This window comes from Aurantiacibacter luteus (assembly GCF_001010945.1).
Classification (GTDB): Bacteria; Pseudomonadota; Alphaproteobacteria; order Sphingomonadales; family Sphingomonadaceae; genus Alteraurantiacibacter; species Alteraurantiacibacter luteus.
Genome location: NZ_LBHB01000001.1, coordinates 388,843 through 443,918, shown reverse-complemented (window position 1 = coordinate 443,918; position 55,076 = coordinate 388,843). Strand labels below are relative to the sequence as shown.

Genomic DNA, 55,076 nt, shown 5'->3' with positions numbered 1-55,076 from the left:
CGCAGGCGGGCGATCAACTCCTCGGTCTGGAACGGCTTGGCAAGATAATCGTCCGCGCCGGCATCGAGGCCCGCGACCTTGTCGCTCCACGAATCGCGGGCGGTCAGTACCAGCACGGGGAAATTGCGCTTCTCCTTGCGCCACATGCCGAGCACGGTGAGCCCGTCGATCTCCGGCAGGCCGAGGTCGAGAATGGCGGCATCGTATTCCTCGGTGCTCCCGAGGAAATGCCCGTCCTCGCCATCGGTGCTGAGGTCGACGGCATAGCCGTTCTGCTCCAGCGTCGACTTGAGCTGCTGGCCGAGCGTGGGCTCGTCCTCCACAATCAGAATTCGCATCCAGAAATCCCTGTTATCGTGCGCGAACGGAAATGCGCCTCGAACATGAACGCGTCAACGGGCGCGCGGGTTTCCGGTGGGGATGGGAATGGTGGCGGGCGCTCAGCGCGAGACGCGCAGGATACGCGCGGTCTGCGCGTCTACGTCGACCCAGATCATGCGCCCGGCGCGGATGAACTTGAGACGATAGGCCTGCGCGCTCGAATCGTATTCGAAGCCGATATACTCGTCGTCGGCGCGCATCTGCGGGATGATCCGTCGCTCGATGTCGCGGATCGGCATGTTGCGGCCCGCGGCCATTTCGGCGCGGGCATTGGCCTGGTCGCCGCGATCGAAGCCACGCTCCTGCGCCTGCGCAGGCGCGGCGGACAGCGATGCTGCGAATGCCGTTGCGGCAAGAAGGGCGGCGAGCTTTTTCACGATGCCTGTGTGCCTAAACGCCGGGCATTGAACAACCCGTGAATACGCTCGCCGCCCCTGCGTTAAGGTTGGGCCCTAGCGCACCATCTCGTAGGTCAGGTTGACGGTGATGCCGGTCTGCACCTGACCGGGGCGTACCGGCACGGATTCGCTTCTGGCCGCGGTCACCTGTATGGCCTGGTCGTACATCGGCATGGGCCGTCCCGCGGTAAAGGCCTCGCTCACCCGCAGCAGGCGCACGTCGGAATAGCCCGCCATGCGCGCGTAATTCAGCGCGCGGTTGCGCCCGGTGGCAAAAGCGGTGGTGCGGGCCTGGTCCTGTGCCGGGGCGGGATCGTCCACGCCCCAGCCGATGCCGCCGAGGTCGGTCGCCCCTACGCGCACCAGCGCATCGAGCACGCGCCCCGTGCGGGCGATGTCGCGTACCACCAGCTGCACCCGGTTTGACACCTGATAGCCGGTAAAGCGCTGGGCGCGCGTCGCTTCGTCCCACTCGTACTGCGGGTTCACGTTGACGCCGCTGGTCTGGATATCGTCCTCGTCGATGCCGAGCCGTTCGATCTCGGCGATCAGGCGCTCCATCAGCGCGGTGTTGTCGCTCAGCGCCGCCTCGGCCGTCATGCCCTGAGTGGTGACGCCGGCGGAAATGTTCGCAATGTCGGGGTCGACCGAGACGTTCTCGTTCACCGACAGCTCGACCACGGGTCCGGCGGCAGTCTGCTCGACCTGCGCGGCGGCAGGGACGGCGGCCATCGCGGCGGCAGCGAGGGGCAAGGCGTAGCGGATCATCGGGCAAACTCCTGAAAGGTGAACCGGCGGACGACCTGCCGCCGCCGCCATTACGCGCGAGTGAATGCTCCCGTTCCTTGCGCTATCGCGGCCCCGCCTCTACTTGCCCGCCCGTCATGGCCGAACCGCCCATCCTCAGCCTCGAAGGCATCGGCCTGCAACAGGGCGGCCGCTGGCTGTTCGGCGATCCCGCCTCAGGCAGTGGGATGGACCTGCACATCGGCCCGCGCGACAGGCTGGCGCTGATCGGTCGCAACGGCGTGGGCAAGACCACGCTGTTCCGCACGATCATGGGCGAGATCGAGCCCGACCGCGGCCAGCGCAAGGTGAAGCCGCACGCCGCCATCGTCCTGCTCGACCAAGAGCCCGACTTCTCCGGCCACGCCACGCTGATGGACTTCGCGCTTGCCGGAGAGCGTCCGCCCGCCGAGCACGCGGTAGAGTCCATCGCCGGGCAGCTCGGCATCGACATGACGACCGAGGCGGCCACCGCCAGCGGGGGCGAGCGCCGCCGCGCCGCCATCGCCCGCGCGCTCGCGCTGGAGCCCGACCTCCTGCTGATGGACGAGCCGACCAACCACCTCGATCTTGGCGCGATCGACTGGCTGGAAAGCTGGCTCGACCGCTACAAGGGCGCTTTCATCGCCATCAGCCACGACCGTACCTTCCTCAAGCGGCTGACCCGCGCGACGCTGTGGCTCGACCGCGGCGCATTGCGGCGCAAGGAAGTCGGCTTCGGCGGCTACGAGGCATGGGAAGAGCAGGTCTACGCCGAAGAGGCGCGCGCGGCGGAGAAGCTCGACGCACGGCTGAAGATCGAGGCGCACTGGCTGGAACGCGGCGTCACCGCGCGGCGCAAGCGCAACATGGGGCGCCTGGAAAAGCTGTGGGACATGCGCGCCGCCCGCGCCGCCATGATCAATCCCGCCGGCACCGCCAAGCTCAGCCTGAAAAGCGACGAGGAATTCAAGTCGAAGTCCGTCATCGTGGCCGAGGAGATTTCAAAAACCTACGGCGAGCGGCAGGTCATCAAGCCGTTCAGCCTGCGCATCCAGCGCGGCGACCGCATCGGCATCGTTGGCGCGAACGGCGCGGGCAAGACCACGCTGCTCAAGATGCTGACGAAGGAAATCGAGCCCGACAGCGGCAGTGTTACCCACGCGCGCACGCTCTCGGGCGTCAGCATAGACCAGCAGCGCGCCCTGATGGAGCCGGGAAAGACCGTGCGCCAGGTCCTGGCCGAGGGGGGCGACTGGATCGACGTGCGCGGCACGCGCAAGCACGTGCAGGCCTATCTCAAGGACTTCCTGTTCGATCCCTCGCTGGTCGATGCCAAGATCGGCACTTTTTCCGGCGGAGAGCGCAGCCGCCTGCTGCTGGCGCGCGAATTCGCCCGCGTTTCCAACCTGCTGGTGCTGGACGAGCCGACCAACGACCTCGACCTCGAAACGCTTGACCTGTTGCAGGAGGTCATCGCCGATTACGAAGGCACGGTGCTGATCGTCAGCCACGATCGCGACTTCCTCGACCGCACGGTCACGGTCACGCTGGGCCTCGACGGCAGCGGCAAAGTGGACGTGGTGGCGGGCGGCTACGAGGACTGGATGGCCCGGCGGCGCACAGCCTCACAGCCACAAGCGGGGAAGGCCGAGGGCGAGTCCGCCAGACACGCGTCGTCCGCGCCTCCCCCGCCCCCATCCCCGCCGAGCAGCAAGCTCTCCTACAAGGACCAGCGCGACTACGAGCTGCTGCCCGCGCGCATCGAGGAACTCGAGGTACTGATCGCGAAGGGCGAAAGCGCGCTCGCCGATCCCGACCTCTACACCGCCGACAACGCCAGGTTCGAACGCATCTCGAAGTCGCTGGAGCTGGCGCGCGAGGAGAAGGATGCGGCCGAGGAACGCTGGCTGGACCTTGCCGAACGGGTCGAGGGCTGACCGCCGCCAAGGGGTTAAGCACGCGTTTACCAGGTTTGCTCACGTCGATTGCACCAAACGGCGGCAAAACCTCTTTCCATGGCGCCTGCCTCCTCCTCTGCCCTGCGTGACGACAGCGCGCCCGATCCCTTCGGCTACGGCAGCCTGGCGGGGCTCGGCGGGCCGAAGAAGCTCAAGAAGAAGCCGGTGCTCGTCCTCGATCCCGAGGAACTCGAGGCGGCCCACGCGCTATTCCACGAAGGCGCCGCCACGCTGGTGAGCGACGAGATCGAACGCGCCCCGCGTCCAGCGATGGTGCTGGGCCTGGTGCCCATGTACGACGACGACGACGAGCCGGAAGAGATGGGCTCCCCCGACGACGAGGGTGAAAACACCGAAGACGACGATCCGGTGGTCGATACCGAGGCCGTCCTCTCGCTCACCCGGCGCAAGAGCACCGCAATCCCGATCGACGAATATTTCGGCGCGGACCTCGACGACGAGGACATCTACGGCGCCTCCGCCCCCGGCTTCGGCGACCTTGGCATCGGCGCGCCGCTGCCGTCCGAGGCGATCGACGACGGCATGGACCTGTCCAAGCGCATCTTCCCGTCTCTGCCGATGCTGTCGGATGCAGAACTGGGCGAGGACGCACCCGTCGCAGGCGACTGGCCCGAAGCCGAGCAGGACTTCGCACCGGCCGAGCAGGTCTTCGAAGCGCCGGCCAGCGAGCCGGAGCCGCCTGCCTTCGAGCCGGAGCCGGAAGCCTCGGCCCCCGCCCCGCAGCCCGAGCCCGAACCCGAGCCGCAGCCCGTCGCGATCGAGCCAGCCCCCGAAGCGCCCATCCCGCTCGACGCGCGAATCATGGACTATCGCGACGTGGCGCCGGTGGAAGAACCACCGCTCAATCTCGAGCCGCAAGCCGACCCCCAGCCGCGCCCGGCCCGCTTCGACGAGCTCAACCCCAACCGCCCCAAGGACGAGGACGATTTCGACCTCGACGCGTGGCTGGCCGAGGAACCGGACGAACCGAGCGCCGCCGCACCCGTGCCGCTACCGCCGGTCGTCCATGAATCCCCGGCGACGGCAGTCGAACCGGCAGCGCAGCCCGAACTCCGGCCGGAACCGGCGGCAGCGATGCAAATCGCGCATTTCGACGAACCGGAGATCGACGGCACCGCCTTCATGCGGGCAGAGCCGCGCCCGCGCGTCGCCGTCGCCAGCCAGCCGCAGGGTCGCCAGAATTCCCTCCGCGCGCGGCTCGCGCAGGAGCGTCAGGCGGAGGCCGCCCCGCCGATGCGCGAGGTGCGCCAGCCCGCGGCCGAGGCCCGGCCCGGCCGCTTCCTCGCATGGCTGCGCGGCCTGTTCAGCTGATCCGGTAGAAGTCCGCCACGCGGTCGAGCGCGAGGCGCAGCACCAGCTTGCCGCTGCGCGCGGGCCAGGCCAACGCCTTTTCCGCCACCGGCAGCGTCTCGCCCGCGCAAACGACGCGCCACAGCACGTCCTCCAGTCCTCGTCCGGCCTGCTTCATCGCGCCGTCGAACCGCTGGCGCGCGGCGATCTGGCGTTCGCTGGGGTTGAGCCCGCGCTCGCCCGTGCCCTTGATGCGCACCGGATCCCACCGCATCGTCACGCTCTGGGGCAGCTGCGCGCGTTCGTAGTCGGCGCGCAGGCGCTCGCCCGCGTCGTAGAGCCGCGCGTCGAGGTGGCCGTGGGCGTGCAGCCAGCCCAGCGGGCTTTCCGCCACGTTGACCGTCACGCTGCGACTGCGCTTCTCCACCCCGCCGCTGCGCCTCGGTCCCTCTGGCGTGAGCTGGCGTTCGACGAGTTCGCGGTGCTGCATGGATCGGCCTCGGGCGCTGTTGACGATGCGGCCCCTTGCAAAAGCGAATCGGTTGTAGGAAAGCGGTTTCTGCAACCAATCCGGTTAAACCGAGGCCGACCATGATCAATCGCATCCGCGACATCCGCAAGCAGAAGGGCATGACGCTGGCAGAGGTCGCCGCCGCCTGCTCACCGCCGACCACGGCGCAGACCATCGGGCGGCTGGAAACCGGGATGCGCAATCTCTCGCTGGTGTGGATGAACCGCATCGGCGAAGCGCTGGGTGTCGATCCGCAAACGCTGGTGAAGACCGAGGGCGGCCGGCAAGCGCAGGTCATCGCGCGTCTGACCGACAGCGGGGCGGAGAGCCTGTCCAAGCCCCGCGATGCCATCCTGCCGACCGAGCTGCTCGATGGCGACGCGCTCGTTTGCCTGCAAATCGAAACCGGCCAGGGCGAGTACCGCAGCGGCGACCAACTGTGGATGCGGCAGGTCGCGCCGGAGGATGCAGCAAGCCTCGTCAACCGCGACGTGCTCGCCCCGCGCTCGGGCGGACGGTTCGCCTTCGGGCGACTAATCGACCGGCAAGGCAATCTCGTGGGCCTGCTGCCGCCCGGCATAGGCCAGCGGCAGATCGTGCTCGACAGCCCGGCGTGGCTTGCCGTGGCGGTAATGCTGGTGCGGCGGCTCTGACCGCTAGGGCGAACATGGTGCGCCGCGTCCTCTCGCTCGCCACGCTCTATCCGAACGCGCACATGCCGCGCTTCGGCACCTTCGTCGCGCGGCAAATGGAGGCGCTGGCGACGCGGGGCGACTGGGAGGTGACGCTAATTAATCCCATCGGCGTGCCGCCCCTTGCGCCGGGACGATACCGTGCGCTGGCCGAGGCGGCGGTGGACGGGGTCGAAAGCGGCGTGACCGTCTATCGCCCGCGCTTTCCGCTTATCCCAAGGATCGGCGGCCCTATCAATCCGTGGCTGATCGCCCGCACCGTACTGCCCTTGGCAAAGAGGCTGCACGCGAAAAAGCCGTTCGACCTGGTCGACGCGCAGTTCTTCTATCCCGACGGTCCGGCGGCGGCCCGGATCGCCGACGCGCTCGGTCTGCCGCTCAGCATCAAGGCGCGTGGGGCGGATATCTCGCATTGGGGGCACCTCGCGTCTTCCCGGCGACAGATGCAGACGGCCGGCGAGCGGGCGACCGGCCTGCTGGCGGTGAGCGAGGCGCTGAAGCGCGACATGGCCGCCATCGGGCTGCCTGAGGGCAAGATCCACGTTCACTACACCGGACTCGATCGGGCGCAGTTCCACCCGCGCGACCGGGGCGAAGCGAGAGCCGAACTGGCCGAGCAGTTCGGCGTGCGAATAGCCACGGGCGAGCGACTGATCGCGAGTGTCGGCGCGCTCATCCCGCGCAAGGGGCAGGCGCTGCTGATCGACATGCTCGCGGGGATGCCGGGCACGCATCTCGTTCTGGTGGGACAAGGACGCGACCGCGCAATGCTTGAGAGCGAAGTCGCGCGTCTGCGCCTGACAGAGCGCGTGCATTTCCTCGGCAACGTCGACCATGCCGCCCTCCCCGTCGTGCTCGCGGCGAGCGACGTGATGGCGCTCAACTCGGCGAGCGAGGGGCTGGCCAACGCCTGGGTCGAAGCCCTCGCCTGCGGCACGCCTGTCGTAATCAGCGACGTCGGCGGGGCGCGCGAACTCGTTCGCAGCGAGACGGCGGGGCGCGTCGTACCCTACGATCCCGGTTTCGATCCTGCCGACTTCGAAATGGCCATCCGCGAGCTCTTCTTGGCCGATTACGCGCCAGCAGAAGTCGCTGCCAACGTCGCGCAGTTCAGCTGGGAAGCCAACGCCGCGGCATTGGCCGCCTATTACGAAGGGCTGATCGCCCCGGAACCGGCCTAGACCTCGCCGCGCGCCTTGCGTTCCTGCCGGTCGGCGACCGTTTCCTGCGGGATGAAGCTGTCGCCCGTCACGCCCAGCCAGATCAGGATCGGCGCAGCCATGTAGATCGAGCTGTAGGTACCCACGAAGATGCCCAGCGTGATCGCCGCGGTCAGGCCGAACAGGCTCGCCGGACCGAACAGCAGCAGCGGGACCAGCGCGATCAGCAGCGTCAGGCTGGTCATCACCGTGCGCGCCAGCGTCTCGTTCACCGACAGGTCGAGCAATTCGGGCAGCGGCATCTTGCGATACTTCTTCAGGTTCTCGCGGATGCGGTCGTAGACGACGATGGTGTCGTTCAGCGAGTAGCCGATGATCGCCAGGATGGCGGCCACGATCTGCAGCGAGAATTCCATCTGGAACAGCGCGAACATCCCCAGCGTCAGCGACACGTCGTGGAACAGCGCGAACAGGCCGCCCACGCCGAACTGCCACTCGAAGCGCACCCAGATGTAGATCGAGATGCCAATCATGGCCGCCAGCAGCGCCAGCAGCGCCTTGTTACGGAACTCGCCCGATACCTTGCCCGAGACGGTATTGTTGGAATCGACGCGGAAGTCCGGATGCTCGGCGGCGATCGTGGCGATGATCTCCTCACCGATGCGGGTGGCGGCGCCGGGCTGATCCTCCACCTCGGCGGGCAGGCGCACACGAACCGAGACCTGGTTGGCCTCGCCGAATCGCTGGATCGAGGGCTCGCCGTAGTCGAGACCGCTCAGCGTCTCGCGCAGCTCCGCCACGGGGGCGTCGGCCTCTTGCGTGAAAGTGCCCGTCACCTCCTGCCCGCCGGCAAAGTCTACGCCGTAGTTGAGGCCCTTGGTCAGCACGAGCGCCCAGCTCGCCGCGATCAGCAGGCAGCTAATGACGTAGAAGGGCACTCGCCACTTGAGGAAGTGGATGTTGGTGTCGTCGGGGACGAGTTTCAGAAGTTTCATCGTCCGGTTCCTAGATGTGCAGTTCCTGCGGGCGCGCGCGCTTCAGCCAGCGGGCGACCCACATGCGGGTGAGCGTGACGGCGGTGAACACGCTGGTGACGAGGCCTATGATCAGCACCACCGCGAAGCCGCGCACCGGCCCGCTGCCGAAGATCAGCAGGAGCGCACCGGCGATGAAGTTGGTGATGTTGGCATCGAAGATCGCGCGGCTGGCTTCCTTGTAGCCGTTCTCCACCGCGGCGACCACGCGCCGCCCGCGCTTTCGTTCCTCGCGTATGCGCTCGTTGATAAGCACATTGGCGTCCACCGCCGCGCCGATCGTCAGCACGAATCCGGCGATGCCGGGCAACGTCAGGGTGGAATTGATCAGCGCCATGAAGCCCAGGATCATCAGCACGTTCAGCACCAGCGCCGCCGTGGCGTAGATGCCGAAGCGGCCGTAGGAGAAGATCATCAGCAGGATGACGAGGCCGGTGCCCACGCCCATCGCGACGGCGCCCTTGATGATCGAATCGCGGCCGAGTTCCGGACCGACGGTGCGCTCCTCGATGACCGAGAGCTGCACCGGCAGCGCGCCGGAGTTGAGCTGGATCGCCAGCGCCTGCGCGGTGTCGCTGGTGAAGCCGCCGGAAATCTGTGCGCTGCCCGCGCAGATCGGCTCGTTGATGTTGGGCGCGGAGAGAACCTCGTCGTCGAGGATGATCGCGAAAGGCTTGCCCACGTTCTGCGTCGTCAGCTGGCAGAACCGCGCCCCGCCTTGCTGGTCGAAGCGGATGTTGACGATATCCTCGTTGGTCTGGGGGTTCTTGCTCGGCTGGGCCTCGGTCAGGCTGTCGCCGCGAATGCCGCCCAGTCGCCGCACGGCGATGGTCTGGCCTTCGTAGTCGGAGCCCGGCGCGCCGATCAGGATCTCGCTGCCCGGATTGGCGATGCCCTGCGCCACGTCGGTAGGCAGCGCGTTGGGATCGACCAGCTTGAATTCGAGGTTGGCCGTCTGGCCCAGCAGGTCCTTCAGCGCCTGCGGATCGTCGAGGCCCGGCACCTGCACGACGATACGGGTGTCGCCCTGGCGGATGATCGTCGGCTCGCGCGTGCCGAGGCCGTCGATGCGGCGGCGCACGACTTCGGTCGCGGCGTCCATCGCGTTGGTCACCGCCACGTCCAGCCCCTGCTCGGTGGGCGAGAGGATCATGCGATTGCCGTCCTCCATCGTCATGTCCCACTCGCGCACGGTGCCCCCGCCGTTGATCAGCGGCAGCAGTTCCTCGCGCGCGCGGTCCACGTCGGCGGGGTTTTCCAGCATGAACGACAGGCGCCCGCCCGCGGTCGACACGTCGCCGACCACGATCCGCGGCTCTGCATTGGCGAGCGTGTCGCGAACCGATTCCTCCAGCGTCTCGAGCCGCTGCGTCGCGACTTCGCGGCTGTCCGCCTCGAGCAGGATGTGGCTGCCGCCGGCGAGGTCGAGCCCGAGATTGATCTCGGGGATGCCCGAATCCTCGAAGGCGTTGCTGCCCGCCAGCGTGGCGATGGAGGGAAGCGCGGCGATCGCCAGCAGGAGCGTGAAGCCCCACAGCATGATGCGGCGCCAGAGCGGGAAGTCGAGCATTGCCGATTAGCCCTCAGGTCAGTCGTTGGCCGGCGCGGCGCCGGGTGCGATCACGTCGCCGATGGTGCTCTTCACCGCCTTCACGCGCACGCCTTTGGCGAGTTCGAGGTCGACATAGATATCGTCCACCGCCACGATCTTGCCGACCAGGCCGCCCGCGGTCACCACGCGGTCGTTCCGCTTGAGGCCGGAAATCTTGGTCTGGTGTTCCTTCGCGCGCTTCATCTGCGGGCGGAAGAGGAAGAACCAGAAGATCAGCACCATGCCCACGATGGGCAGGTAGCTGAACCAGACCGGAGCCGTGTCCGCTCCGGCGGCGGCGAGAATATCGAGCATGAAAACCGTCCGTCACAAATGTGCAGTCTAGGTGGAATGGGGAGGCGCAGGACTGGTTCAAGTCGCACCCGCCCGCCACGCGCGCCGAGCGCCTAGCACTGTTGCATAATGGGTGCAATCGAGGCGCTTGTCTTTGCCGCGCCGCCTGCATATAGGCCCCGGCACCACTGGTGTCGGGACGTAGCGCAGTCTGGTAGCGCACCATACTGGGGGTGTGGGGGTCGCTGGTTCGAATCCAGTCGTCCCGACCAGTGGTATTCCCCTTTGAAATCTGACCCGGCGCGCGTCAGACCCGTTCCGCCACCATCACCTGCGAAACCTTGCGCCGGCCACCCTCGCGGCCGAGTTGCACGAACACGTCCACGCTTTCGCGCACGTAATGGCGCACGTCGTCGCGGCCCAGGCGCGAACCGGCCTGCAGGACCAGCAGCACCAACTGCTCGATCGCCCGCGCAGGTGTGTCGGCGTGGATGGTCGTCATCGATCCGGGGTGGCCGGTGTTGATCGCGCGCAGAAACGTGAACGCCTCGCTGCCGCGCAGCTCGCCAAGAATGATGCGGTCCGGTCGCAGTCGCAGCGCGGCGATCAGCAGGTCCTCGGCGCTCACTTGCGCTTCGCTCTCCGATCCCCGGGCAGCGATAAGGCCGACCGCATTTTCGTGCCGCAATCGCAACTCTTCCGTATCCTCGATCAGGACGAGGCGTTCCTCAGGGGGAATTTCGGCCAGAAGCGCATTCAGGAAGGTGGTCTTCCCGCTGGAGGTTCCGCCAGCAACAAGGATGTTGCGCCTGGCCCGCACCGCCTCGCGCAAGACGGCAGGTGCCTCGCCTGCGCCCACCAGTCTATCGCTGACTGCGTGTTCGAGCCGTGCCTCGCCTGAGCCCAGACCATCGAATGCGCCGGCCTCGCTCCACTGGTCGAGCGACAGCTCTGGCGCGACGTGCTTGCGGATGGCGACGATGTGACCGCGCCGGGTTGCAGGCGGCGCGACGATCTGAATACGCGATCCATCGGGCAAGGTCGCCGCCAGCAAGGGCTGCGCCCGGCTTATGCCTTGGGCGGAGTGGGCGGCCACCTGCCGTGCCAGGCGACCAAGCGTCGCTTCGTCGAGCCGGTCCACGCTTTCGCACTCTATCACCCCGCCCGTGCTCTCGAACCACACCTCGCCTTCGCGATTGATCCAGATGTCGGTGATGTCGGCGCGCGAAAGCCAGGGTTCCAGTGGCGCGAGGAAGTTGTCGAGGTAGTAACCGGCGTCCGCCATGCTCCTTCCCGCTCAGCGATCGACGGAGGAAAAGTCGAGGTCGCGCGCGACGTAGACCGAAACGCTGGTCCCATGGTCGATCACCAGCACCGGGCGCGGCTGGTTGGCATTGCCGGAGATGTTCTGGGTGCTGCCGGGCAAAGCGACGATTACCCCGTCCGACGACGACCGCGTGGCAAGGCCGGCACCGATGTCGAGCACGGTCTGCAGCAGTGCATTTCCGAAGCGGGCAAGAAAGCGCGAATTGACCTCGCCCTCCACGCCGGCGCGTCCAAGCGGGTCGGCGGCCGGGGAATCCAGCGCGATGGTCGCCCCGTCGGGCCGCATCAGTCGTGTCCAGTTGATCTCGGCGCGGCGTTCGCCCGGGGCGATCCCCGCCCCGTATTCACCGAAAAGCCGGCTTCCGCGCGGGATGAGCACCCGCGTACCGTCGAAGCTGTAGACGTTGCGCTGCACGAGTGCGCGCACCCTTCCCTGCCGTGTCGAATCGAAGGCGGTCTCCAGTACGGCTGGAATGATCGTGCCTTGCGGGACGGTGAAGGAGGGATTGGCAAGCCGCACGGCCGATATGCGATTTCCGGTATCCGGAGCGGTGGGCGCGGGATCGAAAGCACGCTCGAAACCGCGATCGCTGCTTGGCGGAGTGGGCACATCGCTCAGAATCAACGGCGGCTCGGCAGGCGGTTGATACGGAGCGACGTAGGGTGCGCTGGGCTGTGGCGGCGGAGGGCCGGGCACAGGATATCGCGGCGGCGCAAACGCCGAACCCGGTACTTCGCGCAGCATGACCGGACCGCTGTCCCGAACTTCCCGCGGCAGCCGCCGTGCGTCTGGCGGCACGACGAGCGGCGGGGGCGAGGAAATCAGCCCTTCTGCAGGCCCGGTAGCAAAGGTCGACGGCGACTGCGAAGCTTCGCGCGCCGCGTTCAGCGTTGCGAACAGCCATGCTCCGCCCACCAGCAGTACGGCGACAAACGCCCACAGGCCGTAATTGCCGCGCACGCCGGTGCAAACCACCGGCATCTGGTCGCCGTCCATCGGATCCGTGCGAGGGGTCATTGCGCGGCGTCCGGCGCGGCGTTGCGGGTGGCAGTGGCCCGTTCCTCGTCGAGCCTGAAGACGAGGGATCCATAGACCCGATCGATCACGTAGGTGTCGCCGCGCATGTAACCGTTGACCATCTCCTCCTCCCCCGTTGGTCCGACGGCAAAGACTGCGGGGAGGGCCTGTTCCGGACCATAAGTTATGTAGGTTCGCCGCGCATCGTCACGGATCGCCGCCGGGCGCACGACCGCATCTCCGCGCATACGATAGGACCATCTTGGGCCGTCCGCCGCCGCTGACTCCACCGCACGCAGCGGAGCGAGTTCCGCGCCGTCATAGGCGAAGCGGACGAGATAGGCCGCGGTCAGGCCGGTGCCCGTGCGCACGGTGAAGGGATAGCTGCGACGATCCGTCTCGACCTGCATCTGTGTCGTGGTGCTGTCGACGAGCGGCAGAACCAGCATGCTGTCGCCATCGGGGGACACGCGAACCTGGAAGGCGGCCTGGTCCGTCAGCGAAATGCGCTCGATACGCTCGCCGCGTTCGAACATGACCGTGAGCCCGGTGGGCGGCATGACCGTCAAAAGAACTTCCTCGCCCTCCGACCACGTCACCGTCTGAAGGCGCGGATTGTCGAGCGGGATGTCCGGTACGACCTGCGCCTGCGCGCCCGATGCGACCATGAGCAGGGCGAGAGCGACCGCGATCCTCACGCTGGCGCGTCCACCTGCAGCTCAGCGGGAATTTCGCTCGGCAACGCTTCGGGCAGCGTTTCCGCATCCCGGCGATAGCGCGTGACCTGGAAGCCGAGGGGATTGAGATACCGGTCCTGCTCGCTCATTCCTGCGGCGCTGAATTCGAAATCGATCACGGCGGCCCAGTGCTGCGCCACGCCGGGCTGGCCGCCGCGGTCGGAACGCACCGTCGAGAAACGCACCAGTGCGCGGTTCTGATCGAGCGAGGACACGCTGCGAACTTCGGCCGTCACACGGGTGTCCCGGCCGTAGAGGACGACGGGGCTGGTCGCCTGACCGGCCCGCATCAGCTGGTCATAGCGCTGTCGCGCCTCCCCCGCGCTCCACAGGGAAACCTTGCGAAAATCCTCCTGGAGATCCGGGTAATCGTAGCCTTCGCGCGCAATGACATACTGCACGAGGAAGGACCGCGTCAGCGCGGCATCGGCCGCCACCAGATCCTCGTCGAAAGGCGCCAGGGTCTCCACGTTGCCCGTCTGGCGATCCACCAGGATGGTGTAGGGCTCGGTCGTCTTGAGCGGCAGCATCACCACGATCGCGATCGCCAGGAGCAGCGCTATTGCGGCAGCCACGGTCGCCACGATCCAGGCGATGCGGCGCGAGCGTTCCAGCTCGTCGGTAACGCTGGTCGCCCAGGTGTCGGCGAAGTCGAAATCGTCGTCCAGGGAGCCTTGTGCGGTCACCCATCCCTCCTGCGGCTCGACATGGAGCGCGAATGTGCGGTCCGGCGATAGGAGCTTCCCAACCTTTGGGGAAGTTGCACACGCGCGTCGCCCCCATTTCCGACGCCCCCCTTGCCGGTTCTCGAATCAAACCCGGTCGCCGGCGAAATGCCGGGCGCAGCAGGCACGCGCGCGACGCGGCCTTGCTCGAACCTCATCCTGTTCTCGATCTGCGTGGCGATGCGATCCGCGCGCGCAGGTGCGGAAACCCGGTCCGGCGCGGGCCGCCATGTTGGCTGGGGCACTGCGCCATTTGCCGTAACGAAGTCAGGAAGCCGAACGGTATCGCTCCAGCCGCGCATGAAGGCGACCTTCGCCAGAAGCCAGATCGTGAGGAACTGCACCAGCGTGAACCCGCCGACCATGGCGAACAGCTCGATCGGCGCGCTCGGCGCTGCAAACCCGCTCGACCTCACGTAAAAGGCATCGCGCAGAAATGGCTCGAGCACGGCGAGTTCGACGGCGAGGATCACCGTGACCCCGATCGTTCCGAGCAGGGTGAGCACGAGGGCCCGCAGCCAGCCGGAGAATATGCCGCGCGTCGCCTCGAACAGCAACAGACCCGCAGCCAGCGGAGCCAGCGCCAGCAGGAGTCCGGCAAGCAGCCGCAGCAGACCTAGCGAGCCGATGATGCCTGCCAGATAGATAAGACGCGCCCAGCCGAGCGCACTGTCGTCCTGCAAGGCGGATCCGGCAAAACTGGAGTTGCCGGCCTGCCCCTGCAGGAAGCGATCCGACCAGCGCCCGGTGCCGACGTCTATGAGCGAGAGCATGGCTTGGTCGACGTTCTGAAGGCGATCGACGAAATTGCTCGATGTCGTGGCGATCCCGGGATTGGCGAGCGTGCCGGCGATCTGCGCCGGTCCGTCAAGTGTCAGGTCGTGAACGACCGTGCGAAAGGCCGGCCAGGAAAAGGCCAGCGTCAGGACGATGCCGATTTTCAGCAGGCCGCCCACCATGTCCCGCCCGTCCGGCATGGTCGAGCCGAACAGGAGTCGGAGGCCCCATATCGCCACGAAGAGGGTCAGCAGCGCCGACATCGCCACTGCCGCCAGCGAGCCGGGCTGCCCCAGCGCTTCGTACCCATAGCTGCCAAGATAGCGCGATTGGCAGTCGATGTGATCTACTAGACGGCTGACGAATTCGCTGCCGGTCAGGATTTGCGGGCAACTCATCAGGCCGCGCGTTCGAGCAGACGGGGCAACCATCGCGCCGGATCGGGACCGGTCTGCGCGACCACTTCGTCGAACAGGCGCACCGTGCTCTCGCGGCCCGACAGGATGGTCAGCAAGTCGCGTTCGCCGGTGAGGTCGAGCCGGGCGACGACGCTGTCGTTGCCGTGCTTGATGAGAAAACAGTGGGATTCGTCGGGCATGGTCCGCACGAGATCGAATTCGTGACGGGTAAGACCGAAGCCGTTGATGTAATCCTCGGCCCTGGCCTTGGGGTTGATCATGAAAATCTGCGTTGCCGCCTGCTCGATGATGGCGCTGGCTATGCGGCTCTCGAGCGCGTCCTGTGCGCTTTGCGTCGCAAAACCCACGATGCCGTTGCGCTTGCGGATGGTCTTTTCCCAGTCCTTGATCCGGCGCACGAAAACCTCGTCGTCGAGCGCCTTCCAGCCTTCGTCCACGACGATGATCGCCGGGGTGCCGTCAAGCCGCTGCTCCACGCGATGGAAGAAATACATGAGGGCCGGAGTGCGCGCGGCGGCATCGTCGAGGATCGCGGTCATGTCGAAACCGACAGCCTGGGCGTCGAGGTCGGTGGTGTCGCGTTCGTTGTCGAACAGCCAGGCGCGCTCGCCCTCCCCCCACCACGGTCGCAGCCGCGCATGAAGATCGCGTGCGTGAGGGCGCGCGCCGCCGCGGAACAACTCGACGATGTAGCGCAGCCTCCGGCGCTCAGGCGGCTGCGAGAAACTGGTGTCCACGGCATCGCGGATCTGCTGGAGCTCCGCTTCGTCGGCGCCGCCCGCCAATAAGGCCAGCCAGTCGATCAGGAACTGACGGTTGGCGGGGGTATCCTCCAGTTGCAACGGATTGAGACCGGAGGCGCGGTCTGACGAGAGCCTGTCGTATTGCCCACCGATCGCACGGATGAATAGCTCGGCCCCGCGATCCTTGTCGAAGAAGATGATGCGCGGATCGAACCTCCGCGCCTGGGCGAGGAGGAAGTTCATCACCACCGTCTTGCCACTGCCCGAAGGCCCGATGATCGTGAAGTTGCCGAGGTCGCGCTGGTGAAAGTTGAAGAAGTACGGTCCCGCCGCCGTGGTTTCGAAAAGCGTCACCGCATCGCCCCAGTGGTTGCCGCGCGCCCGGCCGGTGGGAAAGCTGTGCAGGCTTGCAAGACCGGCAAAATTCGTCGTCGAGACGAGCCCGCGCCGGCTGATGTACTTGAAGTTGCCCGGAAAGCGCGCCCAGAACGTCGGCTCCAACGCCAGGTCCTCGCGCACGGCGACGATCCCCAGGTCGGCGAGCAGTGCGATGACCTCCGCCACTTGCGCGTCCAGCCGGCGAAGGTCGTCCGCATGGATGGCGATCGTGGTGTGATGCTCCCCGAAACCGGCACGGCCGGCGGAAACTTCGTCCTTTGCCGTCACCAGCTCGTCACGCAGGCTAAGCGCCTCGTCCTCGGCGGAGCGCATCCGCCGGAGGGCGAGATTCATCCGCCCCAGCGCCGCCGCGCGCTCGACGAAGGCGAAACTCTGCGTCACGTCCATCTCGAAGGGCAGGCGGTAGAGTTCGTCGAACATGCCGGGCATCGTGCGGCCCGGGTAATCCTTGATGGATACCAGCGCGATGAAACGGCGGGACAAGGAACCGGAGGGTGCGAGTTCGACGGTATCGGCACCGAAACTTATACGCCGTGCAGGTATGTGCCTGCCCATGTCGCCATGCGGCACCTCGACCGGCCGCATGTCGGCATTGTAGAGATGGGAGAGAAATTCCAGCGGCTCCGACCGCATGCCGTCGGCCGTTTCATAGGTGGTCAGCACCCGCGGGTCGTATTGCCGGAGAGCCGAGACCATTGCCGAGCAGGCGTTGTGCAGCGCGTGCAGTTCCGCCGCGACCAGTGCGGCATTGCGGCTCGAACCACGGGTAAACCAGTTGCCCGCCCGTTCGGCGATCCCGATGCGGCCTTGCAGCGGGCGGCGCACGATGGTGAGGAAGAGGTCGTTGACGTAGAGGTTCTTCGCCGCCAGCCGTTGCTTCCAGCGGGCATCGAGCCCCTGCGAGAAACGATCGCGGTGTTCGCCATCCAGCGCCACGTCGGCGCGGCGGCGCACGACGTGATGATAGACGGCAAAGCGCGAATTGCCCAGGGCACGCAGCATCGCGTCGCGCAGTTCCGTGCGATAATTCAGCTCTTCGCTGTCGGCCGTCTCGAAGTGGAAGCCGCCGATCCGGATCGTCTGCAGCAGCAACCCGTCGCGGGTTTCGAGCGTCGCTTCGTCGAGGTGTCTGGCATAGGGAAGGTGAATGCCGGCAGGCACCTCGCGGCGTGCCCGTTCGCCCCGGCTACGCTTCACGGGCGATAGGAATTGCATTGCCAGTAATCGTGGTTCCTGACCCGCGGGCAGTAGCGCACGCGGGTCAGCCAGAGATCGACGATGCGCGGTTCACGCAGCGAGACGATCATCCCGAAAAGGTGAATCGCCAGCGCGACGAGCAGGACCCAGAAGCTCTTGAAGATCAGGAACAGTTCGACCGCGACAATCGCATTGATAACGAAATAGCTATAGGTCACGCCCGCGAACATCTGCGGGCGAGTGAGAGCCACGAACAGGGTATCGCTGCGCAGTTGTTCCGCCATCGAGCCTTACCGATCCGTTTGTCCCGCTGCGTGCCACCCGCCGCCGGGAGATAAACTTCGCCGGCCAGCGACAGATCAGCTCATCGAGGTGGAGAATCCACCGTTGCCGTCGGTTCCGAATGCGTAGCCGTTCTCGATATCGCTGGTTTCGCGGTCCAGTTCGACCAGAACAGGGGTCTGCCAGGTCGCCTTGGCGATGGGTTCGGAGACGGTCATATCAATCCTCGTAATCGAAAGAGTGCAAGAAATCCGCGCAAGGCTATCAATTGCGCGAGGGGAAGATACCCTGAAGCGCAATGCACCACTTGAGCGTGAGATAGGGCGACAGGTTGCTATGCGCTTGCGAGCCACCGGCGCCACTCACGCTGACGGTTTCCGGGTTCATGAAATTCGTCGGCGCGGTCGTGCTCGCCGCGTAGGCGAGGTTTCCTCCGGCCGCCTGGGCAAGGTAATTGCCGGCCGGATCGGTGGTGGTCGCTACGCTCGGAAAGGCTCGCACTCCGCCGACGTGGGTGTGGCTCGGCAATTGGGCCAGCGACAAGGTCACTGTCTCCACGCCGCCCAGCTCACCGAGGACCCGGTCAGCGAGACCGGGGCCCTGACCGATCCCGATGGCGGCACGGCCCCGCAGATCGGGAAGCTGGAAATTCGACGTTCCATTGCCGCCGTAAGTCGTACCGAGAAGGGAGAAGAGCGCCGAGTTCTGGCTTATTGGTAACAGCTGACCGCTGGCCTGCGCCCATCCCCGCGGACAGAAATTATAACCGACCAGCATCAGTTGGCCGAGGAGGGGTTCGTCAGCCTGCGCGCTTGCAGGAGCCGCCGGGACGAGCATTGCACTCACCGCGAGGGCCGAGGTTGCCAAGAATGCGGAAACTTTCATCTTTGAAACCTCGCTAGCCCGGAAGAACATTGGGACCGACCGCGGCGATTACGGCCGCGAAGGATAGATGCCGACAAGCGCAATGCACCATTGCAACGCAAGATAGGGCGAGTTGTTCGTGTGCGGCTGGCTGCTGCCCGCGGAGAAAACATTCAGCTCGTTGCGGTCCATGAAGTTCGTGGGTGCAGTCGCGCTGGCTGTGTAGGTTTCGCGGTCAGTGGTACCCTGGGCGAATATATTGCGCACTGGTTGATTGGTGCTACCCGCAGCAGAAGCGGCACGCAGCGTCCCGGTGTGGCCATGGGCAGGCATCTGCGAAACAGTCAGCGTTACCTGGTCGACACCGCCTTGTTGACCCAAAGGATACGGAGTTAAGCCGGGGCCCTGACCCTGCGCGATCGGCGTGCGGCCGCGAAGGTCTGGCAAGGCGAACGTCGTTTGTCCGTTGCCCCCGTAGGTCGTCCCGATGAGCGAGAAAAGCGCAGTGTTCTGCGAAATGGACAAGATCTGACCCTGCGCAGATGCGAAACCTCGAGGACAGAAATTATACGGGGTCAGCACGACCTGCCCGATATATGGATTAGCCTGCGCGAAGGCGGGAACGGGATTCAAAGCTGCCCCGCAAAGCGCCAGGGCAGTTGCCGCAATAATTCGGACGTTTTTCATGTCAGCTCCCAAGGCACCGTGGCGACACAGATCGAAAGGTCAGTCCCTCGATGGATAGATTCCAAACAAGGTGACGCACCAGCGCATCGCAAGGTAGGGGGACCGGTTTTCGTGCGGCTGCCCGTCACCGGTGTTCATCAGGCTCACCGAACCTGCATTCATGTCCACAAGCGATGTCGTATCCGAACTGTACGAATTTGCCCCGGCGCTCGCCCGAGCGATGAAATTGCGCACGGGCTGCGTCGTCGATCCATCGACGGGGAATGCCCGCATGGCCCCGACGTGATTATGAGCAGGCATTTGAGCCAGGGTGAGTGTGACCGTCTCCGTGCCTGCTCGCTGACCCAGAGAGTATGCGGAAAGACCAAGCCCCTGCCCGTCCCCGATAGCCCTTCGGCCCCGGAGGTCGGGAAGGGCAAACGTCGTAATTCCATCCCCTCCGTAGGTCGTGCCGTAAAGCGAGAACAACGCGTCATTTGTAGAGATAGCAAGAAGCTGCCCGTTCGCTTCTGCCGTCTCCCGAGGGCAGAAGGAATTCGCGTAAAGGGAAATTTGCCCAACGAACGAGTTTTGCGCCTGCGCCGGGGCCGGAAAAGCACTGGCCGCGACCAGAGCGAGAATCGCGGCGCCGGAAAGAGCAGAAGCTTTCACGAGTGTCCCCCCAAGGTTTGCCAAAACGAGCGAGTCGTTTCGGTCTGTTGCAGATTGGTTAATCGTTAAATTTCAATCTGGCAACTCGAACGACTTTTTCTTCCGCAGCTAGCGCTGCGCTCCGCCCTCACTGCGCGTCCGGAGCTCCCAGCCCGCCTTCGATACCCGCCAGCATATTGTGAAACTCGGTCGCCCCGCGAATGAAATTCGAAAATTCGGAGAGAAGATTGCCCTGCGCAATCCCGTAGTCGGCGATAACGTAGCGTGAAAAATAGGGCCTGTTGTCGTCGAACTGCCCCGCGTTGGCCAGCGGGTGGTCGAGCAGGAAACTGCGTGTGGCCGCCGCCACGGCCGGAACGGTTTCCTCCGCGACACGCGGCCAGACGGATACGATCGACATGCCTTTGCACCCCGTCTGCCCGCCATCGTCGCACGCGGTGAAATACATCTGCATCAAAAGTCCGTTCGACGCCGTGGCGCTGACGAAGGGCGTGCCGTCAGCTTGCACTTCGACAACCTGATTCGCGGTCGCCACCGACAGCGCGGGCAGGACGGCTGACGGACCGAGCGAGGCCAGCGTTTCGGTCTGGTCGATGCTGTCGACAGGGCGCGTCTGAGCCGATGCACCCGATCCGATCAGCGTGAATGCCAGTGCGCAAACTCCGGTAATCAAACGATGCTTCATCATACGCCCCTCCGCTATGCGATAATTCGCGTTAAAGTCCGCCATAAGGCTTGGCAATCGCCCGCGCGCCATGGCGCCGGTCAGCAAGGCCTAAGGCGGGGTGCCGGTCTCCTGCGGTGCGGGCACAGGCTCGGGAGCGAGGTATGGGCTGTAACCGGATGGCACGAGCTCGCCGCGCGGTCGGGCTTCGTAGACCACGACCGCCGAGCGTGCCGCACGCCCTTCCGGCTCCCACAGGCCGACCATGCCCGCCGCGATGGCGGGTGCCCCCAGCAGGACGAAACAACCCAGCACGACCTGCGCCCCGCGACGAATCGCGAGTCGGCCGGTCAGCATCGAATAGCCGACAAATGCGATCGCAATGACGCACAGCGTCGCCGCAACCTCTCCCAGCAACACGTCCACGATCCAGCCCATCGCGGCGGCAATCGGTTGCGCGTTGGCGGTCGTCTCGAACATCGCCGCACCCTAACCCGCTTGCACGAGGCATAAAGCGGAAAAATATCCGATGGCATTGCGAGCGAGCTTTGCTAGCGCATCGCAATGCAGCGCACATTCGCATCCATCGTCACCGGCGGCCTGCTGGCCCTCGCCGTTCCCGCACAAGCCTGGGGGCCGACCGGCCACCGCGTAACCGCCACCATCGCCGAGCACGAGATATCCGGCCGCACCCGCGCCGAGATCGCCGGCATCATCGGGGGCGAGAGCCTGGCGGAGGCGAGCACCTTTCCCGATGAAGAACGCTCAAACCCCGACGAGTTCTGGCAGCGAACTGCCTCGCCCTGGCATTACGTCACCCTGCCCGACGGCACCCGCGCCATCGACATCGAGCATCCGGCGGAAGGCGACGCGCTGACCGCGCTCGAGCAGTTCACCGCCGTGCTTCGCGACGAGAATGCCTCTCCCGAAGACCGGCAGCTGGCACTGCGCTTCGTCGTCCACCTCGTATCGGACCTGCACATGCCGCTCCACGCCGGGCAGCCCGGCGACCGCGGCGGCAACGACGTGCGGGTCGACTGGTTCGGTCAGCAGACCAACCTGCACTGGGTGTGGGACGAGGGCATGATCCTGCGCCAGCAACTCAGCTTCAGCGAATATGCCGAGCGGCTGGAAGGTCGCCTGACGCCGGGCAAAGTGCTGGCCTGGTGGACCCCCACGCCTGCCACATGGATCGACGAGAGCGTGGCGCTGCGCGAGGAGCTCTATCCCGCCTACGGGCCCGAGCTTGGCATGGGCACGCTGGAGGCCCCGGTGCGGCTCGGCTACGACTACAACTGGCAGTGGGCCCCGACCGTCGAGCACCGCCTGCTGCAATCGGGCGTGCGCCTCGCCGCCTACCTCGACTGGGTGTTTGCCGAGAGCTGAGCGCCCTGCCGCCCGCTTGCCGCTCGCCAGAATGCCAACCTTGCGCTAGACCCACACATGACCACGACAGTTTCCGATATCGACGCCATCCTCGACCGGCTCGAGGCGACCTACGACCGTTCGCGCCAGAACCTCGTCGAGGCGCTGCGGCGCTTTGCCGACGACCGCACGCCGCCGGCCGCCGATGCGCGTTCGGGCCGGCAGTTCGGATACCCCTCCCTGACCCTGCACTATGCCGATGACGGTGCGCGGGGCCATCCGGCGCGGGCCTATGCGCGGCTGAACCAGCCCGGCACCTACAGCGTGTCGATCGCCGACCCCGCGCTGTTCCGCGCCTACCTGCACGAGCAGCTGAGCCATCTCGTCGCCGACTACGACGTGACGATCGAGGTCGGCACTTCCTCGGCGGAAATCCCCTACCAATACGTGCTCGACGGGTCGGGTGTGGACGTGCAGGGCCTTTCCAGCGCCGAGCTGGTGCGGCATTTCCCCTCCACCGACCTCGCCAACATCGGCGACGAGGTGGCCGACGGCACCTGGACGCTGATGCCCGGCGGCAAGCGCCCGCTCGCCCTGTTCGATGCGCCGCGCACCGACTACAGCCTCGCGCGCCTGCGCCACTACACCGGCACCCCGGCGGGGCATTTCCAGCGCTACGTGCTGTTCACGAACTATATCCGCTACGTCGAGGAGTTCATCGACTTCGCGCTCGACGCCCTGAGCGACAAGGAAAGCGGGTTCGACCGCTTCTCGGCGCCGGGCATCCTGCTCGAACGCGGCGACCGCGAGCAGTCGCGCGCGCAGGTGGCGGCGGGAACTTGGCGCAAGCACCAGATGCCCGCCTACCACCTGATGGGTGCCAACGGCGAGGGGATCACGCTCGTCAACATCGGCGTCGGTCCGTCCAACGCCAAGACCATCTGCGATCACATCGCGGTTCTGCGGCCCGAGGTTTGGCTGATGATCGGCCACTGCGGCGGCCTGCGCCCCAGCCAGACCATCGGCGACTACGTCCTCGCCCACGCCTACCTGCGCGACGACAACGTGCTCGATGCCGAGATCCCGCCGGAGATCCCCATCCCGCCCATCGCCGAGGTGCAGACTGCGATGTACGAGGCGGCGCGCAAGGTCACGGGCGAACCGGACGAGGTGCTCAAGCGGCGTCTGCGCACTGGCACCGTCGTCACCACCGACGACCGCAACTGGGAACTGCACTACACCCGCTCGGCGCTGCGCTTCAACCAGAGCCGGGCCGTCGCCATCGACATGGAGTCGGCCACCGTGGCGGCGCAGGGCTATCGCTTCCGCGTGCCCTACGGCACCCTGCTGTGCGTGTCGGACAAGCCGATCCACGGCGAGATCAAGCTGCCCGGCCAGGCCAACGCCTTTTACGAGAAGTCGGTCAGCCAGCACCTGCGCATCGGCATTGAGACGCTCGGCCTGCTCAGCAAACAGGGCGACAGCCTGCACAGCCGCAAGCTGCGCAGTTTCGACGAGCCGCCGCTGCGCTAGGCGCTAGAGGTCGGCGGCTGGTGTTCCGCGGACCCGGCCGCAGGTCGGCACGGTCAGCGGACCGCTGGCGGCATAGGCCTCGATACCTTCGATATCGAAACCGATGTTGGCCACCTGTCGCGCGTCCTTCAGCCGGGTAAACCCGTCGCCGCCGCCGGCGAGGAAGCTGTTGGTGACGAGGCGATAGCGGCGCGCAGGATCGAGCGGCTGGCCGTCGAGGCTCAGCACCGCCCGCCCCTCGCCGATGGCAATGGCGGCACCTGCCGACGGGATGAGAACGGAGTCGCAGATCTCGTCGTCGCAGATCATCTGCTGTACCGCGGCGGCAAGGTCCGCACCGGTGATCTCGAGCACGATCAGCCCGTTGTTGAACGGCGCCATCTGCGCCAGCTCGCCATAACTCAGAACGCCGTCGGCCGCGCCTGCCAGTTGCGAGCGCACGCCGCCGGAATTGACCAGCGCGAGGTCCACGCTCTCGCCCAGCGCGGCGCGGCCGGCGTGGAGATAGGCGTCGGCGATGAAATCCTGCGCAGGGGTGTCGCCGCAGTCCGGATCGAACACCTGCTCGCCCGTGATCGTGCCCACGGCGCGATTCACCACTGGGCCGGCCGCCGCGACGTAGGCAGCGACCGTGCCGGCGACATCTGCATCCTCGCCCGCGCTGCCGTCGACCGGCAGGTTGCGCGCGGTGACGGAGAGCACGCGGTCCGCAGCCGGGTCCACGACCATCGCAATGTCTGTCAGGAACCCGCCGAAGCGCCCGCCCGATGTCAGCAGCACCCGCCCGCCCGCGGCATTGGTGCCCTCGCACACGTAGGCGCGGTGGGTGTGGCCGGAAACGACGAGGTCGATGGCGGGGTCGAGCCTCGCGACGATCTCGCCGATGTCGCCGCTGATGGCAGGGCACGGACCGAGGTTGAAGCGCGGCTCCATGTCGCCGCCCTGGTGGATCAGCACCACGACCGCATCCGCCCCGGCGGCGCGCAGTTCGCGTGCGTGGCGATTGGCGGTCTCGGCCTCGTCGAGGAAGCGGAAGCCCGCCGTCGCGCTGTCGGCAACGAGGCCGGGTGTGCCCTCCAGCGTCATGCCGACGAAGCCGATCCGCGCCCCGCCGACCTCGCGCATGGCCGTGGCGGGGAACAGCGTCGTGCCGTCTTCGGCGACCACGTTGGCGGCGAGGTAATCGAACCCCGCACCCGCAAAGGGCTCGAGCGCACAGGGGTCACGCCGGGTGAAGCGCTCGCATCCGCCCGCCTGCATCCGGCGCAGTTCGGCGGTGCCCCGGTCGAATTCGTGATTACCGACAGAGGCGACGTCGAGCCGCATCTGCGAGAGCGCCTTGATGCTGGGCTCGTCGAGGAACAACGCCGATGTCAGGGGGCTGGCGCCGATCAGGTCGCCCGCCGCCACGGTAAGCGAATTGGTGCGCCGCTGCGCAGCCAGCGCCGCCGCCAGCCGCGCCGCCCCGCCCACGCGCTCGCGGCGCTCGGTGCCGTCCTCGGCGAGCCAGCTCTCGCTCGACTGCGGCACCTCCAGGTTGCCGTGGAAATCGTTGATGGCGAGCAATTGCACCTCGACCGGACCGGCGGCGGGCGCGGTGGCGCAGGCCGACAGGGTGGAAGCGGCAAGCAGGATGGGAAGGAGCCTGGCGGTCATCGTCGCGCTTTCCAAAAGAGCAGAATCGAAAGGGGCGGCCACACCGTCCGGTGCAGCCGCCCCTTCCCTTAACGCATTACACTGCAATCAGAAGTCGTAGCTGATGCCGACCTTCAGACGCCACACCGAGGAGCTGACGTTGATGGTGTTGTCGTCCTCGAACTGCTGGACCCCGTTGAAGCTCTGGATGTTGTAACGGCCCTGCGAATCGACGGCGGTGCCGCCGAGCGAGGCGATGTCCTGCAGGCCGGCGAAGTTGCGGCGGCGCTGCACGTTCCAGTCGTCGTTCAGGAAGTTCAGGAAGTTGTCCATCGTAGCGTAGAGCCGCAGGCGATCGTCGCGGCCGAAGAAGCGACCCGGACCGGGGATTTCCTGCGAGATCGACAGGTCCATGTCGTAATACCAGTCGTTGTCGCAGGTGTTACGCTCGATGGTGCGTCCGATGTAGTCCTTCGCGCAGTCGAGGCTGGCCGCGAAGGCGGCAAGGTCGGCGACGGCGGTCGCGTTCGACAGCGGCGAGACGTTGGGATCGCCCACGCCGGTCGGCAGGTAGACAAGCGCGTTGTCATTGCCCGAAACGCTGTCGCCGAACTGTCCGCCGCCCGACCAGGTTAGGCTGTACGGACGGCCCGAGCGCGCCACGAAGGTCATCGACAGGCGGCTCGCCAGGTCGTCGAAGAACTCCTCGCGGAAGGCGAGGCGCGCCGAGATGTTGTGCTTCGAGCTGAAGAAGCCGCGCGAGGCATCGGGGTTCTGGCGGTCGAACGCCGCGGACAGGTCGTAGTTCGACCCGGCCGTGGAGTTGTACATGTTCCGCCGGTCCTGCACGTCGGTATAGGCATAGCCGATGTTGAAATCGATGCCGCCGTTCTCGGTGAAGATGCCGCCGTCGAAGGAATTCGACAGGATGAACGAGGCCACGTGCCCGTCGAAGCTGCCGGCGTTGGTCAGCTGCAGTTCGTCGTCGCGGCTGGTGTTGAAGCAGGGCGCGTTGACGTTCTGGTAAACCGGGGCCGGGTTCAGGTCGACGAGGCTGGCGGAGCAACCGGTGACCGTCGGATCGATCGAGCGATAGATCGGACGACCGTCGATAGTGAAGCCGTTAAGGCCCAGTGCCGGGTTCACCGTCGCCGCCAGATCGACCAGCGTCAGCGGGTTGCGGTAGTGGCTGTAGATGTAGTCGAGGTTCAGGTTCCAGCCGCTGAAGAAGCCGCTCGGCGCGAAGTCGAGACCGGTCTGCAGGCCGATGTTCGCACGCACGACCGAGGGCTGCTCGATGTTCGGGCTGATCGACTGGGTGTCGCCACGACCCTGCGCCGCGCTGGCAGAGGCAGCCTGCTGGAAGCAGGTCGGAAGGCCGGTGAACTGGCCGTTCTGCACGACATCGATGCGGGCGGTGCCGCAGGCGGAATCCTGCGTGGTGCCCTGCGAGAAGCCGCGACCGTCGTTCTGGAAGGCGTTGCCGAACCACACCAGCGGGTCACCGCCGGAGAAGATGCCCACGCCGCCGCGAACGGTCATCCGCGAGAACACGGAGAAATCGTCGAAGTCGTAGGTCAGCGCCAGGCGGGGCATCACTAGCGGATCGAGGTTGCTGAAGCCGGCAGTGTTGGCGAAGCCGTAGCGCTGGCGGAACAGCGGGTTGGCGGCCGGGTGGCCGCCGTCGTACCAGTCCACGCGCACACCGAGCACGGCGGAGAGGTTGTCGGTCACCTGCCATTCGTCCTGGCCGAAGATCGAGTAGATCGTGCGGTTGAACCGGGCGGCTGCGTCATTGATGTCCCCGGTGGACGAGAAGTTGCCGAAGGCACCTTCGGTCGCGCCGCTGACGACGTTGTTCGGGCGGGTGTCGGTCAGGTTGTTGCCGGTGCCGGGCGAAAGCAAGCCTTCGCGAAGGTCGGCCAGGTTGCGGAAGACCAGCGTGCCGGTGGCGTTCTGCACGAACAGGTTGAACAGGTTCGCATGGTTGACCTCGGCGCCGGCCTTGAAGGTGTGGTCACCCACGTTGACGGTGGCGAGGAAGCGGTACTGGTCGATGTCCGAACGCAGGTCGTTGGCCGAGCGCGAATTGCCCGGGCCGGCCAGCACGGTGCCGTCGATGCCGGTGGGGTTGTCGATGCCGACGATGATGCGCGGGATCGGGTTGTCCGACTGCGCCTCGCCGCCGCCGATCGGATCCTGCCGGTCGCGCACTTCCGAACGCGAGTAGCGCAGTTCGGTCGAGAGGTTGTCGTTCCACTGCGAGTACAGACGACCCGAGTAATAGTTCGACTTGGTGCCGCTGACGTAGAAGGTGTTCTGGCCGACGGCCTGCGGCGAGGTGCCGGTGAACAGGTCGTCCGCGCGGGTCGAGCCTTCCTCCAGGCGCTGGTAGGTGGCTTCCAGGCGATGATCGTCGGTAATCTGGAAATCGAGGCGGCCGAAATAGCGGTCGTTCTCGAACGGACGGCTGGTCACCAGCGGACCGGTGTCGATGCCGTAGACGCTGGATAGCACCCGCGAGATTTCGTTGAACTGATCGACGGTGATGCCGGTCTGCTCGTTGGCATAACCGGCGCCGACCGGGCCGTCGTCCTGCGACTGGCCGGCGTCCTGGTGCTCGTAGGCGCCGAAGAAAAACAGGCGGTCGCGCCAGATCGGGCCGCCGAGGTACACGCCGTAGCGGTTTTCCGCCTGGATCGGGGCGACCGGCTGGCCGGCCACGCTGTCACCGCGCAGCGAGTTGTCGGAATATTCGAAGAAGCCACCGAAGCGGAATTCGTTGGTGCCCGACTTGGTGACGACGTTGACGGCGCAACCGGTGAAGTTGCCGTATTCGACATCGAACGGGGCGAACTGCACCTGCGTCTCGCGCAGGGCGTCGTAGGGGATCGGGGTCGACGAACGCGACGAGAAGCCGGTGTCGTTGAGGCCGTAGACGTCGCCCTGGCTGATGCCGTCAACGGTGAAGGCGTTGCCGCGGTCGTTACCGCCAAGGCACGAGATGCGGTCCTGGCCCGAGCCGCCATCGTCACGATCGAGGCTGACGCGCGGATCGAGGCGGATGACGTCGCGGATGTCGCGGTTGAAGCTCGGCGCGGTTTCCAGCACGTCGGTGCCGAAGCTGATGCCGGGGCCGACGGCGAGCTGGGTCAGCTGGACGCGCGCGGCGCTGACGACGATCACGCCGCCGCCGCTTGACAGGCTGAAGGTCAGGCTGGTGTTGCCCTGCAGGGTGGTGTTCACGCCCTCGATCGTCTGGCCTTCCAGGCCGTCCGCATCGGCGGTGACGGTGTAGGGGCCGCCAGTGGTGAGGCCGGTCGCGGCGAAGTTGCCGGTCGCGCCCGTGGTGAAGGTGCGGCTCGCGCCGGTGCGGGTGTCGGTTACGGTGACGGTGGCGTTGCTGACCGGGTTACCCGCTTCGTCGGTGACGGTGCCCTCGATACCCGTGGTGATCTGCTGCGCCATCGCGGAGGCGGCGGGCAGCATGGTGGCGGTGGCAACGGTGCCGAGGCTGGCGGCGAGCAGGTAACGCAGTTTCATGTCAGGACGATCCCTTGTCGTGAGACGAAGTGTGGAGGCGAGAAGCCGCAGGGCGGCGCTGCGGCTGCCTAAGACTTAACTGCGTGACGATTCCAAGACTCGTCGAGCGGGGGGCGGGAATTTTCAGAGGAAACCAACACCGCCAGTGCGATTCCCCTGAGCGCTGTTGCTGCGGCGCAACACAATGGGCGGGTCCGCCGTGTGACCGCCCGATCCCCGCGAATCGCCGCGCCGTTCTCCTCAGGCGAGACCGATCTCACGAAGTCGCTGTTGAAGAAACGCGTGCGCGGTGATCGGCGGCTGGGTTTCCTCGCCTTCGGCCACGCACTGCTCCAGCGCCTCGATGGTGAAATCGGGGCGGAAGTGAAGGAAGAACGGCATGGAATAGCGCGCCCGCCGCGCCGCCTCTCCGCCGGGATTGACGACGCGGTGCGTGGTAGAGCGCAGGCGACCGTTGGTCAGCCGCTCCAGCATGTCGCCCACGTTCACCGCCAGCGCACCCGGCGGCGGGCTGACCGGCACCCATTCGCCCTTCTTGCTCAGCAGCTCCAGCCCGGCTTCCTCGGCCCCGAGCAGCAGGGTGATGGTGTTGATGTCGCCGTGCGCGGCAGCGCGGATGGCCTTGTCGGGCACGTGATCGCCGAGCGGCGGATAGTGCAGCAGGCGCATGACCGAGTTGCCGTCTTCAACTGTGGCGACGAAGTAGTCCTCCGGCAGCCCCAGGTGCAGCGCGATTGCGGCAAGAATGCGCTCTCCGGCCTTCTCGAAGGCGGCGTAAAGCTCGTCGAAAGTTTCGCGGAAACCCACGATCTCGTCCGGCCACACATTGGGAGCCATGACGTCGCTCAGCGGGTGGCCCTCGGGCAGGCTGCGGCCAACGTGCCAGAATTCCTTGAGGTCGTGAACCTCGGCGTCCTTGGCGATTTCCTTGCCGAACGGGGTGTAGCCGCGCGCACCGCCGCCGCCGGGAATGTGATAGGCCTGCTTGGTCTCCACCGGCAGGGCGAAGAATTCCCTCGCCTTGGCCTCGGCGCGATCGATCAGGTCCTGCGGGATGCCGTGATCGCGCACGATGGCAAAACCGAATTCTGCGAAGCTGCGGCCGAGCTCGTCGGAAAACTCCGCAAGCGGACGGGCGAGCGAGATGGAGGCGATGTCGGGCATTGGCGAAAACCTAGAGTGGGAGGAGCAGCCCGGCGAGCGCCGCGCTCATGAGGTTGGAGAGCGACCCGGCCGCCAGCGCCTTGAGTCCAAGCTTGGCGATGACCGGGCGTTGGTTGGGCGCGAGGCCGCCGGTGACGGCCATCTGGATGGCAATGGAGCTGAAATTGGCAAAGCCGCACAGGGCAAAGGTGACGATGGCCCGCGCCCGCTCGCTCAGCGCCGCGCCTTCCAGCGCGCCGAGATCGATGAAGGCGACGAACTCGTTCAGCACGATCTTGGTGCCGAACAGCCCGCCCGCGACCTGCGCCTCCGCCCAGGGAATGCCGAGCAGGAACATGATTGGCGCAAACAGGAAGCCGAGCAGCGACTGGAAGGTGAGGTCGGGCTGGCCGAACCAGCCGCCGATGCCGCCGAGGATGCCGTTGGCGAGCGCGATCAGCGCGACGAAGGTCAGCACCATGGCGCCCACGGCAACAGCCAGCTTGAGGCCGGTCTGCGCGCCCTGCGCGGCAGCCTCGATGATGTTGGCGGCGCGGCCGCTCTCGTCGAAGTGCTCGGCCACGGCCACCTCGTGCGGCTTGTCGCCCGCTTCCACGATGGCGGCGGGCCCCTCGGCACTGATGCGGGCCTTCGGCAGCGCGATCTCGCCCTCCGCCTCGGGCGAAGGCTCGTCGGTGTCGGGCATGATGATCTTCGCCATCAGGATACCGCCGGGCGCGGACATGAAGGCGGCGGCGAGCAGCACCGGCAGGTAGCTCGGCCCCAGCAGCCCGGCATAGGCCGCCAGGATCGTGCCGGCGACGCCCGCCATGCCCACCGTCATCAGTGTGAACAGCCGGCTGGGCGAGAGCGCGGCGAGGTAGGGACGCACCACCAGCGGGCTTTCCGACTGGCCGACGAAGATATTGGCCGCCGCGCCCAGGCTCTCCACCTTGGATATGCCGGTGATCCAGCCGATGGCCCCGCCCACCCAGCGCACCACCTTCTGCATGATGCCGAGGTGGTAAAGGATCGAAACCAGCGAGGCGAAGAACACGATGACCGGAAGCGCGCCCAGCGCAAAGGTGCCCGACAGCGGGTTGTTCTCACTCGCGCCGAAGAGGAATTCGGTGCCCGCCGTGGCATAGCTGAGCAGGTTCTCGACCCCCGTCGCCATGCCCTGAATACCCGCAGCGCCCCAGGGCGTGCGCAGCACCAGCAAAGCGATACCCGCCTGCAGCAGGAAGGCCGCGGCCACCACGCGCAGGTTGATCGATCGCTTCGCGCTGGAAAGCAGGAAGGCGATCAGCAGGATCACGGCGATCCCGGCAAGGGAGATGAGTTGCGGCGGCAAGGGCGATTCCCCGTCAGGATGGTTTCAGATGCGCCTTTCGCGCAAAGCGCGCGCCGGTTCAAACACAATCCCGTGCGTTTCCCCCGGCTCGCTCTTGCCAAGCCGGCGGCGGCGGCCATAGCCAGAAGTGATGACCGACTCCGCCACCTCGCCCTTCACCCCGCCCTCGACCGATACCGGGATGCCGCGCTCGCTGTTCGTGCTCACCATGCTCTATGGCGGGATGACCGTGATTGCCGGCGTGCTCGCCTTCAAGCAGTTCGCCCTCGGCCCCATCGTGGTGGAGAGCGGGATTCTGGCCTTCCTGCTGCTGGTTGTGATTTCCAGCACGCTGGCACAGCTCTTCGGCAAGTCCGTGGCCAACCGCGTAGTGCTGTGGGGTTTCATGCCGCTGGCGATTTCGATCGTCCTGCTAAGTATCGTACTCTCCCTCCCCGCCTCGCCCGACATGCCGGCGGAAAATCTCGCCGCCTTCAATCTCGTTCACGGACAGACACCGCGAATCATGGCGGCAGGGCCGGTGGCCTACGGCGTCTCGCTGCTGCTCAACGTGTGGATCTTCGACCGGCTGCGCGGCAAGGGAACGACCGGCGGCGGGTTCTGGCTCATGGCGCGCGGGGCCATCGCTTCTGCGATCAGCCAGGCCGTCGACACGCTGATCTTCATCACGCTGGCCTTCTACGGCGAGTTTCCCATCGGCCCGTTGCTGGTCGGGCAAGCCGTGGCAAAGATCGTGCTGAGCCTGGTGCTGGTGCCGTTCCTGATCGCGGGTGCGGTCGCGCTGGCGAAGCGGCTCGACGCATGAGCGATCCGCTGGTCGAGGCAGCATTGGCCGCACGCGACCGGGCCCACGCGCCCTACTCCCGCTTTCACGTCGGCTGCGCAGTCGAGAGCGTCGACGGCGAGGTGGCCGTCGGCGCCAACATGGAAAACGCCTGCTACCGCCTCGGTGTCTGCGCCGAACAGAGCGCGCTAGCGGCCGCGCAGCAGGCCTTCGGGCTGGAAAACGTGGCGCGCATCGCTGTCGTCGGCGGCTTCGCCGATGCGGGAGAGGAGCCGGGCGATGCGGTGATGCCGTGCGGCGGATGCCGGCAGGCGATTGCAGAGGCGGCGCAGCTATCGGGTCGCAACATCGCCGTGATCTGTCACGACCACCGCGGACGCAACCCGGCCGAGACGGACATCGCGACCCTGCTTCCCGCCGCTTTCAGCCTCTAGACAAAACCGCTTTCCTACACGAACCGCTGCGGTTCACGCGATCCCGTCAATCCAACCGGAACGGGAGTTCTTATCGCATGGCCATCCTCGAATCGCTCATCGGCCCCATCGCTTCCATCATCGACAAGGTCATACCCGACCGCGACGCACGCGACCGCGCCAAGCTGGAGCTCCTGGCATTGCAGGGCACGCAGGAAATGCAGCGCATCGAGACGCAGCTTTCCGCCATCATCGCCGAGGCGAACAGCCAGGACCCGTGGACTAGCCGCGCGCGCCCGAGCTTCCTCTACGTGATGTATGCGATCATCCTGTTTTGTATCCCGATGGGCGTGCTCTCCGCCTTCAGCAACGAGGCGGCGAGCCAGATCGGCGGCGGCATCACCAGCTACCTGCGCGGCCTGCCGGGCGAGCTCTACGCTCTCTTCGGCACGGGCTACCTCGGCTACACCGCGGCGCGCCAATGGGGGAAGATCAAGGGCGTCGAGCAGTAAGCGCCGCTTCGAGCGCGGCGCCGTCGAAGCTGCCGTCGGTGCCGCGCTCGATCCACCCCGGCATCGCGGGCCAGCGGCTCGCCTCCGCCAGCACCACCCCGTCGCCGAGCAGACCCGCGACGTAGCTGAAACAGCTTTTCGCGCTCACCAGCACATCGGCATCGGCAAGGCCGCGCATGGTTTGGATGGGATCGCCATCCAGCACCATGCGCGGCCGCAGCCCTTCCAGTGCGGCGAACTGGCCGCGCTCGCCTTCCGAATAGAGCGTTATCCGGTGCGCCAGCCCCATGGCATCGAGAACGCCCGCCACGCCGGCCAGCGTGGCGGCCACCTGTTCGTCGCTCGTCCACATATCGGACCGCTCCGGCCCGACATCGCCGCGCCGCAGGTGGACGGCGACCTTCACCAAGTCGCTGCCGGCGCGCGGGTTCGCCGCCCGAAACCGGCGGCGCGCTTCGGGCAGAGCGGCGGACAGCACCTCGACGAATTCGAACGCGTAGAAGCGCCGCAACGCGTCGTGCTCCAGGCTGTCGATTTCCAGATAATAGGCCGGGCGCGGCCGCTCCAGCGGCGGGTCGAGAAAGCGCGTGCAGTCGCCGCCTTCGGGCAGCTTGACGTGGCTCAGCAGGAAGAGGTCCGCAGCATCGTCGCCCGCCGCCGCCTCCCCCGCACCGAGATTGAAAAAGGCCTCCCACGCCGTATCGAACTCCGCCTGAGGGCGGTCGGCATGGGTCAGGCGGGTGAGGGGAGTGTGCGCGTAGGCGACACCGAAGATGCGGCAAAAGCCCATGGTCCATAGCAACATCAGCGCCCGCGAGCCCGCGCCTTCGCCATCCAGGTAGTCGGTGACGGTCAGGGTGCGGAACGGCTCGTTCCGGCCGAGCTGCGCCGCGTGACGCGCGAACAGCAGGTCCTCGCGCGGGCTGCCGCCGTGGGCCCTGTAACGCTCGACGAAGCGGCGATAGGCGGCGCGGTCCTCGTCTCTCATCGCGCCCGTTCCTACGGCCACGCGCGCCCGCTTGGCAATGCGCGGCCGCATCCTTATGCGAGCTATCATGACCGACACAGTCTTCGTCCTCAACGGCCCCAATCTCAATCTGCTCGGCCTGCGCGAGCCGGAGATCTACGGCGCAGACACGCTCGACGACATTGCCGGAATGCTCGAGGACCGGGGCCAGGAACTGGGGCTGGACGTGGACATGCGCCAGTCCAACCACGAGGGGCACCTCGTCGACTGGCTCCACGAGGCGAACGCCGACGGCGCCCGCGCCGTGCTGCTCAACGCCGGGGCCTACACCCACACCTCCATCGCCCTTCTCGATGCCATCAAGGCCATCAAGGTGCCGGTGATCGAGGTGCACCTCTCCGACCCTGAAACCCGCGAGCCTTTCCGCCACGTCTCCTATGTCGGCATGGCGGCGGTAGACTGCGTGAAGGGCCTCGGCGCGCGCAGCTACATCGTGGCGCTGGAAAAGGTGGCCGCACTCTAGTTCGGCACGCTTGCCTTGGCGCGTGCATGGTTCTAGCCCGCTGCCATCATTCAGTAACAATGGGACCGCAATGCCCGAACAGAAGGCAACCGCCGCCAGCCGCACCCGCGCCGGTGGCATGACCGTGGATACCGGCCTCGTGCGCGAGCTGGCAGAGATGCTGGCCGACACCGGCCTCACCGAGATCGAAGTGGAGGACGGCGACCGCCGCATCCGCGTCTCGCGCGGGGGGCTGGCCGCGCCCGCCCAGGCCGTGACGCACGCCGCCGCGCCTGCTGCCACGCTGGCGCCCGAACCCGCCGCTGCTGCCGCTGCCACCGCCGAGAGCGCGCCTGCCGCCGCTGATACTGCCAACGCGGTCAAGTCGCCGATGGTCGGCACCTGCTATCTCGCTCCCGATCCGGGCGCCTCCAACTTCGTTGCCGTGGGCGACACCGTGAAGAAGGGCGATACCCTGCTTATCGTCGAGGCGATGAAGGTGATGAACCCCATCACTTCGCCGCGTGACGGCACGGTGCAGGCGCTGCTCGTCGACAACGGCACCCCGGTGGAATTCGACCAGCCGCTCATCGTCGTATCGTAATGGGTATTTCGCGCATCCTGATCGCCAATCGCGGCGAGATCGCGCTGCGTATCCACCGCGCCGCGCACGAGATGGGGATCGAGACGGTGGCGGTGCACTCCACCGCAGATGCCGATGCCATGCACGTGCGGCTCGCCGACCATGCCGTGTGCATCGGCCCGCCCGCGGCCAAGGACAGCTACCTCAACGTCGCCGCGATCATCTCGGCGGCCGAGATCACCCAAGCCGATGCCATCCACCCAGGATACGGCTTCCTGAGCGAAAACGCCCAGTTCGCCGACATCGTGGAAGCGCACGGGATCACCTGGATCGGGCCCAAGCCCGAACACATTCGCACCATGGGCGACAAGGTGCAGGCAAAGATCACCGCCGGCGCGCTCGGCCTGCCGCTGGTGCCCGGTAGCCCCGGCGCGGTCGCCGACTTCGACGAGATGCGCGCCATCGCCAAGGAGATCGGCTATCCCGTGCTGGCCAAGGCCGCGGCAGGCGGCGGCGGGCGCGGCATGAAGGTGGTGCCCGACGAGGAGAGCCTCGAAAGCCTCGTCAAGCAGGCCATGAGCGAGGCCAAGGCCGCCTTCGGCGACGACACCATGTACCTCGAGAAGTACCTCGGCAATCCGCGGCACATCGAGTTCCAGGTTTTCGGCGACGGCAACGGTAACGCCATTCACCTCGGCGAGCGCGACTGCTCGCTCCAGCGTCGTCACCAGAAGGTGTTCGAGGAAGCCCCCTCTCCCGTCATCACGCCCGAGGAGCGGGACCGGATGGGCGGCATCGTGGCCAAGGCCATGGCCGACATGGGCTACCGCGGCGCGGGCACGATCGAGTTCCTGTGGGAGAACGGCGAGTTCTACTTCATCGAGATGAACACCCGCCTGCAGGTGGAGCATCCCGTGACCGAGGCGATCACCGGCCTCGACCTGGTGCGCGAGCAGATCCGCATTGCCGATGGCAAGCCGCTCTCCGTCGCGCAGGAGGACATCGAGTTCAAGGGCCACGCGATCGAGTGCCGCATCAACGCCGAAGACCCGTTCACTTTCGCGCCCAGCCCCGGCAAGATCACCACCTATCACGCGGCGGGCGGCATGCACGTGCGCGTCGATAGCGGGCTCTACGCCGGCTATTCGATCCCGCCCTACTACGATTCCATGATCGCAAAGCTGATCGTCTACGGCCGCACGCGCGAAGGGTGCCTGATGCGCCTTCGCCGCGCGCTGGAGGAGATGGTCGTGGGCGGGGTCAAGACGAACATCCCGCTGCACTGCGAGCTGATCAAGCAGCCCGACGTCATCAGCGGCGACTACACCATCAAGTGGCTCGAGGAGTGGCTCGCCAAGCGCGAGGTCGAGGGCTGATTTTCAATCGAGGGAGACACCGGATGCGCCTGCTTGTTCCAACTCTAGCGGCGCTTCTGGCGTCGACCTCGGCCTTCGCGCAGGACGCTGCCGACGCGAGCGTCGATGTCGTGGTGAAACCCGCGGCAATCACCGCCGACGGGATCCCGCCCGTCCCCGCCGAACTGGCAGAGGCCACGCGCCCCTATTTCGAGTACCGCACCGCCGGGTTTTCCGGCTGGAACGCGCAGGATCGCTCGATGATAATCGGCACGCGGTTCGGCGACACCAACCAGATCCACCGCGTGGCCGCGCCCGGCGGCGCTCGCACCCAACTCACCTTCGAGGAAGAGCCCATCGGCGGCGCCAGCTATTCCCCCGATGGCAGCCTGCTGCTGATCGAAAAGGACATCGGCGGCAACGAGTTCGACCAGCTCTACCGCTACGACAACGGCCGCCTCGTGCTGCTGACCGACGGCACCAGCCGCAACGGCCTCGGCGCGTGGATGGAGGACGGATCGATGGTCGCCTTCAGCTCTACAAAGCGCAACGGGCGCGACACCGATCTCTACCTGATGGACCCGCGCGACCCGGCGACCACGCGCCTGCTTGCCGAGCGCGAGGGCGGCGGCTGGTTCGTGGCGGACTTCACGCCCGATGGACGCCAGGCGCTGGTGGGCAACTACATCTCGGTCCAGCAGATGGACCTCTACCTCATTGACCTCGCCACCGGGGCCGAGCGGCGCGTGACCGACCCGGCCAGCCCGGCCTCGTTCTCCGGCATCCAGTTCGACCCCGCCGGCCGCCTGTGGGTGACGACCGACGCGGGCAGCGATTTCAAGCAACTGGGCACGCTGAACCTTGCCACCGGTGCATTCACCCCGGTCGTCGAGGAAGCCTGGGATATCGCCGGGTTCGACATTTCGGAGGACGGCAGCTTCATCGCCTACGGCGTGAACGCCGCGGGATTGTCGCAGTTGAAGGTGCTCGACGTGGCGAGCGGCACCAGCCGCGCGGTCGACCTGCCTCCCGGCGTGCTCGGCAATTTCGAGATCGCGCCGTGGGGGGAGATCGGGCTGACCTTCAGCTCGAACCAGGCCGCCTCCGATGCCTACAGCGTCAACCCGCAGACGCTCGCGCTCACCCGCTGGACGCAGAGCGAGACCGGCGGGCTCGACCCTGCGCGCAACGCCCTCCCCGAACTGGTGGAGATCGCAAGCTTCGATGGCGAGCGGATGTCCGGCCTGCTCTACCGCCCCGACCCGGCCCGCTTCCCCGGCCCGCGCCCGCTGGTGATGAGCATTCACGGCGGGCCGGAAGGCCAGTCCACCGCCGGCTTCCTCGGTCGCAACAACTACATGATCAACGAGCTGGGCGTGGCGCTCTTCCTGCCCAACGTGCGCGGCTCCACGGGTTTCGGCAAACGCTTCGTCAGCCTCGACAACGGGCCCTTCCAGCGCGAGAATTCGGTACAGGACATCGGCGCCTTTCTCGACGCGTTGGAGGCGGACCCCGGCATCGATGCGGACCGCATGATGGTGAGCGGCGGCAGCTACGGCGGCTACATGTGCTACGCCAGCGCCATCCGTTACGGCGACCGCTTCGACGCGGCGAGCTGCGTGGTGGCGATCAGCAACTTCGTCACTTTCCTCGAGAACACCGAAAGCTACCGCCGCGACCTGCGCCGCGTCGAATACGGCGACGAGCGCGATCCCGCGCAGCGCGCGCAGCTCATGGCGATCAGCCCGCTGACCCGCATCGAAGAGCTCGACATCCCGCTGATGGTGGCGACCGGCGCCAACGATCCGCGCGTACCCGCGTCGGAGGCCGACCAGGTCATCACGGCGGTACGCGCCAACGGCCGCGAGGCCTGGCACTTCCTCGCCGCGAACGAAGGCCACGGCTTCGCCCGCAAGGAGAACGCCGACTACTACACCTGGGCGAACCTGATGTTCATCCAGCGCCACCTGCTGGGCGCGGACTAGGGTTCAGTCGAAGCTGTATCCGGCGGCCTCGGCCTCCGCGATCACCTCGGCCCCGGTCTGGCAAGGGTGATTGCCGGATAGATCGCACCACCGCGGTTTCTCGTCGACGAAAATTTCTTTTTCGATCGGCAGATCATGCGCGTCGTCGAACAGGCCGGCTAGAAAGCTGCGCGTGCCGGCGGGAAGGAAGCTGTACCCGATGTGGCTACCGCAAACCGTGCAGAAGTCCCGCGTCGCCCAGTCGCTGGAGCGGTAGACGCCGAGCTTGTCCTCGCCGTCAATCCGGTAGTCCTTTCCCGACAAAGCGGAATAAAAGGCCCCGCCCCAGCGGCGGCACATGTCGCAATGGCAAAGCTCGACCGCTTGTTTCGGCTCCAGGAGAATGACGCGGATCGCGCCGCACAGGCAATGACCCTCGATGACAGGCGCGGCCACCGCCCTACTCCAGCGGCACGCCCGGTTCGTGCTTGGCGGTGCGGATCGTCAGGCTGGTCTTGACACTGGCGACGTTGGGCGCGGGCGTCAGTTTGCTGGTGAGGAATTCCTGGAAGCTCTGCAGGTCCTTGCTGACGATCTTCAGGATGAAATCGATCTCGCCGTTCAGCATGTGACACTCGCGCACTTCTGGCAGCGTCTTGATGTGGTTCTCGAAGGCCCTGAGATCCTCCTCGGCCTGGCTGCGCAGGCTGACCATGGCGAAGACGGTGATGGCGAAGCCCAGTTTCGAGGCGTCGAGATCGGCGTGGTAACCGCGGATCACGCCCTCTTCCTCCAGCGCGCGAACCCGGCGCAGGCACGGCGGGGCGGTCAGGCCCACACGGCGGGCGAGGTCGACATTCGTCACCCGCCCCTCCGATTGCAGCTCCGACAGGAGTTTCCGGTCGATGGAATCGAGCGTTGCCATGGATGCCTGCCCCACAATAACCCGCCGCAATCCCTTTAGCGGCGGGAGAAACTTTCGGTACGCCCTAGCGTGAAACGCGGACCGATTATTCCCTATGCACGCAACTGTCCCCTTTTGCAACGCAGCCCGCAGGGCGAATGCCGGATGGGCACGGCGCGCCTATGGCATGGTTTCCAAACCCTTACCCATGCCCCGCCGCCCTTGCGCGAGCGCAAAACGGAGCCGCCATGCAGTTCGACGACCGCCTTGCCACCGTGCTGCGCATGCGCGCCGGGAGCGATGCGGTCCTGCGCACGCAGTTCCGACAATTGCTCGACCTGCTCGGCAGCCGCGCGCCGGCCGCCTCGAACGGCCTGCGCGCCGAAGGCTATGCCCGGCTGGGCGAACTGATGGCGCAGCTTCCGCAGGAAGACCAGTCGCGCATCCTGCGCCAGCCCGGCCTGCGCCTGCGCAATCGCGAGATCGTGGCCTTCCTCGCCGCCGGGGAGGCCAAGCCCGCGGCTGCGGCCATGGCCACGGCCCGGCTGGACGAAGATGACTGGCTTGCCCTCATCCCGGACCTGCCGATCGCCGCGCGCGGCTTCCTGCGACACCGCCGCGACCTGCCCGCGCGCGTGAAGCGCCAGCTGGCGGAGCTCGGCGTCGTCGACATGGTCCTGCCCGACCCCGGCCTCGCGCCCACTCGACCCGAAGCAGACCTGCCCGGCGAGCCACGACAGGGCGGCTCGTCCGAGGGAATCGGCGCGCTTTTGCGGCGCATTGAGGCCTTTCGCGAAACGCGCAAGTCGCTGACCGCTGCCGAGACGGAAACTCGTCAGCCCGCACCACTCGCCAAGTTCGATTTCGCAACAGACGCGCGCGGTAGCGTTGTGTGGGCGAGCGACGCGGTGGCGCCGCTGGCCGTCGGCCTGCGCCTTGCCGCCCCGCGCGCAGGCGAGCTCGTCACACGCGGCCCGAGGGCCAGCGCGCGCCTTGCCGCGCGCCAGCCGCTCGCCGGCGAACCCGTGACCATCGATGCCGCGCCGATGCTCAGCGGCGACTGGCTGTGCGATGCGGTACCGCTGTTCGACGCGATCACGGGCGGTTTCACCGGCTACCGGGGTCGCCTCTCCCGTCCCGCCCCGCCCGTAGCGCCCGCTGCCAACGATGCGGGCGAGGCCGACGCGATGCGGCAGGTGCTCCACGAACTGCGCACGCCCGTCGGCGCGATCCAGGGCTTTGCCGAGATCATCCAGCAGCAGCTGTTCGGCCCGGCCCCGCACGAATACCGCGCCCATGCCGCGGCGATCGCAGTGGACGCCGCCAAGCTGCTCGCGGGTTTCGACGAGGTCGATCGCATGGCGAAACTGGAAAGCGGGGCGGCAGGACTCGCTGCCGGCAACAGCGACCTGCACGAGGCGACGCAGGATACGATCCGCCGCCTGCAAGGCGTCCTGCGCCCGCGCGGTGCCACGCTCGAACTCGCCGCAAAGGAAGGGCCGTTCCTCGTCGCGCTGGAACGGGCGGAGACTCTTGCGCTCGTCTGGCGCTTGCTGGCGAGCGTGGCGGGCGCGATGGCTCCGGGTGAGACGATCACGGTGCGACTCGACCGGAAGGCCGAGCGCATCAGGATGCGGATGCCGATCCCCGACGTGCTGGCCGATCTCGAAGGCCAAGACCGCGACCCACCGCGCCGCAGCGCGGTAAGTGCCGGAATGTTCGGACCGAAATTCACCTTCCGGCTGGCGCAGGCCGAGGCGCGCGCGGCTGGCGGCGAATTACGCTTTCGAAAGGATCGCGTGACTATGTATGTTCCCGCCTTGACCGAGGCTGACGAGAGCCATAGCGCGCAGGAGGGACAAGCGAAGGGCTGAGCGGCGCAACCCGGCGCGGCCCATCCCTTCGTGCCGCAACAGGAGATGCCACTTGGCTTCGCGGAGCATTCCCGAACCGCCACCCCGGCACGCCATCGCCCGTTTTCGCGACCGCATTCCGCGCTACATGCTGACCGTCGATACCGAAGAGGAATTCGACTGGGACAAGCCACTCACGCGCGAAACCCACGGTATCGAACACGTTGGCCGGCTCTCCAAGTTCCAGGAATTCTGCGAGCACGAGGGGGTGGTGCCGGTCTATCTCGTCGACTGGCCGATCGCCAATTCGCGGCTGGCGGCGGAAATCCTGCGCGAACCGCTGGCGCGCGGGCGGGCGGAGATCGGCGTGCAGTTGCATCCGTGGGTCAATCCGCCGTTCGAGGAAGAGGTGTGCCAGGCCAACTCGTTTGCCGGCAATCTTCACCCCGGCCTCGAGGAAGCCAAGCTAGGACGCCTGCGCGATGCCATCGAGGACAGGTTCGGAATGGCGCCCCTGATCTACCGCGCGGGCCGCTACGGTGCCGGACCCAACACCGCCGCCATCCTCGGCCGGCAGGGCATCGCCGTCGACACCTCTGTGCGGCCCAAGTTCGATTATTCCAGTGCGGGCGGACCGGACTATCGCCGCCATCCCACCGCTCCCTACTGGCTGGACGACGGGCGAACGCTGCTCGAATTGCCGCTGACGACCTGTTTCTGGGGGCTACTGCGGCGACAGGGCGACTGGATCTACCCCGCGCTCTGGTGCGCGCCGTCGCTGCGCGGGCTGCTTTCCCGCGTCGGCCTGCTCGAACGCGTGCCGCTGACCCCCGAGGGCGTGAGCGTGGAAGAAGCCATTCGCGGCATCGACATGGCCCTCGACGAGGGTTTGCCGCTGCTGATGTTCAGCTTCCACAGCCCCTCGCTGCGCCCCGGCGACACGCCCTACGTGCGGACCGAGGAAGATCTCGACACGCTCTACGACTGGTGGCGGCGGGTCTTCACCTACCTCGACCAGCGCGGCGTGAAGCGATCGAGCGTGAAGGACGTGATGCTCTCGATAGAGCGCTGAAGCGTCGCCTGGCGCGACGGCACGGATCGGTTGGTCGGGGAGACAGGATTCGAACCTGCGACCCTCTGCTCCCAAAGCAGATGCGCTACCAGGCTGCGCTACTCCCCGACACCGGGCGGATCCGTCGGCTCCGCCCCTAAGGACTGCGCCATTGCGGTGCAAGCTGCATTCGAGCGCGGACAGGCGAAGACCTGTGCATGACTGCGTAGGTCGGCCACCGGCAATGCCTCCGAGGCGGAGGCAGAGCGGCGCAATTCGTGCGTCATCGGCGCCTAGGCCGGCGTCATGGTCACAGCCTTCCTCAGCCTCGCCGTGGCGCTTTCGGTGCCCTGCTCCGTCACCGATGGCGACACCCTGCGCTGCGGTGACGAGCGCATCCGCATCACCGGCATCGACGCGCCCGAAACCCGCGCTTGCCGGCAGGGACGGCAATGCGTGCCGGGTGACGGGGCCGCATCGACACGGGCGATGCAGGCCATGATCGAAGGCGCGGACCTCACCATCGTGCGGCTGGGTCGCGACCGGTATGGGCGCACGCTGGCGGTGGTCTATGCGGGCGGCGTCAATGTCGCCTGTGCGCAGCTTGCCGCACGGCAGGCCTATTACGTTGCGCGCTGGGACGACGAGCGGCTGGTGGCGGCGGACTGCCCCGCCCTGATCGACCGCGTCGCCTGAGAAAAGGCGCTGGTGGGCCCGGCAGGATTCGAACCCGCGACCTAGCCGTTATGAGCGGCCAGCTCTAACCGCTGAGCTACAGGCCCCCAGCCCGAGCGGCCCTATCGCCGCGCGGGCCTTGCTTCAAGCGCGTTACTCGGCAGGGGTCGCCGTGCCGAGGATCGACCCAGCCTCGTTGGCGAGCACCTGCACCACCGCCGTCCATACCGCGACGTTCTGGGCCATGTCGGCCGGGTCCACCTTGTCGAGCGTGTCGTTGGCGGTGTGGTGCAGGTCGAAATAGCGCAGGCCGTCCTGCTGCAGGTCGACCAGCGCCCCGCCCTGGTCCCGCACGATGTTCAAGTCGGCCCCGCCGCCCGCTACCTGATTGGCCGCGGGCAGCACGCCATAGCGGGCGACAGCACGCGAGAGCCGGGCGAAGAGGTCGGGATTGGTCTGGGCGAAATTGGTATCCATGCGCCAGATGCGGCCCGCGCCGAAATCGCTCTCGATGCCGACGGCGATAGGCTCGTCGATGTGCGCGGCGGAGTAGGCAGCAGAGCCCCACAGTCCGTTCTCCTCGGCCCCGGCGAACAGCACGCGGATGGTGCGCAGCGGGCGGCCCTGTTCGGCCACACGCAGCGCCGTGGTCGCCGCGATGGCGCAGCCCGAGGCATCGTCGATGGCGCCGGTGCCTTGGTCCCAGCTATCGAGGTGACAGGCGAGCAGCACCGGCGGCAGCGAGGGATCGCGGCCGGTGATCTCGGCCGTGACGTTGCCGCTCATGACCTCGCCCAGCATGCGCGGGGTGAGCAATATTTCCATGCGCACCGGCGCATCGTTGCGGGCGATCAGGCGTTCCAGCTGGTCGGCATCCGGGCTGCTGAGCGCGGCGGCGGGGATCGGAGTTACGCCCTCGGGCCAGGTGGTGGAACCGGTGTGCGGCATACGATCGTTGTCGGTGCCGATGGAGCGGATGACGTAGCCGATTGCGCCCTTCTGCGCCGCCACGCCCGGTCCCTGCCTGCGCGGCGAGCCGAAGTAGCCGTAGTGCGAGCCGTCCTGCGTCGCGGTCATGGCATTGCCGACATAGGCGATCTTGCCTGTCAGGCTGCCCGCAGGCGCGGCGCGCAGGTCCTCGATCGAGGCGAAAGCGACAACCTCGGCGGTGATGCCCTCGGGCGGGGTGGCTCCACTGTAGCCGAGCGCCGTGAGCACCACGGGCTGCGCGTTGTCGCCCACGATCCGTGCGCGCTCCTCGCCGCGCTGCCAGCCGGGCATGGGGAAAGGCTCGTCGCGAACGTTCACGAAGCCACGAGCGCGCAGCCACTCGATGGCCCAGGCCCTTGCCCGCGCCTCGTCAGGCGTGCCCGCGAGACGCGGCCCGATCTCGGTGGTCAGGCCTTCGAGAAAGTCCCACGCGATCTCGTCATGCGCACCCGGCGGCAGGCCGAAGCGGGCGTCGTAGCGCTGGGCATCGGCGGTGGCAGGAAGGGCGAGCGAGAGCGCGGCTAGCGCGAGCAGTGACTTGTGCATGGGAGCGATGGCTAGGCCAAGCCCGCGCCGCTGCCAAGGCCCGATCCGTTACGGATTGCGGGTGATGCCGCTCAGCAATTCCTCCTCCAGCCGCTCGCCGTGGAGCACCGAGACGTCGCCGGTCGTCTCCAGCACCACGGCACGCACTTCGCCCAGCGCCAGCACGTTGGCCTCGCGCAGCTTGGCGTAAAGATCGCTCTCGGCGACGCGGGTGGCCTCCAGCGCCGCATGATCGATTACCCCGTCGCGCATCAGCAGGACGGGCTCGTTCTGCAGCAGGCTCTCGACCGCGTCCGAATTCTTGCGCAGCCGCGCCGCCAGCCACTGGATGGCGAAGAGGCCGGTGATCCCGGCCATCGGCTGGGCAAAGGCGCGCCAAGTTTCCACCTGCGAGGCGCCCGCCAGCAGCGATCCCAGCGCCACGGTCATGATGAAGTCGAAGCTCGTCATCTTCGACAGCGAGCGCAGGCCGACCACGCGAATGTGCAGCACGACCCAGAGCAGCGCGACCACGGCCAAGAGGAAGCCGCGCAGCATCGTATCGGGCCAGGGGGTATCGAGGAACATGCGGGTCGAACGGGCGGCACAAGGGCAACGTTCCGAAAGTGTTCGCCCGCGCTTGCCCGCGCAGCCTCCAGCGCCTATCTGGCGCGCACATTTTCCAACGCATTACCTGATCACGCGAGGACCCCCGATGGCCGCCCAATACGCCTACGTCATGAAGGACATGACCAAGACCTTCCCCGGCGCGAACAAGCCGGTGCTCTCGAACATCAACCTGCAGTTCTACCGCGGCGCGAAGATCGGCATCGTCGGCCCCAACGGCGCGGGCAAGTCCACGCTGATCAAGATCATGGCCGGCATCGACAAGGATTTCGCGGGCGAGGCCTGGCCGGGCGAGAACATCACTGTCGGCTACCTGGAGCAGGAGCCCGAGCTCGATCCCACCAAGACCGTGCTGGAGAACGTCAAGGACGGCGCGCGCGAGACCGCCGACATGGTCGAGCGCTTCAACGCCATCGGCATGGAGATGGGCGAGCCCGATGCGGACTTCGACGCGCTCAGTACCGAGATGGCCGAACTGCAGGACAAGATCGACGCGGTCGACGGCTGGACGCTCGACAACCAGCTGGAAGTGGCGATGGAGGCCCTGCGCTGCCCGCCGGGCGACACGGGCGTGGAAAGCCTGTCGGGCGGCGAGAAGCGCCGCGTGGCGCTCACCCGCCTGCTGATCCAGAAGCCCGACATCCTGCTGCTGGACGAGCCCACCAACCACCTCGATGCCGAGAGCGTGCAGTGGTTGGAGAACCACCTGAAGGACTACGCCGGCTCCGTCCTGATGATCACCCACGACCGCTACTTCCTCGATAACGTGGTGGGCTGGATCCTCGAACTCGACCGCGGCAGCTACTACCCGTACGAGGGCAACTACTCGACCTACCTCGAGAAGAAGGCCAAGCGCCTCGAGCAGGAAAGCCGCGAGGAATCGGGCAAGCAGAAGGCCCTCTCGCGCGAGCTCGAGTGGATCCGGCAGACGCCTGCCGCGCGCCAGACCAAGTCCAAGGCGCGCATCCGCAAGTTCGAGGAGCTGCAGAACAGCCAGAACGACCGCCGGATCGGCAAGGCGCAGATCGTCATCCAGGTGCCCGAGCGCCTCGGCGGCAAGGTGATCGAGGCCAAGGGCATCACCAAGTCCTATGGCGACAAGCTGTTGTTCGAGAACCTGTCCTTCATGCTGCCGCCGGGCGGCATCGTGGGCGTCATCGGCCCCAACGGCGCGGGCAAGTCCACGCTGTTCAAGATCCTGACCGGCAAGGAAGAGCCCGACGAGGGCAAGGTTGAGATCGGCGAGACCGTGCGCCTCGGCTACGTCGACCAGAGCCGCGACCACCTCGACCCCAAGAACAACGTCTGGGAGGAGATCTCCGACGGGCTCGACTACATGAAGGTCAACGGCCACGACACCAGCACCAGGGCCTATGTCGGCGCGTTCAACTTCAAGGGGCCGGACCAGCAGAAGAACGTCGGCAAGCTGTCGGGCGGCGAGCGTAACCGCGTGCACATCGCCAAGATGCTCAAGACCGGCGGCAACGTGCTGCTTCTGGACGAGCCGACCAACGACCTCGACGTGGAAACGCTGGGCGCGCTGGAGGAGGCCATCGAGAACTTCGCCGGCTGCGCCGTGGTCATCAGCCACGACCGCTTCTTCCTCGACCGCCTGGCCACCCACATCCTCGCCTTCGAGGGCGACAGCCACGTGGAGTGGTTCGAGGGCAACTTCGAAGCCTACGAGGAAGACAAGCGCCGCCGCCTGGGCGACGCGGCGGACCGGCCGACGCGGCTCGCGTACAAGAAGCTGACTCGATAGGAACCACTTCCGCCACGAGAATGACTACGTCGAAAGATTTGCTTCACACGATTTGATTAAGCGAAATCTTGCGCCCGCGTATCAAAGGGGTAAAGTCGAAAGAAAAATTCCGCTGGGGACGAGACTTGGAGGGGTTGCGTGGGGGACGAAAATGAGAGGATGGTCGCTTCAGTATGGCACAAGCGTATTCTCTTGCTCGAAGAACGGGTGAGTGGCGCTGAAGCCGAAATCGAAAGCGCGTTGCGCCATGCCTTTCATCTTGTCCAGCTTGCGCCACCACCGTTCGATACCGCTGTCTATAATCTACCTGATGAAGCTGAATACGAAAGCCGGCTAGAAGCTGGCAGGTACGTTCAAGCAGCTGAAGCTCTATTGGATTCCATGGGCTTTCAGTCCGAAATTGATTTTCGGGAAGGTCAATTTCGTACCAAAATTTCAAGTACGATTATCGGCGCCAGCGCGTTCGCAAAAGCTATTGGAAAAGACAGTTGCCTTTTACTCGGATGGCTGCGTTTGGTGAACCAAGCCGCAGAAAGAGCGCAGGAAAAGGAATTCAAGGTTCAGCATCCAAGCCTGCGTAGATGCCAGTTCGGACAGCGTCCGCCGTTGTCCGAGCGTTGATTTTTGTGAAAGCATTAGCCCGGTGATTTTCGACAGTTCGCGGACTAAGGTTCATTTCATGTGCGATCTGTTTATTCGAAAAGCCTTTAACAATTAAAGTCAGCGTTGATCTTTCTCGATCAGAAAGGCGATTGACTAAATCTCGCGCAATACGAGCATGATGCAGAAATCCGCTCAGTGCATTTTCGGTTACATTGAATTTTCGCAGCAGTTTTTGACCGGATGTCGAAGAAGCCGGGGCTCGCAAATTTTCACCGCGCCAATGCCGTGCCATTTTAAGCGCTTCGCTAGCTTCCCGTTCAAACCCGCCGTTCATCTCCGCCTCCATTCGAAAGTTGGCGAAAGTCAATTCGTGTGTGATGCATACTTCCAAATGCGAAGCCATATGTCATGTCACGTAAATTCGTGATCTCCTGCGAATGCCGTGGAAACTCCTTCACTCTTCGGCAGACTGGTTCACCGCGCGCCAGGAGCAAGCGTTTTAGACGTGGACATTTGCCATCCGGCATATTGATAGATGCCTCCACTTCGTTCACACGAAATTATCACTTGTTAAACTTGTTTTCAGACTATCGGCGGCCCTGCATGTGTGCAGGGGATTTATTTCGCAGATCGCCTGTCATCGGGGAATGGCATGCAAGCACCGCTCTCAACGAAAACGATCGTCGACGAACTTCTTTGGTGGTCGAAACAACTTAACGGCATCGGTCCAATTGCCCTTGCCAGAATGCTGCGGGGTTTCGCAGCAAAATTGAATGCGCGTTCAATGGCCTATAATCTTGCCGGACGCCCAGATCTTACCGGCGAACCCACTGGATTCGCATTTTATGCCAGCAGGAAGTCTATCGCACGTTTCAGCGAGCGACGGGGTTTCGGCGATGCCGACGCTGCTTGGGTAAAAAGCGTAATTGCTAACGGCAACCCGGTATCGCTCAATACTCTATTACGCCAAGAGTCTTTAAGGCAGGCAAAAGGCGCTTCAAACTTTCATGAATCCGTTCTAGCCAATGGCTATAAGGATGCATTTTGCATACCAGTTTATGGCCCCCATCGTATTGATGCAGTGATATCATTTGGCTTTGACCGCAAACTTGGAAGCAATTGCCTAGAATTACTTGAATGCGTCGCTAATATTTTGCCCTCTATGCATTGCGAATTCGTACGCATCTTTTACCGTCCAGCAGGCGAGGAAAATCTTTTATCTGAAAGAGAGACCGAGGTTTTAAACTGGATTGCAAAGGGAAAGTCAGCAATGGAAGTGGCTCTGATCCTGCGGATTAGCAGCGCCTCAGTCGACACCTACACTCGTCGAATTTTTAAGAAGCTGGGGGTCAATGACCGCGTCTCAGCTGCCGTAGCAGGCATCGAAGCCGGGCTGATCGAGATCTAAACTGATCTGATTATCCAATACTTGGTGCGATTTTCACGCGTCCCAAACTTAACGTGTGAGTTTAGGAGGACCATGTCGACGGCCTGCTGCAAACTGCCGAATGCAACCTGCTGGCAATCGCGACGGCCACCTGCTTCGTCAAGCGCCGGGGCGGCCTAAGCCAGGCTTCGTCGAAACGTTAAACCGCCCCGCCCGTTACTCCGGGCATGGCGTTCACCTCCACCATCCGCAACCACGTCTGGGCAACCGTCGTCTTCGCGCTGATCTGCGTGCTCGGGTTCGCGGCGCGGCGGGCGATTGGCCGGGTCTATTCCAGCGCGCAGGCGACCGACCTGATCGAGGCGCTGGCCAATGCCGGGCTCTACCTCGGCTCGGCCATCGTCACCGCATCCATCACCACGCTGGCGCTGATGCTGACGCTGATCGGCATGATCAAGCGCATGGACGCCGAGTTCGACACCCAGACCTATCGCAACATCGACCTCATCGCCCGCCTCGCCACGGCCTCGCTGATGATCGGGCTGGTCGTGCTGCTCGCCTTTACCCTGCCCGTGGGCGAGTTCGACGAGATGCCCGACGACTGGTTCGTCCGGCTCTATGACGGGCTGTTCGCCTCCTGCGTGGTGATGGTCGGCCTTGTGGGCGCGACCGTGACGGTGCTCTATCGCACGCTGCGCCGCGTCATCGAGCTGATGACCCCGGGCGAGGATGTCTGAGCCGTTCATCCCGAGCGCCCTGAACCTGAACGATTGCCTCTCCGCCCGGTTCAGTGAGCCGACAGCCCGTCGGGGCTAGGCCACGATTCGTCGAGGCCTGCCCTCGGTGGCCGCAGCACTCGGGCGGCGCGGATCGACCTTGCATGGAGTTGCCACGATGCGTGTTGTATTTCTCAAATCCTGTGCCCTGGCGGCGCTGGCCATCGCCTCGAGCGCCGCAGTCGCCGCCCCCGCCCTTGCCGCGGACGTTACCGCCGAACAGCAGCAGCGCGACGGAGAGCAGGCCCGGCAGGGCCGCCGCGGCGGCGGTGAAGCGCGTGCGCCGCGCGAAAGCCGAGACCAGTGGCAGCGCCCCGACCAGGGCAGCCAGACCGGCCGGCCCGTGCGCGATCGCCTCGCCGAAGTGCGCGAGCGGGTGCGCCAAGAACAGGGTCAGCAGGCGCAGCAGCAGGCTCCGGTCGCCCGTTCGCGCCAGGACCAGGATCGCTCCTGGCAGCGCGGCGAAAACCGCGATGACCGCGCCCGGGATCGCGGTGACAACCGCGATGGCCGCGCATGGGATCGTGGCGACAACCGCGACGGGCGCGGCTGGGATCGCGGCGACAACCGTGACAGCCGCGCCTACGACCGCGGACAGGACCGGGCACGCGACAGCGGCGTCGTGGGGCGTTCTTACGGCTCGGATCGGCGCGGCGATTATGGCGCGGACCAGCGCTACCGCGATCGCTATTCCGGCCAGTACCGCGACCAGCGCGACTATCGCGACGGGCGGCGTTACGACAATCACCAGCGCTGGAACCGCGAAGGCTGGCGGCGCGACCGGCGGTACGACTGGAACAGCTACCGCTACAACAATCGCGATGTCTTCCGCCTCGGCCGGTACTATTCGCCCTACCGCAACTACAGCTATCGCCGATTCAACATCGGATACCGGATAGACAGCGGGTTCTACGGCAGCCGCTATTACATCAACGATCCGTGGCGCTATCGCCTGCCGCAGGTCTACGGCCCCTATCGCTGGGTGCGCTATTACGACGACGTGCTGCTGGTCGACATCTACCGCGGCGAGGTGGTCGACGTGATCTACGACTTCTTCTGGTAAGCGCCGGAAGCCAACGGATTGTCGGAGCGAGTGGCCGGCAATGGCCCCCCGATCTCGAGAGAGGTCGGGGGGTTTCTTTTCATCGCAGCGAGCTGCGCTCCTTGCCAACCCGGCCGAACGGCAACATCCGGAAGATGCCACCGTCCTTGTCGAAGAAGGTGTGCTTCAGCGCGCCCAGGATGTGCAGGCCGATGAGGTAGATCATGATCTCCCCGCCGGTGCCGTGGATGCCGAAGATGGTCTCGGCCAGCCCCTCGTTGCGGCCGACCGGCAGCGCGGGAATGGTGAACAGGCCGAACATGTCGATGTCGCGTCCGGCGAGCGAATTGGCCAGCCATGCCCCGATGGGCAGGGCCAGCAGCAGAACGTAGAAGACGATGTGCGTGGTGCGCGCCAGGATCCGCTCCCACGGCGCGTAGTTGCCCGGCAGCGGGGGCACGGGGTGCGTCAGGCGCCAGATCAGGCGGAACACGGTCAGCACGAGGATGAGGATGCCGATGGCCTTGTGATCGGCGAAGATGGCCATGGCCTGCGCCCGGTCGCCCGCGTGGTTGGCGTTCTCCGCCAGCCGCCAGTTCCAGATGACGAGGACGGCGATCGTCCAGTGAAAGAACATCGCACCGGCTGAATACCGCTGAGGCTTGGTCATGCTTCCCTCGTCATCGTTATGGTTGACGGCTTCCTGCGCTTGCACAAAATCCAAAGCAATGAAAAAGCGTGGCCCACGATGAGCGAGAGCAAGACCAGCCGTTTCCCCCCCGATGCCGACCGCGCGGGCCTGAAAAAGGTCGGCAAGGCCGTGCGCGAGCGGCTCGCCGCAAACCCCGCCGCCTACAAGGTGCCGACCGAGGACGTGGAGCTGCACGCCATCGGGGATTTCATGACGCCCGCCGAATGCCAGAAGATGATCGAGCTGATCGACGCCACCGCTCAGCCGAGCCGGGTTTTCGACCTCGATTACTCGAGCGGCTATCGCACCTCGTATTCGGGTGACGTCGATCCGCACGATCCCTTCGTGAAGAAGATCAATCGCCGCATCGACGACCTCCTCGATATCGAGCCGGGCTTCGGCGAGTCCATCCAGGGCCAGCGATATATGCCCGGGCAGGAATTCCAGCCGCACCACGATTGGTTCCACCCGGAAACCAGCTACTGGGACCTCGAAATGGCCCGCGGCGGGCAGCGCAGCTATACCGCCATGGTCTTCCTCAACGAGCCCGAGGCGGGCGGCACGACGGACTTCATTGACGTCGGCATCTCGATCGAGCCGAAGCAGGGCGTGCTGCTGGCCTGGAACAACGCCCTGCCCGACGGGACGACCAACCCCAAGACCATGCACGCCGGCCGCCCGGTTTTGCAGGGCGCCAAGTACATCATCACCAAGTGGTACCGGACGAAGCCCTGGAACTGAGCGCCGCTTACCGCGCCAGCGCCTCGGCGATGAGGCGGCGGCTGTTGTCGACGCCGTAGAGCGCGATGAAGCTGCCCATGCGCGGGCCTTGCTCGGAACCCAGCAGCGTCTCGTACTGGGCGCGGAACCAGTCGCGCAGATTGCCGAAGCCGAAGCGTTCGTCCTTGCCGATCTCGTAGACGATGTTCTGGATATCCTCGGCGCTCGTGCCCGGCTCTAGCGCCGCCAGTCGCGCGTCGAGTTCGCGCAAGGCCTCGGCCTCGTTGAGGGCCGGCGCGCGCTTGACCAGCGTGGGCGCGACGAAATCGCGGTTGTAGGCCAACGCCCGCTCCACCAGCGTGGCGAGCGCCAGGTGCGCCTCGGGCCGCGCGTCGTCGATGTAGTTGCCGAGATAGCTCCACACCTGCTCCGCCGAAGCATCCGCGCCGAGCACGCCGACGAGGTTCAGCAGCAGTGCGAAGGTGACGGGAAGCGTGTCACCCGCCCCGCTCTCGGCCTCGCCGGAAACATTGAGCAGGTTCCACGCCGGGTTGCCCAGCCGCTTGTCCCATGACTGGTCCGGGATGGCAGCGCGGAACTGCCAGTAGTCGTCCACCGCCTTGGGAATGACGCCCGCGTGCAGCTGCTTGGCGCTCTTGGGATTGGGGAAGATGTAGTGGCCGAGGCTCTCCTCGCTGCCATAGGTCAGCCATTCCTCGATGGTGAGGCCGTTGCCCTTGGACTTGGAAATCTTCTCGCCGTTCGCGTCGAGGAAGAGCTCGTAGATCAGCCCCTCCGGCTTGCGGCCGCCGAGCACCTGGGCGATCTTGCCCGACTGGATGCCGGTGTCGGTCAGGTCCTTGCCGTACATCTCGTAATCGACGCCCTGCGCCACCCAGCGCATGGCGAAATCGACCTTCCATTGCAGCTTGGCCATGCCGCCGAGCGCGCTCTGTTCGATGACAGTGCCGTCCTCGTCGGTGAAGCGGACGATGCCCGCCTCGGCATCCACCACCTCGACCGGCACCTGCAGGACGTGGCCGGTCGAAGGGCTGATCGGCATGATCGGCGAATAGGTCGCCGCGCGCTCTGCCCTAAGCGTCGGCAGCATGATGTCGAGGATTGCCTGGTTGTTGCGCAGAACGCCGCGCAGGGCATCGTCGAAGGCGCCCGAGTTGTATCGCTCGCTGGCGGCCACGAACTCGTAGTCGAAGCCGAAGCGGTCGAGGAATTCGCGCAGCATCGCATTGTTGTGCGCGGCGAAGCTCTCGTACTTCTCGAACGGGTCGGGAATGCGCGACAGGGGCTTGTGCAGGTTCGCCTCGAGCAGCGCCTTGTTGGGCACGTTGTCGGGCACCTTCCTGAGGCCGTCCATATCGTCGCTGAAGGCGACCAGCCGCGTGGGTGCAGGCGTGCCGTCGGTGCTCGCCACGATCTCGTAGGCCTTGCGCACCAGCGTGGTCCGCAGCACCTCCTGGAACGTCCCGATGTGCGGCAGGCCGCTGGGGCCGTATCCGGTCTCGAACAGCACCGGTTCGCCGCCCCGCTTCCCATCCGGATACCGCTTGGCCAGCCGCTGCGCCTCCTGGAACGGCCAGGACTTCGATACGCGGGCGGCTTCGATGAGATCGGTGCTGAACATGGTGTGCGCGGCTTAGGCCCAGCGCGCCGTTCTTCGCAAGTGCGAAAGGCTTGTCGGAACCCCGCCCCGCGTCCGCTCATTATGGCAGAAACGGGGAGTTTTCTTTGAACTACGTACAAACCTTGCAAGACCAGTTGCAGGGCATGGCTAACAGTATCGTCGCCGCCCTGCCCAACCTCGCCATCGCGCTCGTCGTCCTGATCATCACGTGGATCGTAGCTAGGTTCGCTGTGAGGATCGCAGACGCGCTGGTCGGCCGCACCAAGCTGCGCGCGAGCCTGCGCAATCTGACGGAAACCGTGGTCAAGCTGGCGATCTGGATGGTCGGCATCCTCGTCGCCGCCGCCGTTGCCGTGCCCGGCTTCACCCCCGCGGGCGCGATCGCGGGCCTCGGCATCGGCGCAGTCGCCATCGGCTTCGCCTTTCAGGACATCTTCGAGAACTTCCTCGCCGGCGTGCTTATCATGCTGCGCGAGAAGATGCGGATCGGCGACGTGATCGAGGTCGAGGGCGTTACCGGTCGCGTCGAACACATCACCTTGCGAGAGACGCACATCCGCCAGCTTTCCAATGAGCTGACGATCATGCCCAATTCGATGATCTTCAAGAACCCGGTCAAGATCCTGACCGACGATAGCCTCGCGCGCACCGAAATCGTCGCCGGGGTCAGCTACGACACCGATCTCGAGCAGGCCGAACGGGTCATCCGCGACGCGGTCGAGGCGCTCGAGGGGATCGACCAGTCGAAGGGGGTGGAGGTCTACGCGACCGAGTTCAACTCGAGCTCCATCGATTTCAAGGTACGCTTCTGGACCGGGTCCAAGCCGAGGGATGGCTGGCAGGCGCGCAGCGTCGCGATCAAGGCGATCAAGCGCGCGCTGGACGAAGCGGGGATCGAGATACCCTTCCCCTACATCACCCACACCTTCAAGGAAGTCGTGCCGCTGGGCCGCAAGGGCGACCTGGGGCTGACGGGCGGCGAAGACTGACCGCCCGATCCGGAAAGGCAAATTCCAGCCAGCCCGCTCGGACGGAGGCGTTCAGGAACGACGGATAGGCCGCGCGTAAACGCCGCCGTCGTTCGGCACCGGAGCCGGAGCGGGAGCGGGCGGCCGCACGGGTCGCGATACCTGTACCGTTCCGGCGGGCGCGGCCTTGCCGTTGCCCGCTGCCACGACCCCGCCAAGTGTCGGACGCTGGATCTGGACGAAGCCTGACGGCGAGGTGACGAACTGAGCGGCCCGGGAGGGTTGCGGTGCCGCTTCCGGCCGTGGCTGCGGCTGCTCCGCGGCGGGCGTCGCTGCCGACACCGTCAGGGGGCGATAGGGCTGGATACGCTCGACGACCACGGTCTCCTCCCGCGCGAATTTCCAGCGCAGGAAGGCATAGCCCGCGACGCCGGCGACAAGCAGGAGGCCGAGCAGCCACCACAGAACGGTCCAGCCGCCGCCCTCGTCCTCGGCCACAACAGGCGCAGTCGGCGCGGCCACGACCGGAGCGGGCGCGGGGGTCGCGGCGGCTGACGGCAGCGCGGGCGTCGGCTCGGGCGATGCGGCAGTTTCCGGCGAGGCGATCGGGGCAGGCGCGG

Annotated in this window: 56 protein-coding genes and 3 tRNA genes (2 of these 59 only partly in view); 24 read left to right on the top strand and 35 right to left on the bottom strand. The window is 66.1% G+C overall.

Annotated elements, in window-relative coordinates:
* The 3 genes from AAW00_RS02180 to AAW00_RS02170 form a co-directional block, all read right to left on the bottom strand.
* On the bottom strand, nt 1-338 hold the 5' portion of the coding sequence (locus tag AAW00_RS02180) for a response regulator transcription factor (protein ID WP_047002691.1). It extends 340 nt beyond the left edge of the window; 338 of the gene's 678 nt are visible here — the first part of the coding sequence; it begins with the start codon at nt 336-338; its stop codon lies off the left edge, out of view.
* A gap of 102 nt (nt 339-440) precedes the next feature.
* Nucleotides 441-758, bottom strand: a complete 318-nt coding sequence (locus AAW00_RS02175; protein WP_063359790.1) for a hypothetical protein — start codon at nt 756-758, stop codon at nt 441-443.
* A 75-nt stretch (nt 759-833) separates the two neighbouring features.
* Nucleotides 834-1,547 (bottom strand): SIMPL domain-containing protein, encoded by a 714-nt coding sequence (locus tag AAW00_RS02170; RefSeq protein ID WP_052761723.1) that lies wholly within the window; start codon nt 1,545-1,547, stop codon nt 834-836.
* Between the two features lie 116 nt (nt 1,548-1,663).
* On the opposite strand from AAW00_RS02170, the gene AAW00_RS02165 reads away from it, so the two are divergent.
* Together AAW00_RS02165 and AAW00_RS02160 are read left to right on the top strand one after the other, a co-directional pair.
* Entirely contained in the window at nt 1,664-3,484 is a 1,821-nt protein-coding gene (locus AAW00_RS02165) for an ABC-F family ATP-binding cassette domain-containing protein (RefSeq protein WP_047002689.1), read from the top strand.
* Nucleotides 3,485-3,562: 78 nt separating this feature from the next.
* Nucleotides 3,563-4,837 (top strand): hypothetical protein, encoded by a 1,275-nt coding sequence (locus tag AAW00_RS02160; RefSeq protein WP_047002688.1) that lies wholly within the window; start codon nt 3,563-3,565, stop codon nt 4,835-4,837.
* Here the strand turns inward: AAW00_RS02160 and AAW00_RS02155 are convergent.
* Nucleotides 4,830-5,306 carry a DUF6456 domain-containing protein gene (locus AAW00_RS02155; RefSeq protein WP_047002687.1) on the bottom strand — a complete coding sequence of 159 codons (477 nt, stop codon included), beginning with the start codon at nt 5,304-5,306 and terminating at the stop codon, nt 4,830-4,832. The genes AAW00_RS02160 and AAW00_RS02155 overlap by 8 nt on opposite strands.
* Nucleotides 5,307-5,407: 101 nt before the next feature.
* Between AAW00_RS02155 and AAW00_RS02150 the strand changes: the two genes are divergently transcribed.
* Together AAW00_RS02150 and AAW00_RS02145 are read left to right on the top strand one after the other, a co-directional pair.
* Complete coding sequence (locus AAW00_RS02150; RefSeq protein ID WP_047002686.1) at nt 5,408-5,980, top strand: helix-turn-helix domain-containing protein; 573 nt, start codon at nt 5,408-5,410, stop codon at nt 5,978-5,980.
* 14 nt (nt 5,981-5,994) lie between these two features.
* A complete protein-coding gene (locus tag AAW00_RS02145; RefSeq protein WP_047002685.1) occupies nt 5,995-7,200 on the top strand; it encodes a glycosyltransferase in 1,206 nt (401 codons plus the stop codon).
* Here the strand turns inward: AAW00_RS02145 and secF are convergent.
* The 3 genes from secF to yajC are packed head-to-tail and all read right to left on the bottom strand — an operon-like array spanning nt 7,197 to nt 10,119.
* A complete protein-coding gene (gene secF, locus AAW00_RS02140) occupies nt 7,197-8,174 on the bottom strand; it encodes a protein translocase subunit SecF (protein ID WP_047002684.1) in 978 nt (325 codons plus the stop codon). The genes AAW00_RS02145 and secF overlap by 4 nt on opposite strands.
* 10 nt (nt 8,175-8,184) lie before the next feature.
* Nucleotides 8,185-9,783 carry a protein translocase subunit SecD gene (gene secD, locus AAW00_RS02135; RefSeq protein ID WP_047002683.1) on the bottom strand — a complete coding sequence of 533 codons (1,599 nt, stop codon included), beginning with the start codon at nt 9,781-9,783 and terminating at the stop codon, nt 8,185-8,187.
* A gap of 18 nt (nt 9,784-9,801) precedes the next feature.
* Entirely contained in the window at nt 9,802-10,119 is a 318-nt protein-coding gene (yajC, locus tag AAW00_RS02130) for a preprotein translocase subunit YajC (RefSeq protein WP_047002682.1), read from the bottom strand.
* A gap of 174 nt (nt 10,120-10,293) precedes the next feature.
* Between yajC and AAW00_RS02125 the strand changes: the two genes are divergently transcribed.
* Nucleotides 10,294-10,370, top strand: a tRNA-Pro gene (locus tag AAW00_RS02125).
* A gap of 35 nt (nt 10,371-10,405) precedes the next feature.
* On the opposite strand, the gene virB11 is transcribed toward AAW00_RS02125, so the two are convergent.
* The 13 genes from virB11 to AAW00_RS14445 all read right to left on the bottom strand — a co-directional run bounded on the left by virB11 (nt 10,406) and on the right by AAW00_RS14445 (nt 21,067).
* Entirely contained in the window at nt 10,406-11,383 is a 978-nt protein-coding gene (gene virB11 / locus AAW00_RS02120; RefSeq protein WP_047002681.1) for a P-type DNA transfer ATPase VirB11, read from the bottom strand.
* Between the two features lie 12 nt (nt 11,384-11,395).
* Entirely contained in the window at nt 11,396-12,442 is a 1,047-nt protein-coding gene (locus AAW00_RS02115; protein ID WP_241461609.1) for a TrbI/VirB10 family protein, read from the bottom strand.
* Nucleotides 12,439-13,140 carry a TrbG/VirB9 family P-type conjugative transfer protein gene (locus AAW00_RS02110; protein WP_052761722.1) on the bottom strand — a complete coding sequence of 234 codons (702 nt, stop codon included), beginning with the start codon at nt 13,138-13,140 and terminating at the stop codon, nt 12,439-12,441. The genes AAW00_RS02115 and AAW00_RS02110 overlap by 4 nt, the downstream gene beginning before the upstream one ends.
* A complete protein-coding gene (locus tag AAW00_RS02105; protein WP_063265976.1) occupies nt 13,137-13,865 on the bottom strand; it encodes a VirB8 family type IV secretion system protein in 729 nt (242 codons plus the stop codon). Before AAW00_RS02105 ends, AAW00_RS02110 begins: the two co-directional genes overlap by 4 nt.
* The gene (locus AAW00_RS02100) at nt 13,862-15,112 is read right to left on the bottom strand and encodes a type IV secretion system protein (RefSeq protein WP_082124883.1); all 1,251 of its coding nucleotides are present in this window, start codon (nt 15,110-15,112) and stop codon (nt 13,862-13,864) included. Before AAW00_RS02100 ends, AAW00_RS02105 begins: the two co-directional genes overlap by 4 nt.
* Complete coding sequence (locus tag AAW00_RS02095; protein ID WP_047002680.1) at nt 15,079-17,457, bottom strand: VirB4 family type IV secretion/conjugal transfer ATPase; 2,379 nt, start codon at nt 17,455-17,457, stop codon at nt 15,079-15,081. Before AAW00_RS02095 ends, AAW00_RS02100 begins: the two co-directional genes overlap by 34 nt.
* On the bottom strand, nt 17,436-17,723 hold the full coding sequence (locus AAW00_RS02090; RefSeq protein ID WP_047002679.1) for a VirB3 family type IV secretion system protein: 288 nt from the start codon (nt 17,721-17,723) through the stop codon (nt 17,436-17,438). Before AAW00_RS02090 ends, AAW00_RS02095 begins: the two co-directional genes overlap by 22 nt.
* Before the next feature lie 75 nt (nt 17,724-17,798).
* Nucleotides 17,799-17,939, bottom strand: a complete 141-nt coding sequence (locus AAW00_RS14830) for a hypothetical protein (RefSeq protein ID WP_156169896.1) — start codon at nt 17,937-17,939, stop codon at nt 17,799-17,801.
* A gap of 46 nt (nt 17,940-17,985) precedes the next feature.
* Nucleotides 17,986-18,606, bottom strand: a complete 621-nt coding sequence (locus AAW00_RS02085) for a phage tail protein (protein WP_206539310.1) — start codon at nt 18,604-18,606, stop codon at nt 17,986-17,988.
* A 48-nt stretch (nt 18,607-18,654) separates the two neighbouring features.
* Nucleotides 18,655-19,272 (bottom strand): phage tail protein, encoded by a 618-nt coding sequence (locus tag AAW00_RS14450; RefSeq protein ID WP_082124882.1) that lies wholly within the window; start codon nt 19,270-19,272, stop codon nt 18,655-18,657.
* Between the two features lie 39 nt (nt 19,273-19,311).
* The gene (locus tag AAW00_RS14540) at nt 19,312-19,923 is read right to left on the bottom strand and encodes a phage tail protein (protein WP_206539309.1); all 612 of its coding nucleotides are present in this window, start codon (nt 19,921-19,923) and stop codon (nt 19,312-19,314) included.
* A gap of 127 nt (nt 19,924-20,050) precedes the next feature.
* Nucleotides 20,051-20,611, bottom strand: coding sequence for a type III secretion system chaperone family protein (locus AAW00_RS02070; protein ID WP_047002678.1), 561 nt, complete (start codon nt 20,609-20,611; stop codon nt 20,051-20,053).
* Between the two features lie 87 nt (nt 20,612-20,698).
* The gene (locus AAW00_RS14445; RefSeq protein ID WP_063359789.1) at nt 20,699-21,067 is read right to left on the bottom strand and encodes a TrbC/VirB2 family protein; all 369 of its coding nucleotides are present in this window, start codon (nt 21,065-21,067) and stop codon (nt 20,699-20,701) included.
* An 84-nt stretch (nt 21,068-21,151) separates the two neighbouring features.
* On the opposite strand from AAW00_RS14445, the gene AAW00_RS02060 reads away from it, so the two are divergent.
* Together AAW00_RS02060 and AAW00_RS02055 are read left to right on the top strand one after the other, a co-directional pair.
* Nucleotides 21,152-21,973: a S1/P1 nuclease gene (locus AAW00_RS02060; protein ID WP_047002677.1), complete on the top strand. Its 822-nt coding sequence runs from the start codon at nt 21,152-21,154 to the stop codon at nt 21,971-21,973.
* A gap of 57 nt (nt 21,974-22,030) precedes the next feature.
* Entirely contained in the window at nt 22,031-23,485 is a 1,455-nt protein-coding gene (locus AAW00_RS02055) for an AMP nucleosidase (RefSeq protein WP_047002676.1), read from the top strand.
* Nucleotides 23,486-23,488: 3 nt separating this feature from the next.
* On the opposite strand, the gene AAW00_RS02050 is transcribed toward AAW00_RS02055, so the two are convergent.
* The 4 genes from AAW00_RS02050 to AAW00_RS02035 form a co-directional block, all read right to left on the bottom strand.
* On the bottom strand, nt 23,489-25,141 hold the full coding sequence (locus AAW00_RS02050) for a bifunctional metallophosphatase/5'-nucleotidase (RefSeq protein ID WP_047003450.1): 1,653 nt from the start codon (nt 25,139-25,141) through the stop codon (nt 23,489-23,491).
* Nucleotides 25,142-25,228: 87 nt separating this feature from the next.
* Entirely contained in the window at nt 25,229-28,663 is a 3,435-nt protein-coding gene (locus AAW00_RS02045; protein ID WP_047002675.1) for a TonB-dependent receptor, read from the bottom strand.
* A gap of 240 nt (nt 28,664-28,903) precedes the next feature.
* Nucleotides 28,904-29,827 carry an isopenicillin N synthase family dioxygenase gene (locus AAW00_RS02040; RefSeq protein WP_047002674.1) on the bottom strand — a complete coding sequence of 308 codons (924 nt, stop codon included), beginning with the start codon at nt 29,825-29,827 and terminating at the stop codon, nt 28,904-28,906.
* Nucleotides 29,828-29,837: 10 nt separating this feature from the next.
* Entirely contained in the window at nt 29,838-31,160 is a 1,323-nt protein-coding gene (locus tag AAW00_RS02035) for a NupC/NupG family nucleoside CNT transporter (RefSeq protein WP_047002673.1), read from the bottom strand.
* A 130-nt stretch (nt 31,161-31,290) separates the two neighbouring features.
* Between AAW00_RS02035 and AAW00_RS15145 the strand changes: the two genes are divergently transcribed.
* The 3 genes from AAW00_RS15145 (at nt 31,291) to AAW00_RS02020 (ending at nt 32,869) form a co-directional block, all read left to right on the top strand.
* Entirely contained in the window at nt 31,291-31,965 is a 675-nt protein-coding gene (locus tag AAW00_RS15145) for a queuosine precursor transporter (protein WP_047002672.1), read from the top strand.
* Nucleotides 31,962-32,378, top strand: coding sequence for a cytidine deaminase (locus AAW00_RS15140; protein WP_047002671.1), 417 nt, complete (start codon nt 31,962-31,964; stop codon nt 32,376-32,378). The genes AAW00_RS15145 and AAW00_RS15140 overlap by 4 nt, the downstream gene beginning before the upstream one ends.
* A 77-nt stretch (nt 32,379-32,455) precedes the next feature.
* Nucleotides 32,456-32,869 (top strand): holin family protein, encoded by a 414-nt coding sequence (locus AAW00_RS02020; protein ID WP_047002670.1) that lies wholly within the window; start codon nt 32,456-32,458, stop codon nt 32,867-32,869.
* Here the strand turns inward: AAW00_RS02020 and AAW00_RS02015 are convergent.
* Nucleotides 32,850-33,857, bottom strand: coding sequence for a hypothetical protein (locus AAW00_RS02015; protein WP_047002669.1), 1,008 nt, complete (start codon nt 33,855-33,857; stop codon nt 32,850-32,852). The genes AAW00_RS02020 and AAW00_RS02015 overlap by 20 nt on opposite strands.
* A gap of 67 nt (nt 33,858-33,924) precedes the next feature.
* Between AAW00_RS02015 and AAW00_RS02010 the strand changes: the two genes are divergently transcribed.
* From AAW00_RS02010 to AAW00_RS01995, 4 genes are all read left to right on the top strand, one after another.
* Nucleotides 33,925-34,359, top strand: coding sequence for a type II 3-dehydroquinate dehydratase (locus tag AAW00_RS02010; protein WP_047003449.1), 435 nt, complete (start codon nt 33,925-33,927; stop codon nt 34,357-34,359).
* A 70-nt stretch (nt 34,360-34,429) separates the two neighbouring features.
* The gene (accB, locus tag AAW00_RS02005; protein WP_047002668.1) at nt 34,430-34,942 is read left to right on the top strand and encodes an acetyl-CoA carboxylase biotin carboxyl carrier protein; all 513 of its coding nucleotides are present in this window, start codon (nt 34,430-34,432) and stop codon (nt 34,940-34,942) included.
* Nucleotides 34,942-36,297, top strand: coding sequence for an acetyl-CoA carboxylase biotin carboxylase subunit (gene accC, locus AAW00_RS02000; RefSeq protein WP_047002667.1), 1,356 nt, complete (start codon nt 34,942-34,944; stop codon nt 36,295-36,297). Before accB ends, accC begins: the two co-directional genes overlap by 1 nt.
* A gap of 23 nt (nt 36,298-36,320) precedes the next feature.
* Nucleotides 36,321-38,261, top strand: a complete 1,941-nt coding sequence (locus AAW00_RS01995) for a S9 family peptidase (protein WP_047002666.1) — start codon at nt 36,321-36,323, stop codon at nt 38,259-38,261.
* 3 nt (nt 38,262-38,264) lie between these two features.
* On the opposite strand, the gene AAW00_RS01990 is transcribed toward AAW00_RS01995, so the two are convergent.
* A complete protein-coding gene (locus AAW00_RS01990; protein ID WP_241461608.1) occupies nt 38,265-38,696 on the bottom strand; it encodes a GFA family protein in 432 nt (143 codons plus the stop codon).
* Between the two features lie 4 nt (nt 38,697-38,700).
* Nucleotides 38,701-39,165, bottom strand: a complete 465-nt coding sequence (locus AAW00_RS01985) for an Lrp/AsnC family transcriptional regulator (RefSeq protein ID WP_047002665.1) — start codon at nt 39,163-39,165, stop codon at nt 38,701-38,703.
* Nucleotides 39,166-39,392: 227 nt separating this feature from the next.
* Between AAW00_RS01985 and AAW00_RS01980 the strand changes: the two genes are divergently transcribed.
* Together AAW00_RS01980 and AAW00_RS01975 are read left to right on the top strand one after the other, a co-directional pair.
* Nucleotides 39,393-41,018: a histidine kinase dimerization/phospho-acceptor domain-containing protein gene (locus AAW00_RS01980; protein ID WP_047002664.1), complete on the top strand. Its 1,626-nt coding sequence runs from the start codon at nt 39,393-39,395 to the stop codon at nt 41,016-41,018.
* Between the two features lie 52 nt (nt 41,019-41,070).
* On the top strand, nt 41,071-42,069 hold the full coding sequence (locus AAW00_RS01975) for a polysaccharide deacetylase family protein (protein ID WP_047002663.1): 999 nt from the start codon (nt 41,071-41,073) through the stop codon (nt 42,067-42,069).
* A 31-nt stretch (nt 42,070-42,100) separates the two neighbouring features.
* Here AAW00_RS01975 and AAW00_RS01970 read toward each other — a convergent pair.
* Nucleotides 42,101-42,177 (bottom strand) — tRNA-Pro (locus AAW00_RS01970).
* A gap of 177 nt (nt 42,178-42,354) precedes the next feature.
* On the opposite strand from AAW00_RS01970, the gene AAW00_RS01965 reads away from it, so the two are divergent.
* Nucleotides 42,355-42,744: a thermonuclease family protein gene (locus AAW00_RS01965; RefSeq protein ID WP_047002662.1), complete on the top strand. Its 390-nt coding sequence runs from the start codon at nt 42,355-42,357 to the stop codon at nt 42,742-42,744.
* A 10-nt stretch (nt 42,745-42,754) separates the two neighbouring features.
* On the opposite strand, the gene AAW00_RS01960 is transcribed toward AAW00_RS01965, so the two are convergent.
* The 3 genes from AAW00_RS01960 to AAW00_RS01950 form a co-directional block, all read right to left on the bottom strand.
* A tRNA-Ile gene (locus tag AAW00_RS01960) sits at nt 42,755-42,830 on the bottom strand.
* A gap of 46 nt (nt 42,831-42,876) precedes the next feature.
* Nucleotides 42,877-44,259, bottom strand: coding sequence for a M20/M25/M40 family metallo-hydrolase (locus AAW00_RS01955; protein WP_047002661.1), 1,383 nt, complete (start codon nt 44,257-44,259; stop codon nt 42,877-42,879).
* A 48-nt stretch (nt 44,260-44,307) separates the two neighbouring features.
* A complete protein-coding gene (locus AAW00_RS01950) occupies nt 44,308-44,826 on the bottom strand; it encodes a DUF421 domain-containing protein (RefSeq protein ID WP_047002660.1) in 519 nt (172 codons plus the stop codon).
* A 127-nt stretch (nt 44,827-44,953) separates the two neighbouring features.
* Here AAW00_RS01950 and ettA point away from each other — a divergent pair, with 127 nt between their 5' ends.
* Together ettA and AAW00_RS14820 are read left to right on the top strand one after the other, a co-directional pair.
* Nucleotides 44,954-46,627, top strand: a complete 1,674-nt coding sequence (ettA, locus tag AAW00_RS01945; RefSeq protein WP_047002659.1) for an energy-dependent translational throttle protein EttA — start codon at nt 44,954-44,956, stop codon at nt 46,625-46,627.
* A gap of 138 nt (nt 46,628-46,765) precedes the next feature.
* Entirely contained in the window at nt 46,766-47,248 is a 483-nt protein-coding gene (locus AAW00_RS14820; RefSeq protein WP_156169895.1) for a hypothetical protein, read from the top strand.
* On the opposite strand, the gene AAW00_RS14535 is transcribed toward AAW00_RS14820, so the two are convergent.
* A complete protein-coding gene (locus AAW00_RS14535; RefSeq protein ID WP_082124881.1) occupies nt 47,181-47,633 on the bottom strand; it encodes a LuxR C-terminal-related transcriptional regulator in 453 nt (150 codons plus the stop codon). The two genes, AAW00_RS14820 and AAW00_RS14535, sit on opposite strands and share 68 nt — an antisense overlap.
* A gap of 249 nt (nt 47,634-47,882) precedes the next feature.
* Between AAW00_RS14535 and AAW00_RS14530 the strand changes: the two genes are divergently transcribed.
* The 3 genes from AAW00_RS14530 to AAW00_RS14815 all read left to right on the top strand — a co-directional run bounded on the left by AAW00_RS14530 (nt 47,883) and on the right by AAW00_RS14815 (nt 50,456).
* Entirely contained in the window at nt 47,883-48,638 is a 756-nt protein-coding gene (locus AAW00_RS14530; RefSeq protein WP_082124880.1) for a response regulator transcription factor, read from the top strand.
* Between the two features lie 206 nt (nt 48,639-48,844).
* A complete protein-coding gene (locus AAW00_RS01935; protein ID WP_047002658.1) occupies nt 48,845-49,354 on the top strand; it encodes a hypothetical protein in 510 nt (169 codons plus the stop codon).
* Nucleotides 49,355-49,511: 157 nt separating this feature from the next.
* Nucleotides 49,512-50,456: an RcnB family protein gene (locus AAW00_RS14815; RefSeq protein ID WP_047002657.1), complete on the top strand. Its 945-nt coding sequence runs from the start codon at nt 49,512-49,514 to the stop codon at nt 50,454-50,456.
* Between the two features lie 79 nt (nt 50,457-50,535).
* Here AAW00_RS14815 and AAW00_RS01925 read toward each other — a convergent pair whose 3' ends face one another.
* The gene (locus tag AAW00_RS01925) at nt 50,536-51,105 is read right to left on the bottom strand and encodes a cytochrome b (protein ID WP_047003446.1); all 570 of its coding nucleotides are present in this window, start codon (nt 51,103-51,105) and stop codon (nt 50,536-50,538) included.
* Nucleotides 51,106-51,183: 78 nt separating this feature from the next.
* Between AAW00_RS01925 and AAW00_RS01920 the strand changes: the two genes are divergently transcribed.
* Nucleotides 51,184-51,867: a prolyl hydroxylase family protein gene (locus AAW00_RS01920; protein ID WP_047002656.1), complete on the top strand. Its 684-nt coding sequence runs from the start codon at nt 51,184-51,186 to the stop codon at nt 51,865-51,867.
* Between the two features lie 7 nt (nt 51,868-51,874).
* Here AAW00_RS01920 and AAW00_RS01915 read toward each other — a convergent pair whose 3' ends face one another.
* Nucleotides 51,875-53,488, bottom strand: coding sequence for a lysine--tRNA ligase (locus AAW00_RS01915; protein ID WP_047002655.1), 1,614 nt, complete (start codon nt 53,486-53,488; stop codon nt 51,875-51,877).
* A gap of 143 nt (nt 53,489-53,631) precedes the next feature.
* Between AAW00_RS01915 and AAW00_RS01910 the strand changes: the two genes are divergently transcribed.
* Entirely contained in the window at nt 53,632-54,477 is an 846-nt protein-coding gene (locus tag AAW00_RS01910; RefSeq protein ID WP_187331004.1) for a mechanosensitive ion channel family protein, read from the top strand.
* Between the two features lie 51 nt (nt 54,478-54,528).
* On the opposite strand, the gene AAW00_RS01905 is transcribed toward AAW00_RS01910, so the two are convergent.
* Nucleotides 54,529-55,076 carry the 3' portion of a hypothetical protein gene (locus AAW00_RS01905; protein WP_047002653.1) on the bottom strand. It continues 328 nt past the right edge of the window, so only the last 548 of its 876 coding nucleotides appear in the window; its start codon lies off the right edge, out of view — the gene reads right to left on this strand; the stop codon is at nt 54,529-54,531.

Bases quoted from the DNA above. Each gene is read 5' to 3' on its own strand.
- AAW00_RS14535 (WP_082124881.1), bottom strand. From the start codon at position 47,633: ATGGCTTCGCATTTGGAAGTATGCATCACACACGAATTGACTTTCGCC.
- AAW00_RS02085 (WP_206539310.1), bottom strand. From the start codon at position 18,606: ATGAAAGTTTCCGCATTCTTGGCAACCTCGGCCCTCGCGGTGAGTGCA.
- AAW00_RS15140 (WP_047002671.1), top strand. From the start codon at position 31,962: ATGAGCGATCCGCTGGTCGAGGCAGCATTGGCCGCACGCGACCGGGCC.
- AAW00_RS02165 (WP_047002689.1), top strand. From the start codon at position 1,664: ATGGCCGAACCGCCCATCCTCAGCCTCGAAGGCATCGGCCTGCAACAG.
- AAW00_RS02090 (WP_047002679.1), bottom strand. From the start codon at position 17,723: ATGGCGGAACAACTGCGCAGCGATACCCTGTTCGTGGCTCTCACTCGC.
- AAW00_RS02040 (WP_047002674.1), bottom strand. From the start codon at position 29,827: ATGCCCGACATCGCCTCCATCTCGCTCGCCCGTCCGCTTGCGGAGTTT.
- AAW00_RS01920 (WP_047002656.1), top strand. From the start codon at position 51,184: ATGAGCGAGAGCAAGACCAGCCGTTTCCCCCCCGATGCCGACCGCGCG.
- AAW00_RS14450 (WP_082124882.1), bottom strand. From the start codon at position 19,272: ATGAAAAACGTCCGAATTATTGCGGCAACTGCCCTGGCGCTTTGCGGG.
- accB (WP_047002668.1), top strand. From the start codon at position 34,430: ATGCCCGAACAGAAGGCAACCGCCGCCAGCCGCACCCGCGCCGGTGGC.
- secF (WP_047002684.1), bottom strand. From the start codon at position 8,174: ATGAAACTTCTGAAACTCGTCCCCGACGACACCAACATCCACTTCCTC.
- AAW00_RS01955 (WP_047002661.1), bottom strand. From the start codon at position 44,259: ATGCACAAGTCACTGCTCGCGCTAGCCGCGCTCTCGCTCGCCCTTCCT.
- yajC (WP_047002682.1), bottom strand. From the start codon at position 10,119: ATGCTCGATATTCTCGCCGCCGCCGGAGCGGACACGGCTCCGGTCTGG.
- AAW00_RS02070 (WP_047002678.1), bottom strand. From the start codon at position 20,611: ATGATGAAGCATCGTTTGATTACCGGAGTTTGCGCACTGGCATTCACG.
- AAW00_RS02155 (WP_047002687.1), bottom strand. From the start codon at position 5,306: ATGCAGCACCGCGAACTCGTCGAACGCCAGCTCACGCCAGAGGGACCG.
- AAW00_RS02055 (WP_047002676.1), top strand. From the start codon at position 22,031: ATGACCACGACAGTTTCCGATATCGACGCCATCCTCGACCGGCTCGAG.
- secD (WP_047002683.1), bottom strand. From the start codon at position 9,783: ATGCTCGACTTCCCGCTCTGGCGCCGCATCATGCTGTGGGGCTTCACG.
- AAW00_RS02160 (WP_047002688.1), top strand. From the start codon at position 3,563: ATGGCGCCTGCCTCCTCCTCTGCCCTGCGTGACGACAGCGCGCCCGAT.
- ettA (WP_047002659.1), top strand. From the start codon at position 44,954: ATGGCCGCCCAATACGCCTACGTCATGAAGGACATGACCAAGACCTTC.
- AAW00_RS01995 (WP_047002666.1), top strand. From the start codon at position 36,321: ATGCGCCTGCTTGTTCCAACTCTAGCGGCGCTTCTGGCGTCGACCTCG.
- AAW00_RS14445 (WP_063359789.1), bottom strand. From the start codon at position 21,067: ATGTTCGAGACGACCGCCAACGCGCAACCGATTGCCGCCGCGATGGGC.
- AAW00_RS01950 (WP_047002660.1), bottom strand. From the start codon at position 44,826: ATGTTCCTCGATACCCCCTGGCCCGATACGATGCTGCGCGGCTTCCTC.
- AAW00_RS15145 (WP_047002672.1), top strand. From the start codon at position 31,291: ATGACCGACTCCGCCACCTCGCCCTTCACCCCGCCCTCGACCGATACC.
- AAW00_RS02010 (WP_047003449.1), top strand. From the start codon at position 33,925: ATGACCGACACAGTCTTCGTCCTCAACGGCCCCAATCTCAATCTGCTC.
- AAW00_RS14830 (WP_156169896.1), bottom strand. From the start codon at position 17,939: ATGACCGTCTCCGAACCCATCGCCAAGGCGACCTGGCAGACCCCTGTT.
- AAW00_RS02045 (WP_047002675.1), bottom strand. From the start codon at position 28,663: ATGAAACTGCGTTACCTGCTCGCCGCCAGCCTCGGCACCGTTGCCACC.
- AAW00_RS01915 (WP_047002655.1), bottom strand. From the start codon at position 53,488: ATGTTCAGCACCGATCTCATCGAAGCCGCCCGCGTATCGAAGTCCTGG.
- AAW00_RS02015 (WP_047002669.1), bottom strand. From the start codon at position 33,857: ATGAGAGACGAGGACCGCGCCGCCTATCGCCGCTTCGTCGAGCGTTAC.
- AAW00_RS02020 (WP_047002670.1), top strand. From the start codon at position 32,456: ATGGCCATCCTCGAATCGCTCATCGGCCCCATCGCTTCCATCATCGAC.
- accC (WP_047002667.1), top strand. From the start codon at position 34,942: ATGGGTATTTCGCGCATCCTGATCGCCAATCGCGGCGAGATCGCGCTG.
- AAW00_RS02060 (WP_047002677.1), top strand. From the start codon at position 21,152: ATGCAGCGCACATTCGCATCCATCGTCACCGGCGGCCTGCTGGCCCTC.
- AAW00_RS01925 (WP_047003446.1), bottom strand. From the start codon at position 51,105: ATGACCAAGCCTCAGCGGTATTCAGCCGGTGCGATGTTCTTTCACTGG.
- AAW00_RS02145 (WP_047002685.1), top strand. From the start codon at position 5,995: ATGGTGCGCCGCGTCCTCTCGCTCGCCACGCTCTATCCGAACGCGCAC.
- AAW00_RS02150 (WP_047002686.1), top strand. From the start codon at position 5,408: ATGATCAATCGCATCCGCGACATCCGCAAGCAGAAGGGCATGACGCTG.
- AAW00_RS01985 (WP_047002665.1), bottom strand. From the start codon at position 39,165: ATGGCAACGCTCGATTCCATCGACCGGAAACTCCTGTCGGAGCTGCAA.
- AAW00_RS01965 (WP_047002662.1), top strand. From the start codon at position 42,355: ATGGTCACAGCCTTCCTCAGCCTCGCCGTGGCGCTTTCGGTGCCCTGC.
- AAW00_RS01980 (WP_047002664.1), top strand. From the start codon at position 39,393: ATGCAGTTCGACGACCGCCTTGCCACCGTGCTGCGCATGCGCGCCGGG.
- virB11 (WP_047002681.1), bottom strand. From the start codon at position 11,383: ATGGCGGACGCCGGTTACTACCTCGACAACTTCCTCGCGCCACTGGAA.
- AAW00_RS02115 (WP_241461609.1), bottom strand. From the start codon at position 12,442: ATGACCCCTCGCACGGATCCGATGGACGGCGACCAGATGCCGGTGGTT.
- AAW00_RS02100 (WP_082124883.1), bottom strand. From the start codon at position 15,112: ATGGTTGCCCCGTCTGCTCGAACGCGCGGCCTGATGAGTTGCCCGCAA.
- AAW00_RS01935 (WP_047002658.1), top strand. From the start codon at position 48,845: ATGGCGTTCACCTCCACCATCCGCAACCACGTCTGGGCAACCGTCGTC.
- AAW00_RS02095 (WP_047002680.1), bottom strand. From the start codon at position 17,457: ATGCAATTCCTATCGCCCGTGAAGCGTAGCCGGGGCGAACGGGCACGC.
- AAW00_RS02170 (WP_052761723.1), bottom strand. From the start codon at position 1,547: ATGATCCGCTACGCCTTGCCCCTCGCTGCCGCCGCGATGGCCGCCGTC.
- AAW00_RS14530 (WP_082124880.1), top strand. From the start codon at position 47,883: ATGCAAGCACCGCTCTCAACGAAAACGATCGTCGACGAACTTCTTTGG.
- AAW00_RS01910 (WP_187331004.1), top strand. From the start codon at position 53,632: ATGGCTAACAGTATCGTCGCCGCCCTGCCCAACCTCGCCATCGCGCTC.
- AAW00_RS14815 (WP_047002657.1), top strand. From the start codon at position 49,512: ATGCGTGTTGTATTTCTCAAATCCTGTGCCCTGGCGGCGCTGGCCATC.
- AAW00_RS02050 (WP_047003450.1), bottom strand. From the start codon at position 25,141: ATGACCGCCAGGCTCCTTCCCATCCTGCTTGCCGCTTCCACCCTGTCG.